Raw genomic sequence first — 57,671 nt, forward strand, 5'->3', positions numbered from 1 at the left:
TTCCAGGCAGTCTGAATAGCTTCAAGAACCTTTTCACCGCCGCGTTCCCGATCATCTTCAAACCCTGGCAAGGCCATGACCATGTCACGCAAAGCTACAAAGTTCAGTGAATAAGGGTTCACGTCCGGGTGACCGTCGGCCAGCAGGATAGCGATATCTTGTACATCAACCCATTTAAGACTCATGACACTTCCTTGAATCAGTGCGGCGCTTCAGCGGCATGGTTGAGCGAATATTTCGGAATTTCGACAGTGAGGTCTTCTGTTCCCACTTTTGCCTGACAGCTCAAACGCGATGTCGGCTCCAGACCCCACGCCCTATCAAGATAGTCCTCTTCCAGCTCATCAGCCTCTTCAAGGCTGTTGAAACCTTCACGGACGATGCAGTGGCAAGTGGTACAGGCGTTGACGCCGCCGCAGGCGCTTTCGATCTCGATGTGGTTGTCGTGAGCGACTTCGAGAATGGACTTGCCGGTCTCAGCCTCCACAACCATACCGTCCGGGCAATGCTCGGCGTGTGGCAGAAAAATGATCTGCGGCATCAGTTAATCCTCAAGTTCGTTCAAGTTGCGGCCCGCCAGGGCGGCTTTCACCGTCTGGTCCATACGACGGGCGGCAAAGGCATCGGTCACTTGCGACAGGCGCTTGGTCTGTTGCTCGATGGCATAACCATCGGTGCCTTTCATCAATTCAGCCAGTTCCTGCATCTGCAGGCCGATGACCATGCGCTCTTCGGCATCCAGCAAACGCTCGCCGTCAGCCTCAAGGGCGCCCTGCACCGCTTCAAGCAGGCGCTGGGCATCGACTTGCTGCTCACGCAACACGCGGGCGACCTTGTCGTCACCGGCGTACTGGAACGAATCCTTGAGCATCTTGGCGATTTCGCCGTCGGTCAGGCCGTAGGACGGCTTGACCTGGATGCTGGCTTCGACGCCAGAGGCCAATTCGCGCGCGGCAACGCTGAGCAAGCCGTCGGCGTCGACCTGGAAGGTCACACGAATCTTCGCCGCACCGGCCACCATCGCCGGAATACCGCGCAATTCGAAGCGTGCCAGGGAGCGACAATCGCTGATCAGCTCACGCTCGCCTTGCAGCACATGAATCATCATGGCCGTCTGGCCATCTTTGTAAGTGGTGAAGTCCTGGGCGCGAGCAACGGGGATGGTGGTGTTGCGTGGAATCACCTTCTCCATCAGGCCGCCCATGGTTTCCAGCCCCAGGGACAACGGAATCACGTCGAGAAGAAGCAGTTCGCCACCATCGCGCTTGTTACCGGCAAGGGTATCGGCCTGGATCGCAGCACCAATGGCCACCACTTGATCCGGATCGATTTCGGTCAGCGGCTGGCGACCAAAGGCCTCAGCCACCGCTTCACGAACACGCGGCACGCGGGTCGAACCGCCCACCATGACCACGGCGGCCACATCTTCCAGCTCGATACCCGAGTCGCGCACTGCGCGGCGACAGGCTTTCAGGCTGCGAGCAACCATCGGCTCGATCAGCGCATCAAAGGCTTCACGGGTCAGTTGTGCCGACCAGCTACCGTAGGAAACTTCAACCGAGGCTGCATCAGTCAGCGCTTCTTTAGCGGCGCAGGCAGTTTGCAGCAGGTTACGTTGCGCGCCCGGGTCCAGGTCGGCAGACAAGCCGGCACTGGTGATGATCCAGCCAGCAATGGCGTGATCGAAGTCGTCGCCGCCCAGGGCAGTGTCGCCACCGGTAGCCAGCACTTCGAAGACACCGCCGGTCAGGCGCAGAATCGAAATATCAAAGGTGCCGCCGCCCAGATCGTAAATAGCCACCAGGCCTTCGGCGTGCTGATCCAGGCCGTAAGCCACAGCGGCCGCGGTCGGCTCGTTGAGCAGGCGCAGCACGTTCAGGCCGGCCAGTTTCGCCGCATCCTTGGTGGCCTGGCGCTGAGCGTCATCGAAATACGCAGGAACAGTAATCACCGCGCCCACCAGTTCGCCGCCCAAGGTGGTTTCTGCACGCTGGCGCAGCACCTTGAGGATATCGGCCGACACTTCCACCGGGCTTTTCGGACCCTGGATGGTGTCGATGAACGGCATATGGGATTCGCCACCGACAAAGCGGTACGGCAGCTGGTCGCCCAGTTGCTTGACGTCGGACAGACCACGACCCATCAAGCGCTTGACCGACAGCACGGTGTTCAAAGGATCGGAAGACGCCGCCAGCTTGGCCGACTCACCGACTTCGGTGCGGTCAGCGTGATAGCGCACGGCAGACGGCAGGATAACCTGGCCATCAGCGTCGGGCAGCGGCTCGGACAGACCGCTGCGCAACGCAGCGACCAGAGAATTGGTAGTGCCCAAGTCAATCCCGACCGCCAGACGACGCTGGTGCGGTTGAGGACTTTGGCCGGGTTCGGCGATCTGCAGTAGGGCCATGGTAATCAGGACTTATCTGTATATCAGGCGTGCAACCTGGGCGGCACTGGGTTAATCGTCGAGGCGCTCTTCTAACTGGCGCACTTCGTAGGTGAGCTTGTCGAGGAACTGCATGCGCCGCATCAGGCGCTCGGCCTGCTCACGTTGCGCTGCATCATCCCAACAGGCTGCGAAGCTTTCGTTGAGTTCATCCTGGGCCACTTTCAGACGACGCTTGAAGACTGCGACACCGGCCAGATCGGCCTCGTCCTGCAGCTCTTCGAGTTCTTCGCGCCATTGCATCTGCTGCATCAGGAAATCAGGGTCCTGGACCGTGACTTCAAGCGGCAGCTCGCGACCGCCCATGGCGAGCAGGTAACGCGCGCGCTTGGGAGGGTTCTTGAGCGTCTGATAGGCTTCGTTGAGGCTGGCTGATTGCTCCAGCGCCAGGCGTTGCTCACGCTCGGAAGCGTCAGCGAAGCGGTCCGGATGCACCCCACGCGCCAGTTCACGGTAGCGCGTGGCAAGCTGTTCAAGGTCCAGCCGAAAACTCGGCTGCAGCTCGAACAAAGCGAAATGACAAGGAGTACCCACAATCAGCCTCAGATGTTGAAGCTTTCGCCGCAGCCACATTCACCGCGTACGTTGGGGTTGTTGAACTTGAAGCCTTCGTTCAACCCTTCCTTGACGAAATCGAGTTCGGTGCCGTCCAGGTAGGTCAGGCTTTTCGGGTCGATGATCACTTTCTCGCCGTGACTTTCGAACACCTGATCTTCCTCAACCACCTCGTCGACGAACTCCAGCACGTAGGCAAGGCCGGAACAGCCCGTGGTGCGAACACCCAGACGAATCCCCTCACCTTTGCCGCGCCCATTCAGGGAACGGCGAATGTGCTGCGCAGCCGCTTCTGTCATGCTGATAGCCATCGTGACTCCTTACTCGTCGCCAAATGCTTAGATCAAGCCTTTCTTCTGCTTGTAGTCGCGAACAGCCGCCTTGATGGCGTCTTCTGCGAGTACCGAGCAGTGGATTTTCACTGGCGGCAGGGCCAGTTCTTCGGCCAGCTGGGTGTTGCTGATAGTCACAGCCTCATCCAGAGTCTTGCCTTTCATCCATTCGGTCGCCAGGGAGCTGGAGGCGATGGCCGAACCGCAACCGTAAGTCTTGAACTTGGCGTCTTCGATAACGCCAGCTTCGTTGACCTTGATCTGCAGACGCATAACGTCGCCGCACGCCGGAGCGCCGACCATACCGGTGCCGACATCAGGGTCTTCCGCGTTCATCTTGCCGACGTTGCGCGGGTTTTCGTAGTGGTCGATGACCTTTTCGCTGTAAGCCATGGTACTGAATCCTCACTCATCAGGGCCGCTCTGGAACCCTGTAAACACGCCTGCGTTTTCCGCCACGTCTTTACAGAGCCTTTTGGGTGGCGGCTTCTATATTTAGTGTGCCGCCCACTCGATCTTGGAAATGTCGACACCGTCCTTGTACATGTCCCACAGCGGGGACAAGGTACGCAGCTTGGTGACGGCCTCGCAGACTTTCTGCGCGGCGTAGTCGACTTCTTCTTCGGTGGTGAAACGGCCGAACGTAAAGCGGATCGAGCTGTGAGCCAGTTCGTCGTTGCGGCCCAGGGCGCGCAGGACATAGGACGGCTCAAGGGAAGCCGAGGTGCAGGCCGAACCGGACGAAACCGCCAGATCCTTGAGCGCCATGATCAGCGACTCGCCTTCGACGTAGTTGAAGCTCAAATTCAGGTTGTGCGGTACACGGGCGGTCATGCTGCCGTTGATGTACAGCTCTTCAAGGTGCTCGACCTGCTTGTAGAAGCGATCGCTCAGGGCCTTGATGCGCACGTTTTCGGCAGCCATGTCTTCCTTGGCTACACGGAATGCTTCGCCGATGCCGACGATCTGGTGGGTCGCCAGGGTGCCCGAACGCATGCCGCGCTCGTGACCGCCGCCGTGCATGGTGGCTTCGATACGCACGCGTGGCTTGCGGCTCACGTAGAGCGCGCCAATGCCTTTAGGGCCGTAGGTCTTGTGGGCAGAGAACGACATCAGGTCGACCTTCAGTTTCGACAGGTCGATGTCGACCTTGCCGGTGGACTGAGCGGCGTCGACGTGCAGCAACACGCCCTTGGAGCGGGTCAACTCGCCGATGGCGGCGATGTCGTTGATGGTGCCGATTTCGTTGTTCACGTGGATCACGGAAACCAGGATGGTGTCTTCACGCATCGCGGCTTCGATCATCGCCGGGGTCACGATACCGTCGGTGGTTGGCTCGAGGTAGGTGACCTCAAAACCTTCACGTTCCAGTTGGCGCATGGTGTCGAGGACAGCCTTGTGCTCAATCTTGGTGGTGATCAGGTGTTTGCCTTTGGTCGCGTAGAAATGCGCCGCACCCTTGATTGCCAGGTTGTCGGACTCGGTGGCACCGGAGGTCCAGACGATTTCACGTGGGTCGGCATTCACCAGGTCAGCGACCTGGCGACGAGCGTTTTCCACGGCCTCTTCAGCTTTCCAGCCGAACACATGGGAACGGGACGCCGGGTTGCCGAAGTTTCCGTCAACCAGCAGGCATTCGCTCATCTTTTGCGCGACACGCGGATCAACCGGGGTGGTCGCTGAGTAATCAAGGTAAATCGGCAATTTCATGGACTTTCTCCTAAATCAGGCTGGCTGGCGTGCCGTTAGCTCTTCGGCTGTCACTCGACGGCGGACGCTTCAATCTTGTCCAGACGCGGCGCCTTTGTATTGCAACGGCGCTGGTCCTGACGCTGGGCTACTTCTTGTACCTCACGGCGAGTCACAAGATCAGCCAAGCTGATACCACTCAAAAACTCATGGATCTGCAGGCTCAGGTCACACCACAAGTGGTGCGTCAGGCAGGTGTCGCCGGCGTGGCAATCACCCAGGCCCTGGCATTTGGTGGCATCGACGGATTCGTTCACCGCGTCGATCACCTGGGCTACCTGGATGCCCTGCATGTCGCGGGACAGTTGATAGCCACCGCCTGGACCACGAACACTGGAAACCAGATTGCTGCGGCGCAATTTGGCGAACAACTGCTCGAGGTAGGACAAGGAAATGCCTTGGCGCTCGGAGATATCGGCCAGGGACACCGGCCCATTTTGCGCGTGCAAGGCCAGGTCAAGCATGGCGGTCACCGCGTATCGGCCTTTTGTAGTCAGTCTCATGGACAAGTACCAAGGTGTTTCAGAATGGGAGCAAGTATGCGATTCCCGAGTATTTAAGTCAACTATAAGACCTAGTACTTTAGTCAGGAATACCCGCAAAAAGGGCGCGCGAATAATAGCAGGGCGCAGGCGGATGGAACAGCGGGAACAGGGTCAAGCCCCCAACCTCAAGACCAATGGGGCTCAAATATGGGAGCTGGCTTGCCTGCGATAGCGGTTTGCCAGCCAGCCTATCCGGCACTGACTTGCCGCCATCGCAGGCAAGCCAGCTCCCACAGAGATCGCGACCGGCTCAAGAGTCAGCCGGCTTTGGTAGCGCTTTCGCTCTTGATCTCGGCGAAGTCTTCGGTGCGCAGCTCAGGCAGGTCCTTGGCGCAGTAGTTGCTGCCGAGGTCTTTCAGGGCGCCGCACATGCCATCCAGCTTGCCATCCACCGCTTGCAGGTGGTCGAGCAACTGGCCGATGGCACGTGCCACCGGGTCGGGCATGTCTTCGCTGACGCCATAGGCATCAAAGCCAATCTTTTCGGCCATGGCCTTGCGCTTGGCTTCCTGCTCATCGCCAACTTCCGGCTTGACGATGATCCGCCCCGGAATACCGACAACCGTTGCGCCAGGCGGCACGGCCTTGGTCACCACAGCGTTGGAACCGACCTTGGCACCCGCACCGACGGTAAACGGACCGAGCACCTTGGCGCCCGCTCCTACCACCACGCCATCTTCCAGTGTCGGGTGGCGCTTGCCCTTGTTCCAAGTGGTACCGCCCAGAGTCACGCCCTGATACAGAGTCACGTCATCACCAATCTCGGCAGTTTCACCAATAACGATGCCCATGCCGTGGTCGATAAAGAAGCGGCGACCCACCTTGGCGCCCGGATGAATCTCGATCCCGGTCAACCAGCGACCAAAGTTCGACACCAGCCGAGCCAGCCATTTCCAGCCCATATTCCACAAGGCGCCGGACAGGCGATGGATCCAGATCGCGTGCATGCCCGGGTAGCAGGTCAGCACTTCAAAGGCGTTGCGCGCCGCCGGGTCACGGTGGAAAACACTCTGGATATCTTCTCGCAAACGCTCGAACATTTTTAATCCTTCCGCTTAAGAAGCTCGCCACGGGCCGCTTTCTGGGTTTCCGTGAGGATGCCACGCAATATATTCATTTCCGCCCGGCTGACCGAGCTGCGTCCGTATAGCCGGCGCAGGCGCGCCATCAAGTGCCGCGGCTTTTCCGGATCGAGAAACTCGATGGCCACCAGGGTTTGCTCCAGGTGCTCATAGAAGCGTTCCAGCTCGTCCATGGTGGCCAGTTCGCCACTCTTGGTCGATGCAACCTCGTCCTTCTCTACCTTGCTCGGCTGGCCTTCTGCAGCCAGCCAGGCCATGCGCACTTCATAACTCAACACCTGCACCGCTGCCCCGAGGTTCAGCGAACTGAATTCCGGGTCTGATGGAATGTGCACGTGATAATGACATCGCTGCAGCTCTTCATTGGTCAGGCCGGAGTCTTCACGACCGAATACCAAGGCGATTTCAGCGCCGCCGGCAGCCTCTTCCACGACCTTGGTCCCGCATTCGCGAGGATCCAGAAGTGGCCAGGGGATGCGACGGTCGCGAGCGCTGGTGCCGAGCACCAGATTGCAGCCAACCAGGGCGTCTTCCAAAGTGGCGACGACCTGGGCTTTTTCGAGGATGTCATTGGCGCCAGACGCGCGGGCATCGGCCTCGTGGTGCGGAAACACACGCGGCTCGACCAGCACCAGGCGCGTCAGCCCCATGTTCTTCATGGCTCGCGCCACCCCGCCGATATTGCCGGGATGACTGGTATTGACGAGGACGACACGGATGTTTTGCAGCAAGGGAGGCGCTCTCGGACACGGGAAAGGGGAGCAAATCTTACAGAACAGCCTAAGGTTATGCCATGAAAGGTAACGTCGTCCTTCACCTGAAGAAAGTTTCTGCTAGAATGCTCGGCTTTCTTTAACAACCTTAGGTGACACATCCATGCAGCCCATGCTGAATATCGCGCTGCGCGCCGCCCGCAGCGCCAGTGAATTGATCTTCCGCTCCATCGAGCGCCTGGATACCATCAAGGTCGACGAAAAAGACGCCAAGGATTACGTATCCGAGGTGGATCGCGCCGCCGAGCAGAAAATCATCGACGCGCTGCGCAAGGCCTACCCTACCCACGGCATCCTCGGTGAAGAAACCGGCCTGCACAAAGGTAGCGGCGAAGGCGAAGACTACCTGTGGATCATCGACCCACTGGATGGCACCACCAACTTCCTGCGCGGCATCCCGCACTTTGCCGTGAGCATTGCCTGCAAATACCGTGGCCGCCTGGAACACGCCGTTGTGCTGGACCCGGTTCGCCAGGAAGAATTCACTGCAAGCCGTGGCCGTGGCGCCCAACTGAACGGTCGCCGCCTGCGTGTCAGCGGTCGTACCAGCCTCGACGGCGCCCTGCTGGGTACCGGCTTCCCGTTCCGTGACGACCAGATGGACAACCTGGAAAACTACCTGGGCATGTTCCGCGCCCTGGTTGGCCAGACCGCCGGCATCCGCCGCGCCGGTGCAGCCAGCCTGGACCTGGCCTATGTGGCTGCCGGTCGTTTTGATGCGTTCTGGGAGTCGGGCCTGTCCGAGTGGGACATGGCGGCAGGCGCACTGCTGATTCAAGAAGCCGGCGGCCTGGTGAGCGACTTCACCGGTGGTCACGACTTCCTTGAGAAAGGCCACGTGGTTGCTGGCAACACCAAATGCTTCAAGGCAGTACTGACGGCGATCCAGCCGCACCTGCCGGCTTCGCTGAAGCGCTAAGCGAGCGAGCACAAAAAAGCACCCCTAGGGGTGCTTTTTTTATACCTGAAATTACTGCTGCGGCTGGTTCTGACCAATAACCAGACGCCCTTCCTTGTCGACCGGGATCTGGTTACCTGGATCGCGATCCATGCGCACAGAGCCTTCCTTGCCGTCCAGGGTGTAACGCACGTCGTACCCGACAACCTTGTCGCTGATGTCGTTAACGGTGTTACAACGGGTTTGCGTGGTGGTGTAGGTATCGCGGTTCTGCATACCTTCCTGAACCTTGTTACCGGCATAACCACCACCGACCGCACCGGCCACCGTGGCCAGCTTCTTGCCATTACCGCCGCCGACCTGGTTACCCAATAGGCCGCCCGCCAGCGCACCGACCACCGTACCGACGATCTGATGCTGATCCTGCACAGGCTTCTGCCGGGTTACCGCAACGTCCTTGCAGACCTCACGCGGGGTTTTAATCTGGGTTTTCACCGGCTGCACCGCCAGCACTTGCGCATACTCAGGGCCGCTTTTTACCAGGCTGTAGGTGGCAACAGCACCCCCGGCAGTCACACCGACAGCACCCAATACCGCACCAACCAGTAACGACTTGTTCACGTGAACCTCCTGACCATCACAAACGGACCGAACGATCCGCGCTATACCCAGCCTTGGAGCAAAAAAAAAGGCGCGAGTTCAATACTCGCGCCTTATTTGTAACAGCAGATCAACAATCGCCCATCAAGGGCGGTCGTCGACCTCCTTGCCGGTGCTGGCAGGAGGGATCAGGTCTTCGCTGTTGAGGTTCAGCCAGATCAGTACCACGTTGGCGATGTAGATCGACGAGTAGGTACCCGCCAGTACGCCGATGAACAGCGACAGCGAGAAGCCCCACAGGTTGTCGCCACCGAACACCATCAGTGCGGCAATCGCCAGCAAGGTGGAGATCGAGGTCGCCATGGTGCGCAGCAGGGTCTGGGTGGTGGAGATGTTGATGTTCTCGATCAACGTCGCCTTGCGCAGTACCCGGAAGTTCTCACGAACCCGGTCGAATACCACGATAGTGTCGTTGAGGGAGTAACCAATGATCGCCAGCACCGCCGCCAATACCGTCAGGTCGAAGGTGATCTGGAAGTAGGCCAGGATGCCCACGGTCACGATCACGTCGTGGATCAGCGACACAATGGCGCCGACACCGAACTTCCACTGAAAGCGGAAAGCCAGGTAGATCATGATGCCGACCAGCGCCATCAGCATGCCGAGGCCGCCCTGGTCGCGCAGCTCTTCACCCACTTGCGGGCCCACGAACTCGACGCGCTTGACCGACGCCGGGTTGTCACCGCCGACCTTCTGCAAGGCCTCGGCTACCTGGTGACCCAGTTGCGGGTCTTCGCCGGGCATCCGCACCAGCAGGTCGGTGGTTGCACCAAAGCTCTGCACGATGGCTTCGTGATAGCCGGCCTTGACCAGCTCGTTGCGCACCAGGCTAACGTCGGCCGGCTTCTCGTAGGTCAGCTCGATGAGCGTACCGCCAGTGAAGTCCAGACCGTAGTTCAGGCCCTTATGGAACCAGCTGAACAACGCCAGAACGGTAAGGAGCATGGTGAAGCCGAACGCAACGTTGCGAACGCCCATGAAGTTGATTGTACGTAACATGGCAGCCCCTTAAATCCACAACTTCTTGAAGTCACGTCCGCCAAAGATCAGGTTGACCATTGCGCGGGTCACCATGATGGCCGTGAACATCGAGGTAAAGATACCGAGGGACATGGTCACCGCAAAACCTTTGACCGGGCCGGTGCCCATGGCAAAGAGAATCCCGCCGACCAACAGAGTGGTCAGGTTGGAATCGAGGATCGCGGTAAATGCCCGGCCGAAGCCTTCGTTGATTGCCCGTTGCACGGTCATGCCCGCCGCGATCTCTTCACGAATCCGCGAGAAGATCAGTACGTTGGCGTCCACCGCCATACCCATGGTGAGTACGATACCGGCGATACCCGGCAGGGTCAGCGTTGCACCCAGCAGCGACATCAGGGCCAGCAGCATCACCATGTTGCCCGCCAGCGCGACGGTGGCGATGATGCCGAAGAAGCGGTAGATGGCGATGATGAACAGGGAAACGAACAGCATGCCCCACAGCGCAGCGTCGATACCCTTGGTGATGTTGTCAGCACCCAGGCTCGGGCCGATGGTGCGTTCTTCAGCGAAGTACATCGGAGCCGCCAGGCCACCGGCACGCAGCAGCAGCGCCAGTTCGGACGACTCACCCTGGCCGTTCAGGCCAGTGATGCGGAATTGAGCACCCAGCGGCGACTGGATGGTCGCGAGGCTGATGATCTTCTTCTCTTCTTTGAAGGTTTGTACCGGTACGTCTTTCTCGACGCCGTCGACCACTTGCTTGGTGTAGGTGGTGACAGGACGCTGTTCGATGAAGATCACCGCCATGCTGCGACCGACGTTGCTGCGGGTTGCGCGGCTCATCAGTTCGCCGCCGTGGCCATCCAGGCGGATGTTCACTTCAGGCGTACCGTGCTCGCCGAAACCGGCCTTGGCGTCGGTCACCTGGTCACCGGTGATGATCAAGCCACGCTCGATCAGTGCAGGTGGACGGTTGCCTTCACGGAACTCGAATTCTTCGGCAGTGGCGCGGGTAGCACCCGGCTCAGCTGCCAGACGGAATTCCAGGTTGGCTGTTTTACCCAGGATACGCTTGGCTTCAGCAGTGTCCTGCACGCCCGGCAGTTCAACCACGATGCGGTTGGCACCCTGGCGCTGAACGATCGGCTCGGCCACACCCAGCTCGTTGACGCGGTTACGTACCGTGGTCAAGTTCTGCTTGATGGAGTATTCACGGATTTCCGCCAGCTTGGCCGGGGTCATCGCCAGACGCAGTACCGCCTGACCATTGAGGTCGGCCGGAACAATGTCGAAATCGTTGAAGTTCTTGCGGATCAGTGCACGGGCCTGTTCGCGGGTTGCTTCGTCAGCAAAGCCCAGCTGGATGGCGCCGTTGAGCTGCGGCAGGCTGCGATAACGCAGGCGCTCTTTACGCAGCAGGCTCTTCACATCGCCTTCGTAGACTTTCAGGCGAGCGTCGAGGGCCTTGTCCATGTCCACTTCCAGCAGGAAGTGCACACCACCGGACAAGTCCAGACCCAGCTTCATCGGGTGTGCGCCAATCGCGCGCAGCCATTTTGGCGTGGTCTGAGCCAGGTTCAGCGCGACGACGTAGTCATCACCCATGACCTTGCGCACAACATCTTTGGCCGGCAATTGGTCTTCTTGCTTGGTCAGGCGCAACAAGCCGCCCTTCGCATCAGCAGCCAAACTTGCCGCTTTAACCTGGATACCCGCGTCGGTGAGCGCTTTGCTCGCACGGTCCAGATCAGCCTGATTGACCTGCAGCGCAGTGCTGGCGCCAGTGATCTGGATCGCCGGGTCATCAGGATAGAGATTGGGAGCGGAATAAATAAAACCGATCGCCAGCACCGCCAGGATCAGTACGTATTTCCACAGAGGGTATTTGTTCAGCATCACGCCGCCCGCTTATAACGCGGGGCGCCTTGCGCGCCCCGTCGATTGGTAAAGGTTGTTACTCAGATCGCTTTGAGCGTGCCTTTTGGCAGCGTGGCGGCGATGGCGCCCTTCTGGAACTTCATTTCTACGGTGTCGGAGACTTCCAGAACCACGAAAGCGTCGGACACTTTGGTGATTTTGCCGGCGATGCCGCCGGTGGTCACGACTTCGTCACCTTTCTGCAAGCTGCCCAGCAGGTTCTTCTGCTCTTTGGCGCGCTTGGCCTGTGGACGCCAGATCATCAGGTAGAAGATGACCAGGAAGCCGACCAGGAAAATCCACTCAAAACCACCGCCCAACGGGCCGGCAGCGGCCGGTGCAGCGGCATCAGCCATGGCATTAGAGATAAAAAAGCTCATTTAGCACTCCAGTTGCAAATAGTGAATCTTAGGGTCGGAAAACTCAGTCCAAGGGCGGCACAGGCAGCCCGCGCTTGGCATAGAAGGCATCGACGAAGGCGGCCAATGTACCCTGTTGAATAGCCTCGCGCAAACCAGCCATCAGGACTTGGTAGTGACGCAAATTGTGGATGGTATTCAACATGCTACCCAGCATTTCCCCGCACTTGTCCAGATGATGCAGATAAGCGCGCGAGAAGTTCTGGCAGGTGTAGCAATCACAGGTGGGATCCAGCGGCGATTCATCATGGCGATGGAACGCGTTACGGATCTTCAGCACGCCTGTATCGATGAACAGATGCCCATTGCGGGCATTACGGGTTGGCATCACGCAATCGAACATGTCCACACCGCGGCGCACACCCTCTACGAGATCTTCCGGTTTGCCAACGCCCATAAGGTAACGAGGTTTGTCAGCCGGCATCAGGCCCGGCAGGTAGTCCAGCACCTTGATCATCTCGTGCTTGGGCTCGCCCACCGACAGACCGCCGATGGCCAGGCCGTCGAAGCCGATCTTGTCGAGGCCTTCCAGGGAGCGCTTGCGTAAGCTTTCATGCATGCCGCCCTGCACGATACCGAACAGTGCAGCGGTGTTATCGCCATGGGCATTCTTCGAACGCTGGGCCCAACGCAACGACAGCTCCATCGAGACCCGTGCCACATCTTCATCGGCCGGGTACGGCGTGCATTCGTCGAAAATCATCACGATGTCGGAGCCCAGGTCGCGCTGGACCTGCATCGACTCTTCCGGCCCCATGAACACCTTGGCGCCGTCCACCGGGGAGGCGAAGGTCACACCCTCCTCCTTGATCTTGCGCATGGCGCCCAGGCTGAACACCTGGAAACCACCGGAGTCGGTCAGGATCGGGCCTTTCCACTGCATGAAGTCGTGCAGGTCACCGTGCTTCTTGATCACTTCGGTGCCCGGGCGTAGCCACAGGTGGAAGGTGTTGCCCAGGATGATCTCGGCGCCGGTGGCAACGATATCCCGTGGCAGCATGCCTTTTACGGTGCCGTAGGTACCGACCGGCATAAAGGCCGGGGTCTCGACGGTACCGCGAGGGAACGTCAAACGGCCGCGGCGAGCTTTACCATCCGTGGCCAGCAATTCAAACGACATACGACTCATGATTGTTCCTCTGGGCCGCGCGGCGCCGGATTACGGGTGATAAACATCGCATCACCGTAGCTGAAAAAACGGTATCCATGCTCGATGGCGGCTTTATAGGCGGCCATGGCTTCGGGATAACCCGCGAAGGCCGACACCAGCATCAACAGCGTGGATTCCGGCAAATGGAAATTGGTGACCAGGCAATCGACCACATGGAACGGCCGGCCCGGGTAGATAAAGATATCGGTGTCGCCACTGAACGGCTTGAGCACGCCATCGCGCGCCGCGCTTTCCAGCGAACGCACGCTGGTGGTACCGACCGCCACCACACGTCCGCCGCGCGCCTTGCACGCATTGACCGCATCCACCACTTCCTGGCTGACTTCCAGCCATTCGCTGTGCATGTGATGGTCTTCGATGTTATCCACACGCACCGGCTGAAACGTGCCGGCCCCCACGTGCAGGGTCACAAAGGCCGACTCGATACCCTTGGCGGCAATCGCATCCAGCAGCGGCTGATCGAAATGCAGCCCCGCCGTCGGTGCAGCCACCGCGCCCAGGCGCTCGGAATACACCGTCTGATAGCGCTCTCGGTCCGAGTCTTCGTCCGGGCGGTCTATATAAGGAGGCAACGGCATGTGGCCGACACGCTCAAGAAGTGGCAACACTTCCTCGGCAAACCCAAGCTCGAACAACGCATCGTGACGGGCGAGCATCTCAGCTTCGCCACCGCCATCGATAAGGATCTTCGAACCCGGTTTCGGCGACTTGCTGGAGCGCACATGGGCCAGCACGCGATGGCTGTCCAGCACCCGCTCCACCAGAATTTCCAGCTTGCCGCCGGACGCTTTCTGGCCGAAAAGGCGAGCCGGAATCACCCGGGTATTGTTGAAAACCATCAAGTCGCCCGGGCGTAAATGCTCAAGCAAATCAGTGAATTGACGGTGTGCGAGGGCACCACTGACCCCGTCCAGGGTCAGCAGTCGACTGGCGCGACGCTCGGCCAAAGGATGGCGAGCGATCAGCGAATCAGGGAGCTCAAAAGTAAAGTCAGCAACGCGCATGATGGGGTTCGTCTAGCAGGGCCGGGAAGTCTAGCGGAAATAGTGAAAATTGACCATGAAACGTGATTGACCAACGGTAATCTCATCTCTATACTTCGCCGCCATTGAGCCCTGATGGCGGAATTGGTAGACGCGGCGGATTCAAAATCCGTTTTCGAAAGGAGTGGGAGTTCGAGTCTCCCTCGGGGCACCATATAGCAGTATCTGAAAGTCTCTACCAGACTCTCAGACCCAGAAAAACCGGCCACTTGAGCCGGTTTTTTTGTGTCTGGCTTTCTACCTCTGTATCCCCTTATCCGTTGTATCCCTGTATCCCTGCTTGTATCCTGAGAAAAATACCGAACTTTGGGATACAAGGATGAAGCGCGCAGATATCAAGCGCCGCCCTCTCGCAGACACGACGCTTGCAGGGCTGGAGCCGGAGTCAAAGGAATACCGGGAGCTAGACGGAAACGGCCTCTACTTCAGGGTCAAACCTGATGGTGGTAAATCCTGGCAGCTACGCTACAAACGTCCGGCGGGCAATTGGGCTTGGATGGGGCTCGGGGGTTACCCAGAGGTCAGTGGTGCGCTGGCAAGAGAGAAAGCTGCCGATCTACGCAAAGTGGTGAGTAGCGGCGCCGATCCCCTTGAGCAGAAACGATCCGCTAAAGCTGCAATCGATGCGGCCAAGGCTCGAACGTTTCGAGTTGCTGCTGAAGCTTGGCTCAAGGCCAAAGAAGAAAAGGGCCTCGCAACCTCTACCCTTCACAAAATCCGCACCTACCTCGACAAGGACATACTCCCGGCATTGGGAGATAAGCCCCTCGACGAAATCACCCGCACCGACTGTGCAGATCTCCAGGCATCCCTCGAAGCTAGAGACGCTCACAACGTGGCAGAAAAGTGCCGCACCTGGATCAACCAAATCTTCGGCCGAGCGATTGGTTTAGGACTCACCGAAAACGATCCGGGCAGCCGCCTTCGCGACATTGCCGCCCAGGCGCCCAAGACTCAGCAGCATCCACACTTGCTGGAGCCTGAACTCGCTGAGTTTCTCCAAGCACTCAAAAACACTCCGAGCAGACTGACGGCACGTACCGCCGCATGGCTTTGTATCTGGACGGCATCCCGCCCAGGCATGGTCCGCTTGGCTGAATGGAAAGAGTTCGACCTTGAGAAGGCCATTTGGACGACGCCTGCTGCCAAGATGAAGATGCGCCGGGATTTTGTATGCCCCCTTCCCCACCAAGCCGTTACAGCACTGAGGGACCTGCACTGTTTAACGGGACGGAGTCGCTGGCTTTTCCCCGGCGTCGGAGCAAAGAACCCAACCATCAGCGAAAACACAATCAACAAAGTCTTCGCTACCATCGGCTACAAAGGGCGTCTAGTAGGACACGGTACTCGACACACCGCGAGCACGTTACTTCGAGAACATGGCTGGCCGAAGGAACATGTTGAAGCGCAGTTGGCTCACAAAGAGGAAGGCATCTCGGGGGTATACAACAAGGCCCAATACTTTGAGCAACGCGTAAAAATGATGCAATGGTACGCCGATCACCTTGATTCCCTAGAGGCCGGAAATGTAGTGCAAGGTCAATTTGGGAAGGCCGTGTGAAGCCGTTAACCCTATACCCCCTCAAAAATCGTGTTACGGGTGTTACCCGTGTTACGCATATCAATAACCCATTGTATTTATTGAAAATACTCAGCGTTACACGCGCTGCAAAACTTCTGAGCACCACGTGTTACATCGAGCAGTCGTGTTACAGAAAGGCCACACTCTCAACCCTGCTGGCATCAGCGTTTCCATCTGCGAATCGCTGTAACAGCCTACCGGCTTCGGGGCGGAGGGGAGATCTAAATGGACTTTGAGCGGGACATCGAGGCAGAAGAGCTTGAACTTGAAATCGCAGGCTTCGACGTAACGTGCCTGGTGTGGGATCAGGACGACGTCGAGGCAGCCGTTCGCAATCTTGTGCTGTTTCCGCAATTCAACGAACACTTCAATGATGCCTTCGATCTGATCAACACCGCTACGTCGTTCTGGCTTGAGGAGGGCTCCTACGCTCCGTGTGCAGAGTCGGTAACAAGAACCCTTTATCGACTTCGCGATCCCATTAGCGAGCATGCCAGTTATGCAGAGGCGGGCTCATTGCCCAATGTCATTCGACGGTTTCTTGGGGTTAGTCATTCCGCAGCAGACTCACAGCTTGCGGCGACCTTTGCACTGATAATGGGAACGCAGGCTGTGGAGACGCTTGCAAATTGGCTGTTCGACCTTGAGCTCACCACTTACGGTATTGATGCAGACCTGATAGAGCAGCTGAAACATGACTCACCCCGCCGGTACCTTGCCCTGATCGAAAAAGAGCGGGACCGCAGCAGCGGAAACGAGATCAGGGCACGAGAAGAATTCGCGACATTGCTAGGCGAGGCGAATCAGGCGCTACTGATGGCGAGTCTTTATCGCCAGGTGGAGCAGATGGATGTGTTTAAAAAAGGCTTCAACACATCAAACCTGATGCATCGAATTCTCGACGATGCCTTGTCGACAAAGGCGACGAGAAGGGGCCAGGAAGCAGGTAATGGGAACCGAAACCCCAGCTCCGCGATACAGACCTTGGCTATGGACAGGCGAGCAAAAATCAAGGCGGCTGCTGAGCAAATCATTAACGGCCGGAGAAGTGAAAAGCGCAGTCTGACCGATGCTGAACTGACCAATCTGCTTTTCGACCAGGCGGGCCACGGCACGAAAAAAACCATTCGAGAGCACTTGATCAGTCTGGGCCTTAGACCTCTGAAATAAAAGGGAGAAGACACAGTCCACTCCCCCTCCCCTGCGTAGCGTATGACCCGTTGTCTCAATTAACAAAGGGTTAGCTCGCTATGACTACCGTATTAAAAGTAATTCCCTCGCATGATCCCTCCATGACCCTCATCCGCATGCCCGAGGTCATTTCAATCGTAGGGCTGGCACGCCCGACTATCTACAAGCTGATGCGTCAACCTGAAAGCGGATTCCCGTTGCCGGTAAAGCTGAGTAACAGCAATGCGCGAAGCGCTCCGGTTGCGTGGGTACTGGGGGAAGTTCAGGCATGGACACTGGCACGCATCGCAGCCCGCAATCAGGTGGCAGCATGAAAAGTCGTGTTGCCAACAGGGCCATCTTGCAGCCCTTTTCTGTACTCAGAAAAGTAGGTTTCTCATCACGCGGCATGCAGCGTTTTGAGCGCTACCGCACAGAGCAAAAACGCCTGAATCGAGACGTGATGGTGATGCGATGGGCCGATGGCATCTGGTGCGCATTGTCAGTTCCCTGCCAAGCCCCTCAAGCAATCATTGTCGACGAAGGCCAACAAATCGACGCCTACGAGGATGCACGGGCCTGCCTAGATAGCGACTTCTTGCCCTTTGTTTCCCTGAGCTGGGAAGTCCATGCCTGAAATGAAAACGCCCCCGGCGGCAACCGGAGGCGTTGAGGTAAATCTACATGCCTGAACAATTTATGTCGCCTCGAAAAAATCCGCAAGTCATCTGCACAGTTGCACTTTCAAAAAACGGGCGTTACTCTCTGACCGTCGCTGCAAATTCAGCGATCGGGTTTGGCGACCCGAGTACATGCAGGCGCACAGGCGCCCCCATACCGATTGCAGGCGCTTTTTTTGTGCCCGCATTCCTGCTTTATGGCGGCTGTGCGTGGGAGACCTTCGGGTCTGCCGGGGTCCTGTATGCCCGGTTCGCCAACCTGCGCACAGCTGCCACCCTAATTCGTTTGGCGACGATCAGTGGCAGCTCCTCACATACAGGAGCTTCACCAAATGCACGCACTCAATCCGTCCAAATTTCGCGCCGCCGCTCATCGAGCAATGGCTCTCGCCGCTTTACACGCCAACTCCAGCCTCGCTACACGCCTCTCCCGTTACAACTCCCATATGTCCAGGGCTCGCGCCCTGGAAGCCGCAGGGGGTGCCCAATGAGCATGCTCCCAGGCTTTGCACTCCCCGAAGATCTACTCTGCGTCAGCCAGGACGCCGAAGCTGGCCTGCCTATCGACGCCATCACCTGTGCCCTCGACCGTGCCAATTCAGTTCTCATGCTGCTGGAGGATCACTTAGACAGCGATAAACCCCAGCTCTCGAACCGCGTGCTGTCATCCGTAATTTGGGACGTGCGCGGCACCTTGGGTTTGATCAAAACACTCACCATGTACGGTGATGCCTCTTCTGTGCCGATGGGCCAGAAAGGCGGTGCGCTGTGACCCATTCCAGCACGCGTGGACGCTCCGAGTTCTCCCCTGCCAACGGTAACGGCCAAAACCTGTTTCGGGTGAACGCCGGTATCCCGCTGGAAGACGCACTTGAAGCCGTCTCTCAAATTCTGCACCACGCCAATCAACTGATCCTCGACGCCGCCATCAGCGATGCGGGCGAGCGTTTTAGTTGGCCTGCGTTCTACCTCGGCGAGATGGCCAAAGCGCTGATCGATGACGTGAACGAGGCGTTGCTTGAGTCGAGGACCGCCCCATGACTCAACGCACCGGCAACACCTCAAAACGTCCGAGCTTTGCCGACGTAAAAAGCGCAGCCTTGAAGAATATTGACCGCGTGCTTTCTCACTGGCTCCCAAATGGCAAACGCGTCGACGGCGGCAAGGAATACACCGCACCGAATCCCACGCGCACGGACAAACGTGCGGGCTCACTCAAGGTCAATTTGAGCAAAGGCACCTGGGCGGATTTTGCCACCGGCGATAAGGGCGGCGACCTGATCGACCTGGTGCGTTACATCGACGGCGGCACGGACGTTGAGGCCTGTAAAAAACTGGCAGATCTGCTCAGCGTTTCCGCAGGATCTGCAACCACCAAAAGCGCACCGGCCAAAAGCGCAACGCCGGAGTGGATCGCGATTCAACCGATCCCGGCCGAGGCCATGAACAAGTGTCCAACCAAACACCGGCAACACGGCGCTCCGTCGAAGGTGTGGATCTATCGCGATGTTCAGAGTCACCCGGTCATGGCGCTGTATCGCTTCGACCTGGGCCCCGATGAAGACGGCAAGCCGCGAAAAGTCTTTGCGCCGTTGACCTGGTGCAAACGCTCCGATGGGCAAGCCACACAATGGCGCTGGCAAGGCTTGCCAGAGCCTCGGCCACTGCTGCGCCTGGATGAGCTGGCACAGCGCGCCGATGCGCCCGTGGTGTTGTGTGAGGGTGAGAAAGCAGCTGATGCCGCTGCTGAGCTGATGCCGGACTACGTCGCCACGTGCTGGCCGAACGGCTCCAACTCTTGGCACAAGGCCGATTTGACGCCGCTCAAAGGGCGTAGCGTTGCGCTGTGGCCGGATAACGATGTCAGCGGCAAGACCTGCATGGACGCCATTGAGCTCAAGCTGATTGAGCTAGGCGCCGCCTCGGTACAACGAATCTCGCTCGACGTATTCAAGCTCAAGCCCAGCAGCAAAGGCGGCAAGCCGACACTCGTCAAAGGTGGAAAATGGGCAGACGGAGACGATGCAGCGGATGCATTAACCAAAGGCTGGACCGCAGGCCACGTCGCCGAGCTGGTACGCAACGGCGAGTTTTTCGGCAGTGTTGCTGAGTTCACCGAGCCTCAAGAACCAAAGACCAAGGCACCCGCCAAACGCCCTGCGAAATCGAAAAATGATCTGTTGCCGGGTGGCTTTCGGCTGACGCCTGAAGGGGTGTTTTATTCCGGCGATGATGGCGAGGCGCGTCCTGTGTGTTCGCCTCTCGAAATCATCGCCCGCACTCGCGACGACAAAGGCCACAACTGGGGTTTGTTGGTCGAGTTCGACGATCCGGACGGTGCCAAAAAGCGCTGGAACATTCCGGCCCGAACCATGACCGGCGACTTCGGCAAGGATGTACTCGGTCCACTGGTAGACATGGGCCTGCGCCTTGCCGGAAGCCGATCAGGACGCAATGCCCGCAACGATCTACAGAGCTACCTCGGTGGCTTCGACAGCGCCCAGCGCGCACGTCTGGTAACGCGCCTGGGTTGGCACGACAACGCATTCCTTCTACCCGAACAACAGATCGGCTCACACGCCGAGCACCTGCATTTTTATGAAGCCGGTGCCCAACTGCCACCGATCAGCGAGGCCGGCTCTCTGGAGCAATGGCAGCAGCAAATCGGCGCGCTGTGCGTTGGCAACCACCGCTTAGCGTTTGTCGTCTCTGTGGCCTTTGCAGGCCCACTGTTGAACATGCTTGGACATGAGTCGGGCGGCTTCCACCTCTACGGCGACAGCTCCGGCGGCAAGACCACTCACTTGCAAGTCGCAGCCTCGGTTTATGGTGGGCCTCGTCTGGTGCGCTCGTGGCGCTCCACGGATAACGCCCTGGAGTCCATCGCCGCCGCTCACTCAGACGGCCTACTGGTGCTCGATGAAATTGGCATGTGTGACCCACGCATTATTGGCGAGACGGTTTACATGCTCGGTAACGGCACCGGTAAGGCCCGGGCGAATGATCGAGGACAAGCGGGCCGACAGGTACAGGAGTGGCGCTTGCTGTTTCTCTCGACCGGCGAGAAGACGTTGGCGCAGCACATGGCGGATGCCAACAAGGAGCTGAAAGCCGGTATGGAGGTGCGCATGCTTGCCGTGCCTGCGGATGCCAGCAAAGGCCTCGGCATGTTCGATGTGCTGAATGGTTTTGAGGACGCTGCCGCCCTCTCCGATGCGCTCAAGGCCCGAGTAGCCAAATATTACGGCACGCCCCTCACCGCTTTCCTGCACGCACTGTGTGCGCCTGGGGAAATGCTCAGGTGGACAGTGATCGTGCGCCGCACGGTGGAACAGTTCATCACCCAAAACCTGCCCGCCTCGGCCAGTGGACAAGCCCAGCGCGCAGCCCTCCGCTTTGGCCTCGCAGCAGCGGCCGGAGAGTTGGCCACTGCTTTCGGCGTCACCGGCTGGCCTGACGGCACAGCCACGACCGGCGCACGTGTGTGTCTGCATGCGTGGCTGGCCGAGCGCGGGGGCGCCGGTAATTTCGAGGGTGATGCGATCTTGGCGCGATTGCATCAGGTCATCGAGCGGTTTGGGGAAAGCCGCTTCACCCGGTGGGAATCTGCCGCCGCCAAGATCGACGAGCATGGTCCACGCACGATTGATCGATTGGGCTTTCGCAAGACGATGGAACACGGCATGGGCGATGCCCTGCACACCACCAATACCTACTACGTGCTGCCTGAAGCCTGGAGGGCCGAAATCTTCAAGGGCATGAACATCAGCGCGGTCAACAAGGAGCTGCTGCAACGGGGCGTGCTTGAGCCGGGAAGTGACGGCAAGGCGTACAGCTTGATTCGCCTTCCCGGGTTAGGGCCTCAACGCTGCTACGTGGTGAAGACGGTTCCAGGAACGAATGAAGGTGAGGCCAAGGCCGCCTGACGGCATGCCTGCTGATAGAGGTAGCGCCGGCTCATTCCCGGCCTCGCCAGCCGTTCGACAACAATCCCTATCAACCGCAATACCCAGAGACAATACAGATGAACACTATCCAAGAACTGAAAGACCGCCGCGACCAACTGACACTCGAAGTGGAGAGCATTCGGCTTGACCTGGCTCCCTTCGAAGAGGCGCTGGAAAGCCCAGAGGTCATCCAGCAGGGCAGTCAACGGGCCGTGCAAGATGAAATCAACGATCACAAAAGGCGCATCGACTCGCGAAATCTGGAGATCAGAACACTGAACCAGAAGATTGATCGCCTTGAAACATTGGCAAACCGTGAGAGCCTGGCTGCCGGCTATCTCAGCGATATGGCGAACTGGAAAGCGGACGAGATGGAACTCAACGAAAAGCGCAGCAGCATCGAGACCCGGTTGCAGCAGGTCCGCCAAAGCGATCAGGAAGACATGGCAAAGGCTCGACAAGCTGAAACGGACGCAGCCACCGCTTATGCACAGGCTGTCGCCTGGGGCGATGTGGAGGGCGAGAAAGCGGCAAACGCCGAAGCTCAAAAGGCAGCAAAAAACCTCACGGCTGCGGTTGAGCATCATCGCCGTCAACAACTGCTCATCACCGCGCTGGAACAAGAGTTGATGACGATTGATCTGCACATCACGGAGGCACAAAAAGAACACGCCAAGATCGAGAACAAAGCGGCTCATCTGGCGAACACAGTGTTAGAAGAACAATGGAATGAGGCCGCGAAAACACTGCTGGAGACAGGCGGTAAGCTGTGGGCAGCACGCAACCTGATTAGTCGTGACCCGGTTGCACTGATGAAGCTGGATATCCCTGAACAGGGCGAGCACTTTGGAAGCTGGACCTGGCGAGAACTCTCAGATCGCTCTAGCCAACACAGCCTGATTGACCTATTGGCAGCCTAACCCAAACCTTCCCCGAAGCAACCGGCGAGGGTCGGCTGCTTCGGGCCAACCATAGGTCTAACCATGAATAAACCACCACAGAATAGTGCTCAGATGCCTGATTACCTGAAGGCCCGCAAGCTTCACTTGAGCCGAATAATTGCCGTCATAGCCGGCATGAAAAAGCTCAATGCAAGGGCAAACAAAGACACCAAAGTCGAGACGCTCACGATTGATGCAATCAAAGCAGAGCTCAATTTTATTGACCTCCAGCTCAAAAGAAAGAGCGGGTGATGGAGAAGCGGAAGCTTAAGCAGCTTCCGCTTCGCTAGATCCCGTACTTACAAAAATGGTTCACGCCTTTCGGTTAGTGGTCTATAGCGGGCCCTGGGCTTATGAGCACTTTCGGCCAAAGATGGTCGTTCACGCCAGCGAGCCGCGCCCGTTATCACTACAAATTACTGTGCTATTAAAAACATATAGTTAAGCCCTTATAGCAGTACGAGACTCAAAGTGCCAGTAATTCTAAACCACAACAACAACTAACTCCGAAAGCCCCGCGAACTTGGAAAAAGATTACCAACAGATAATCTTTTGACAATCGCCCCCTATATAACCGCTGACAAATTACACTATATGTTTCTAAAAATCTAAAAATCTACTCTAGATGCTTTCTTTGCAGACCACAACCTCATCGACCTATCATTCGACCTCAGACCAACAAGAACAGACCTGGCTCCGTTAGAGGGATTATAACTTCGTGAAGACTTATACTTATGAAGTGTCACGACAAAAATAAGTTTCCGATTTAGACTGAGCAATGTTTTATCAAGCCAATCATTTGAGGCCCATAAAATCTCACCATCCTCTTGGTGATGAGATTGTCGATGATCAGGATCAGGCACCCAACGGCCCCAAACCTGGCTTCTCAGCGCGAGGCTTCCATCTCCTACACGCCACTCTCCATTTAGTGGCTCATTCATCAACTCGAATTCTTTAGTAAGTTCTATTCCAAGACGTGGCCGCCTTCCTGGGCCCGTAGCAGCAATTTCCTCGCCTTGGTCAATACCTAGATTTTGAGAGTCGGGTGCCCACACAAATGGATCAAATTGATTCCCTCGTCGAGACCGAACATCATAATATCCGTCATCCCAAAACTGTGGCAGCCAAATGTCGTGATTGGCTTTCTTCGAGAAAGCGACGCATTGGGACGATGCGCCCTTTCGATCCGTAAGCGCGGATGTAATCGTTACAGATACTCCATCGGGCGATGACCAACGACCATACAATGGAAACATCTCTTCGCTAGAACTGAATACGAGACCTAATTTTCGCAACACCGCTTCTTGATCTAACAATATATCTTGTCGATTGACTTGATTACCTAACAATTCTTCCTTTGCTTGTTGGGGAACTGGATCCTTCCGATCAGACAACCATGAGCCATCGTCGAATGTTACATCGTAGCATCTGCGCCACCTTAGCCAAGGAGACTCTTCTTCAACCTCATAGCTACGGACCACTACTGGCAGCAACTTTGAAAAATTAGTAGCGACAGTTAACAGAGCATGCCTCTGAACATGCTCTCTAAAGAATTCGAATCTATCACTCTGACCTAAATCGTATCGCTCATTGCCGGAAAAATAACTCATTGAAGAAGCTTCCGGCCATAGACGTTTGATTTCCGCTGCAATAGCATCCTCAACAACTGCCTCAGCCACACCAAACAGTTGCGCAAGAGATCTGACCTCATGCTTTGTAAACTCATAATCAAAGCTAAAGTCTGATGTCGACTTTACAGCAACGGGGTAGCTATCGGAAACGATGATGCCGTGCCTAGGCTCATTTATCTCATTAATTAATTCATCTAAAAATGAATTTTGTATATCTGGGTCAATTATATGGGTTAAGCATCTAGCAATATGAAGCTTATTTACAACGTGCACATCGGATCGCTTTGCTAAATCCATTAGTTTGGGTTTGAGAAAACGTACCGACAGCCCATGTCGCAGGGTTACACGCGCTAACCCCATTAGCAGCCATTGCTGAGAATTTTGGAACGATAGATTTTTCTCAGCCGTTGCCATTGACGCAACTGATCTATAGTCGAAGCGATCAAGCAGTAGACTGAGTTCATGAGTCAGCCCAAGCTCATGAAGGCTATTTAAATGTCGGGCGACGTTCCAGCGCATGTAGCCATCGTCGTTACCTAAGAGGTGCCAAATGAGATCCGAAATGAGTTCTTCTTCGGAGCCAACAGTTGCTTGCTCGGAGCAAAATGCGCCCTCCCCAATTTCGTCGGCCATGCGAGCCGTAGGACCAGACAATAAATGTTCCAGCGCATCTAAAGCGGATTTCCCTGTCGTAACCTCGCATAGTGCAGTGGCCAGTTGCAACCAATGGTCCCCGTCGAGATCAACTCCGTCTGCTGTGATCTTACGAAGAACGAGTTGCATCACAAAACGCTTGTCTCCGCACAGACTGGAAATCTTGCGTAGGTCGCGGACAATATTAGGAAATTGATCTTCAAAAAGCTCAGTGCTCCTTGCTGTAAAAAGTCTTTCGACCAGCTTTTTTGCTTCCAAAACAAGATGCGTTGATGAGCTACTCCAAAAAGAAAAACTCTCGTTCAATATGTCTATTGACTGATCAAATCGAAGCTCAGCAGCATCACAAATTGCGAGCAAAAAATCCAAACGCTTAGAGTAAGGGCATGCTAAACGCAACTTAACTATAAAGCGCTGTTTAGCATCATAAGGGAGTTTCCCTTCGGTCAATATGGACTTGAGAGAGTTGTCAATTGCGATAGAGGAGGAAGGATCACATGCTGCAACGAGTGTTGTGATGAAATGCTCAATATAGTTTTCACTAGGCGCATTTATTTGAGCGTGTACAACGTTAGGTGAGGAGCTACTACGTTTATTGAACTCATCCTGCTTTCGCTTTGCATCCTTCCAGAGTTGATCGATCTCTTTCAACTCATCGCTTGTGATTGCATTTGGGTATTGCTTACCAGTCTCAAGCATGCTCTCCCAAAGCGAAGCCCATCCACCAAAAGAATTAACTTCGCGCAACTTATTGATAATCGTATGAAAAATCTTCCTCTGATCCGATAGTTTAGCTTTTTTTAGGAGATCCGCTACGCCTCTTCCAGTCTGCCAATCCCACCACCCATGATCCTCACAAATAGCGAGAATAAAAGCGGCTCGCCGCGGATCGAGATGCCCGGCCTGTGCAAGAAAACAAGCGAGCTGTGGTAGTCCATACGAAAAATCGGCAACATCTTGGTCGTGCCAACGTACCAACTTAGCGAGAGCCGGGAATCCTATAGTTTTTGCAGCAGCTTGTGCAAACAGCTTCCAACCAAACTTTTTAGGTTCATTATTGATGATAGGCTGGCATAAATTCATAAGCCGCTGAGCTAGTTCGGGCTTTAAAAACCCACCTTGCTGTTCACTCGCAAAGTTAAGTAGTGAATAGATTTGCTCATAACTCTCCCCACCTATCTGATCTAACTCTGACAAACCCTGTCGATAATAACCACGGGCTTCGTCAATGCTCATCGACACTATGGAAGCAGCGAGATCTACATATGTTTCTCCACGCCGCCCTATATCATCGTCCAGGCGTATTTGTGCTGCAATATACTGAGCAAACGCCCCTGCAAGATCATGGAGGGATGACCAATGAGCAATTTGACGCAATACACTGATTTTTTGCTCAATCCCAAATCCTGTTGTAGAGACCAAGCTGATTAGGCTCTTAACGTCTTCAACTGAAGGCTCGGACGAATGTAGCAACAATATACTCGCGCAGCCAAATCCCACTGCACGAACAAGTGCGTCAGCGGCCGTTTCAGATCGCAAGTTAATTCCCGACCTAGTTTTTTCATTCCATATAGCCAGGAAATCGGAAAAGGTACTACCTGATAGGCTTTTGTGCACGAAGATCGCGTTTTCGATCGGCGCGATCAACTCATACGCAAGGAATATACCTTGGCTAATGTCCTCACACTCACGATCATTGAATTTTGTTTTAAGCTTACGATCTCGACGATCACTAACTCCGTTGGCTGCTGGCTCACGAAGACCCTTCAAAAATCTCAGCAAATCTATTCGATTCGCAGCTGCCTTAGCATGCTTAGTTATCTTGACGTTTTGCGGCAGTAGATCATGGAATGCCAATCGCTTCCCGGAGGACCACGCACGAATACAGGATCGGAAAATAGAGGGCCAGATTTTAGAGTGGCCAAAACGCTCGCCGTACTCGTAACTTAACGGGCGAGAAATTGGTGCTGCATTTATGATAGTCCTTGCGCCGGTTCGGGAGCTGTAGAGCAATGCGGCAAAGGCGGCGTTGGTTTCATAAAAACTGGCTTCATCGCTATTCGAAAAACTTTCGGCCCGGTCGATTTTAGAATTTTCGGGAGCAGCAATTGATTTTATCAACCCTTTTACTTGCGACCTATTAAGCAAGCAAGGCCTCAAAAGAAATGACAGCTTCAGCGCTCGAGACTTGCAAACATCAGAAGCCGCAAATGAAGAAAATAAAGAGAATATTTTCGTATTATTTACTTGATCAAACAACTCCAACAACTGCAGAAGTTTTTCACTTGCATCCAGCGAGAAACGAGTATTCCAATTAGATAGATTACGGTCAATTTTAGCGAACTCTGCTTCAACGCTATGCTGAAATAATACCGCAACATAATCCTCCACATTTGGTGCTTCAAGGTCTCGGCTTGTCTCGTCGCGCCGCTGCCCCATATACCAATTAATCCAGCGGATCGTACTTTCACATTGTATCTGGGCTTCATCGGGGTTACCCGCAAATCGGTGCGCGATTGTCAATCGAGCATTTCTCGCACCACGCCAGCCTGAGCGATTTGCGAAAAGTCGGCGGTAGGAATCGAAGTCGCCAAGGATAATCGCAAGCGCTGGTGATTTAAGAATATAACCATCACCTCTCATGTTGGCAGTTTCAACTTGTCCAAGCCGCATGCTCAAGCCGAGCACTCGATCCAGGTCATCTTGCGCGACCGCCAGTCTGAAAGCTGCACGTAGTCTTGCGAGTGAAAGTCTTCGACGTCCGAATTCAGACTGTACAGCTGTTGGAAAGTTGGACGATTCAGCAAGGGCAAATGCTCTATCGCTGTCATTGATAACAACTAAAAAGTGCGGCAATGCTTCAGCCGCGTAGCTCGACGTGGATTGTGAAGAAAGGAGCCGATCAGCAATAACTGTTTGAGCTTTCGTTTGCTTAGAGTAAGTCTCCCGTACGAATGTTTCAGTAGGCTCGTCCCTAAAGATCGCTCCGTGCGAGGAAATCTCTAGCATCGGAACCAGATCAGAAGCGGCTGTATTTACTTGAGCCACAGACCATCCGAGCGCATCCGCTAGTTCTTCGAGGGGAATTGGCGGAGGGAGAAGTGATAGTGCGACGAAAAATTCCGTTATATCTGTATCACACCAACCTGCTATATGGAGATCAGAAACGATTTTCTTGCAGCGCTGAGCAATGATCTCAGGGACAGAAATTGGATCTGCCGTAACATCTGCGACTACGTTCTTATCCCACGTTTGCACGAGATAATCGAGAACTCGTGCGTTCCGCCCAGATCGCGCCAAAGCGGTAGATATTTCCACGCTGGTAGCATTTGGCTTACGAGCAGCTAGAAACTCTCGAGCCTCCAAATCATTGAAGGGTCCGAGCTCCACCTCATTTACTTGCGCTCGCCCAATGACAGAGTTCTTGCGATGAGTGCGTGCCGTGTACATCAACTTCACACTGTCGATCGGATCTTCATCTATTGCTGACAAAAGACGTGTCGGAAAAGACTCCTCGTGACGATATTCCGCCTCAAGTTGAGCATTGTCCGATGCGTCTATTATAATAAGCAGGCCAAGCTTTTTTGATTGAGTTCGGATTGCCAATGCCGCCTGTGCAAAACGTCTGCACGCCGCCTTAATAATTCTGCGACTATCATCGCCCCCCGGGAGCATTGGATCACATAGTGCTCGTGAAGCAAGTTCGTTGACGATTTGAACTAGCCCAATCTTAGGTAAGTGCCGCGCTTGATTTTCTGATCGATAGGCCCCGCCGCCGAAGCAATCAAAAATAACTATCTCATACTCTGTCGCCATCCTTTCAGCCAGGCTTTGGACAAAAACAGTTTTGCCCACCCCACCCTCTGCATGGGCGAAGATAGGTAAATCTGACGCCCTTATCAAATCACTTATTATCGTAAGCTCTGCTCTCTCTACAACTGCTCCAACGTCGATAAAACGAGACTCCGCTGGAAAAAGATCCTCTGGTTCGCAATCCATTGCATCCAGAACATCCTCACGTCGAATCAAATTCTTACCTTGACCAGTTGGTCCGGCCTTCTTTAAAACTAAATCCTGCAGGTCATAAAGTCGAAGCCGAGCTTCTGAATCTGAGCCTGGTGACCAGTCAGTAAGAGTTCTCTTAAGTAAGCTCTCTTGACCCGCAAGACTCTTTTCTCCTGCTCTAAAAACTATTCTAGAAAAAAGACGACTTACGTCAGACAAACCACGATCGGCGCACCATTGTCTGAGGTTCCTAGCCTGCGTGGACGCACCCGAGGACTTAGGTTTAGATCCGTCAATCAGAGAGCTGATTGCTTCCCATAGACTCTCCGTAAAATTTGAATTTGTCACGAAAACGAAGGATAGTTTTTTATCCACCTTAGTTACCGAAAACTCTTTTTCATAACCTAAGATCGTATCACTAAATTTCTCGATTGTTTTGCGAAGATAAATTGCTGTGACAGCTTCCGCTCGCAATTTGTATTTAAATTGAACCGTCTCCAGCCGATCACATGTCCTAAAATTATCTCCATTACCATAATATAGAACGAGATCAGCTACCTCTTCCGCTTTAGCTCCTGGGCTCGCGGTCTCCGTAGAGGAAATGCCTTCCACAGCGATCGCAAATAAGCAGTCATCGGGAAAGACTAGTTGGAGAGCTTTCCTCGCAGCCCAACGCTCATGAAAGGTGTGACCCGCGCGGGAAGCGCGGACTGAATCGACCTCTGTTGCGATCATCGACATTAGTGTTGTTTCGTCCTTTTCCCAACAGCATTGAGTTCTTTAATTTCCCAGCATCCAGGACCGATCTTGGCGTCAGCTTGAAGCAATACGGCTTGGTGCTCTGACTATTTTTGGCCATTCAACACTGATATAGGGGGCGCTTCAATCACTAAGATTTACCAGATCCACTCTCAACTGCAAGGCCAGGCAAGGTCGGATCGCATCCGTTCCCTGATCCCCCCTCGTCGTGTAGACAAATTTAGACGTCAGCTTTTCGCGAGGGCCAAGACTAATCGACTGCTTCTCGTCGTCAGCTGACCGTCTAAGCGCGAGCTCTGGTCAGATGACAGTCTTTTTAGTCATCGTAAAAGCTGCTGCCAAAGCAGTTATTGATGTAACACCTATTTGTCATGTAACACGTCTATCGGCAAACAACGAATCAATGTGTAACAATGAATAAAGCCTTTAAAATCATATAGTTAAATATTGACGTAACGCGTGTAACACCCGTAACACAGTTTTAAATGGATACCCCCGAACCCCATTGGTGAATAGTCCACCAGCGAGGGACAGATCGATAAAGCTTCTGGCTTCGGTGAGGTAGCGGGACACTGAGCATTTCGGATAGACACGAGGCATAGAACCCGCCGGATCTCGTTAGTGGCTGGGCTCCCCGAAGTTAGTTGACCGGGCCAATCCTTCTCTATCCTGAACGAAACCCATAACCGTTACAGATCCGGTAAGGATGCCCTTTTCTCTTCAAGATCCTTTCAATTTCAACGTTGAAATTTCAGTAAGCTGGTGCGGCTGCCGCTACCAGGATCCCGCGGGTTTCATGCCCCGTATGCTTCGGAGTACCGCAGGGTCCCCAGCAAGTTTTAGCCAGGGGTACGTGCTACTCGCGGGTTGTTCCACAGGATCCATGTTGACACTACACCTAGCGCTAGGCCCGAAAAGTAGTGTATCCAGTGAGCTTGACCAATAAACGGATGATGAGGGCACCGATGACCAAGCGTGAACGGATTCGCAAGGAGCTCTTAGAGCTGGCCTCAGAAGGTTACGAGCTCGCATCCAAATTCAACAAAGATAAGGAGGTAGATTTTCGAGACGATTACCAGGTGTGGTATTCGAAAGCTGTAAAGGCTGTAGCGACGCTTGCACCCGACCGGTATGCAGAATTCAAGGGCTACTACGAAATCGACCCGAAAAGAAAAAGTCTCGGATATGGCACATACGTAATACAAGATTTTATGAAGGGGGTTTCCCCTGCGTCTTGGGATACGAACGACTCAAAAGTCCGGGTGGTTACCTGCTTCGTAAATCAGCTTACGATTCTCACCTCCCTAAAAGCGCGCATTGACTCAGTAATTTCCAATATAGAAAGTGAACTCTACGCTGAGTTGCAAGACGGCGAGCTAGTAATCGCCGCACAGCTAGCGAAGATCAGCCCACGAGCTGCAGGTGCGCTGATGGGAGTTGTGATTGAGGGGCACCTCCAGAAAGTCGCAGATGCTCACTCAATCAAAATTGCCAAAAAGCATCCCACCATCGCAGACTTGAACGAACCACTAAAAGCTGCTGGCGTGATTGACGTTGCCGTATGGAGAAAAATTTCATTCTTGGCAGATCTCCGTAATCTTTGCTCTCACAAAAAGGATGTCGAACCGACAAAGGAGCAGGCTGAAGAGCTGATACAGGGTGCTGAGTGGCTGACAAAAAATATCTTTTAGAGCCCGTCAATACCCCTCTAAAGCCGTTGCGCCAGGAGTATCGGATCAGAATTTAATGAATACGTCGGTTATTTGATCAGCTATAGCAGATGCCGACGTGTATCCCTACCTGTATCCCTATACGATACAATAACGCTACACACCGCGAATTACATGGTTCTTTATGGTCTCCCTCGGGCACCATCTTAAAAAAAGACCTTGAAATTCAAGGTCTTTTTTTTCGCCTGCAGGAAAGTGATGATCAGCGGGCGAACTCGAGAAAAGAGGAACCTTGGCCATGGAACTGACGCTGGAAGCTGTAGCGCTTTTTGCTCTCAAGTTGGTGTATGAGACAGAAGGCGCGAGCCCGATTCTGCGGGACGACCTGGTCATGGACGGCTATGAGCGGGAAGTGTTTGGCTTGCTGGTGCGCAATGGCGATATCAATGCCATCCAACAGAAGATCGACGAGTGCCTGGCGTTGGCCCTCGAAGCCCTGGGCGGTGCAAACACCGTGATGGGCCGCGAGCTGCAACGGCTTGCGGCGGATGTGCGCCAAGCGACGACACTGGAAGCACTCAATGCCCCGCTCAACGCGCTCAAGGATTACCTGAAAGCGATCCTTTAACGCCGCCCTTCCACCGCCATACGCACGGCCAGGCCCATCAACACCGAGCCCATCAACCAGCGCTGTACGGTTTGCCAGACCGGTTTACGGATAAAAAATCCCGCGATCGAGCCCGCCATAAGAGCGATCAGCCCGTTGACGCTCACACTGATCATGATCTGCGTAAAGCCCAGCACCAGGGATTGCGAGAGCACACTGGCGTGGCCGTTAGGGTCGATAAACTGCGGCAACAACGACAAATACATCACCGCCACTTTGGGATTCAGCAGGTTGGTGACAAAGCCCATCATGAACAGCTTGCGCGGGCTATCCTTCGGCAAATCCCGCACTTGAAACGGCGAGCGACCACCCGGCTTGACCGCCTGCCAGGCGAGGTACATCAGGTACAACGCCCCGCCGAGCCGCAGCGCGTCATAAGCGTAAGGAACCGCCATCACCAACGCCGTGATGCCCAATGCCGCGCAGAACATATAGACGACAAAACCCATCGCAACGCCGCCCAGGGATATCAGCCCGGCCACTCGGCCCTGGCAGATCGACCGCGAAATGAGGTAAATCATGTTCGGGCCGGGCGTCAGCACCATACCAAGAGAGATCAGGCCGTAGGCAAGCAGGCTGGACAGTTCGGGCATGGTGTGGCTCCTTGACGAGGTAAAACTTTGTAATGGCCGGCGGGTTGTTGGCGCCATGGTAGGGCGATAAAAGGAACGCCGTTAGATACAGATCTGCGAGCAAAACGTCATACACAGGCACCAGCGTTTACCGCACCACCCACCCAAGGAAAGGCACATGATCGACTTCAACAACAAAGGCTTCTTCAAGCTCAAGCAAAACAACGAATACGCCGAACGCGTATCGTCGTTGCTGCTGGATGATGAGCAGGTCATCGATTCCTACAAGGCCATGCGCGATGGCGTGGTGTTCACCACCAAGCGCATCATCGCCGTGAACGTGCAAGGAATTACCGGCAGCAAGAAAGACTTCACGTCCCTGCCGTACAAAAACATCGTCGCGTATTCGGTGGAAACGTCCGGGACGTTTGATCTGGACTCGGAGCTGGAGATTTACTTTTCGGCGGTGGGGAAAGTGAAGTTCGAGTTCACGGGGAAGACGTCGATTGTGGAGATATCGAGGGTGATTTCCAGGCATGTACTCTGAACCAATGCCCCGCTCAGGACTACCTAAAAAAAATTAATGAAGGAGCCAGCCTTAATCTTGATTGGGCGTAAACAATAACGCCCACTCAGGCCGCCCCCTGGATGTCACAACAGTTTGCAGATCACGTCCAGTTCATCAAAAACAAAGCGCGTATTAGCCCTGCAATAGACATCATAGTGCTCGGTCATCTGCGTTCCACTCTGCGACTGGTTGAAGTAAGCATCTACCATCTCCTGAGGCCGATGCATCCGTGGCTTGCTCAACACTCGTTCTTCGGTAATGTGTTGATCTTTTCGAACCTGCACCCGCCCGTCACGTAGAATGTTCCGAAGCAGATTCCATTCATAAAAGAAGATACCATCCAGCTCATAAAAGTTCAGGAACGGGATATTGTGCAACAACACGAAGTGACTATTACCCGCATGAGCACCGGCCAGGCCATGCTGGCTCAGTTTCTGGCGAATACTCTCATCGCAGATATTATCCCTGAGCACGGCCAGCTGCCTTACAAAGCCGGTACGAAAATTAGCATTTAGAAATAGCTGGCACTGCTCCGAAAGATAGGTTGGAATTTCCGACAACTGATATTTAACTTGAATAAAGTAATAAATATCCTCCTCGACATCCCGAACTATCAAATCAATATCATAACCCTTGATTTTCGCATTATTGCCGGGCTTGAACTCCCCAAATACTTCCAGGCGCGGATCGTTGAGTTTTCTTATGTAATTTAAAACGTAGTCTTTTTCGAAGCCGGCTCCGAGCAACTGACCAAAGTCCGCCTCTTTGCCGTTGACGGTTGCCGTACCCAGCAAATATCTGACGAACTTTCTCAACCCGTACTTAAAGTTTAGTGCTCCCCGCACATACATGCCGCCCTTGTATTCTATGAAACTGCTGGCGGAGTCCAACGTTGGTGCGCGTCCGGCCAAGGCACTGTTGATCATATCCACCGTGGCAGGACTGACAATAGTCCTAAGGTAAGCTTCCTCGGTTGTACGTTCACCCAACATTACACGCAGCTCCAGGTGAACAGCAAAATCGACTATTTCTCGCAAGTAATGATACTTGGGATGCCGGGTCATGGCCGCGGACAAGTATTCCGAATGTATAGAGAGGCATTTATCAAGAGTCTGATTTACCAAAAGCCCACGCAAATCCGGATTCAAACGGCCATGTTTCTGCAACAGTTCCGCCATATCATATAGTGTGCGTGTATCACTTATTTTAGAATTAGCCTCAGTGACCTCTGCCAACCAATACCCCTTGATCCGTCGCTGCAGTTTCGCGGTAGGCACAATGTGAAGAGTGCTCCCAACCAACCTGGCTGTCAGAAGTCCATGACCAATAAGAAAATAGATTTCACTGAGGTAATAACACAACCACAAGTTGGCATTTTTCAAGATGGATAAGTTATGGACGGCCCGCAGCTGCAGGTTTTCGGCAATCCTGTTGCACGTATATTCAAGCGCCGCCCATGTGTAAGCTTTACTAAAGTCAGCGTACGTATCACTTCCCGGCGCTGATGACACACCATGACCTGCAGGCGCTACCTCAATCCTGAAATAGCGGCTCAGTTGATCTGTGAACCGGTGCACCGTATTAGGGTTGAGCGGTGTGTTGTCTTCGAATAGATACTGCGGCAGCGATTGTCGGGCCTGTTCCAGGTGTGCCTGAAGTTTCTCCCAGAGTATTGACTGAACCTGTTCGGGGCAAATCAACCGACGCAGTGCGGGTATTTTGTAGAGCATTCGGCTGCGCCAATTGAGGCGTTTGCCAGCTGGAGGGAGGGCCGTCGTGTTCGCCATAGGGTTATGCAAAAAGGCGAGTAGTTGCGGGTCTACATCTTCATAAATCATCAACTGACGTCCTGTCTAATTTCCACGGAGGGCCGGCACTCGCCTCATCCCTAATCGTTTATGGGGCACGACCGTAGCATATCGACACACCGGTTTTTCGACGCCTGAACGCGAACTGGAAGCTTCCTACACTTGATTAGGAGGTGAGCACCCATTCAGAAAGTGAGTTTTCCTACGCACACCATCGAACAACGAGAATTTCAGGTTCCTCTCAGCTCTCATAGGCTCGCTTCCTTGCACAGGGAAGTGAGTCGTCATGACAGAGCGCGCGTATCCGATTACCGAAGAAGAACAGTTGAAGCGGCGAATTCTGACGCCGCAGCCTAAGCAGATTCCGTATTCACCGTTCATTGATTTGTATAAATCGCCTCCTGCGCCATCGCCTGAACCTACAAGGATTCCAGGCCATGTGTTCGCCAAGTCCTGCCAACTACCCGACGGGATCATCAGCTACAACAACCCCACCGGTTATGTGCCGCTTGAGCAGATCAAGGACTACGGCCACTTCACGCTGCTAGGCGGGCGCGAGGTGGATAGCCACGGCGGTGTGTCCCTCAGAAAAATCAGTGGTAGTGCCCTACCCGTGGGGCTTGGCCAACTTGTGCTGCGTACAGCGGTATTGGAGTCCGCGGCTACGGCGGTCGGTGCCGCAGCCGGGAGTTTGCTTGCAGGGCTGGTGGCGCTGGCCTGGCCGTCGGAGCTTGGCGACAGTGCGCTCTATAGCGAAGAGCAGCTTCGTCACCTGCAAAAAGCCCGCTCGCGGATGCGCTTGCATATCGAGCAACGCGCCGATGGGACGCTGAAGGGATATGGGTTTTACACGGGTAAAAATACCGACTGGCAGATGATCGATGTGGTGCAGTTTCAGAGTCGTGACAGCCAGTTTGTGGCGGATCTTGGCGAGGGAATGGAGCTGATTTGGACGCCGGCCATTGATCCTGGCGACACCCTTGGCATTCCGGCATTAGAGGCTGCACCGCAAGCGCCAGTGATGTGGATTTATCCGCCGACGGAGGCGGCCAAACAGATTCTGGTGAACCCGATTTATCCGCCGGAATACCGGGATTTTATTCTGGTGTTCCCGGTGGAGTCGGGGGTTCGGCCGCTGTATGTGGTGGTTAACGAGCCACGAAAGGGGCTGAAAAATCCGGACCATGATTATTTCCCGGCCCCTAGAACCGAAGACATAACTGGTTTCCCAGGTTTGATAGAGCAAAAGAGAAAGACCCCACGCCAGGGTGGCGGTGGCTTACGTGAGCGTTGGAAGGACGCTAAAGGAAGGAGGCTTTATGAATGGGACTCCAAAAAGGGCGAATTGGAAGCGTATCGCTACAGCGACGTCAGTCACCTAGGCTCATTTGACCCCTATACCGGCGAGCAGCGCGGCCCAGCAAAAGATGAAAGGCGTATAGAAAAATGAATGGGGAATTGATTGTGGCTATGAAAATCCGACTGGAATGGTTCAACAAACTTACGGCGAATCTGGAGGGCGATGAATACTCGGAAAACTTTGAACATGATGACATCATTCTTGAGTCATTCGGACTGGAGGAAGAACCGCAAATTTACGCAGGAGGATTCGACGTTCTACCTGCTTGGATAGCGATCCTTCAGCCCTATTTTCAGCACGTGATTGATCCTCGCCTATTCGACTACCAGATATCGTTTCGCTACCAAGGCAGTTGGCCCCCTCCTCCCAAGTAACCAAACCTTTACGCCATGAAGCATATGGTTCTTGTAGGTCTATGGCGACGGTGACGTTGTTCACCTCGGCGCCTTTGGTCCATACACCGGCGAACGTCGAGATCGAGCTAAACCCGAACGCCGCCTATATACAAAGAAAGTGGAAAACACATCATGGTTATGAAAGCCAGGTTGCGCTGGTACGACAAGCACAGCAATTACGTGAAGGCAGATGAATACTCGGCAGATTTTGATAATGCGGAGAGCTTTTTTGAAAGCCTAGGGTTGAGTCAAGAAACAGCCTTATACGCGGACGTGTTCAATGTTCTCCCAGGCTGGATAGCGATTATCCAACCGCATTTCAAACACATAATTGAACCCGCGATCTTCGATTACCAAATCTCTTTCAGTTACCAAGGCACATTGCCTTCCCAAGCCTTCGAGAGGTCATAAAGGAACCCAATGAAAAAGCCCCCTCTCTATCGCTCAGTCAACACCCGCACGTACAACGTGCATCACGGAAGTTGCCGCACCTATAGGCAACAACGCCATAGCAAAAGCGAAAAGAACTCCACCCTAAGCCGTGGCTCGATGCACAGCCATCACCGGCACGGCTTCGATTACACGCCACTATTCCGGTTTCTTCTGTCCAAGGTCGGCCACCAATGGGATGCGATTTTCAGCGAAGCCAACTCCCGCTTGGACCGCCCGGATCCTGTGTTCTGGATGGTGGCTCTACATGAAAGCGAAAAAAGCGAATACGTACGAACGGACGAGTCTACCTATTACAGCGGCTTATACGTCGACGAGGCGGGCTTGCTACAAAAGGTTAACCCGCAATTGACACCCGCGTTCATGAAGCCGTTTTGCAACTGCTGCACCCACACCTTCAACGGTGTGGTATTCCCACCGATTCCACCCCACAGGCACTAAAACTCAACCGCGCACACAACCCACCCACCTCCCGGTTATACAACTCCAACCGCCCCCCAATCTTCCCCACGATCATCTGGACAATCGCCAACCCCAGCCCCGCGCCATTCGCATTCCCTTGACTATAAAACCGCTCAAACAACCGCCCAATCTCCCCTTCATCAATCCCGGGCCCCGCATCTTCCACACACAGCTGCACCACTCCCGAATCTGCCACCCGCACCATCACACGCACCTCACTCCCCGCCGGCGAGAAGTTCAGCGCATTGGTCACCAGGTTCTGCAGCGCAATCGCCAACGCTATCGGGTCCGTTTCAATCCAGCATTCCTCATCCCCTTCCAGCACTAGCTCAACGCCTTTCTCCATCGCCAGGGGCGTCAGTTCCGCAAGCTCTTCGCGTACCAACTCCGTCAGCGGCACGCGTACGCGAACGGTGTTGTTCAACTGCGGCTCGATGCGCGCCATGGTCAGCAGTTGACTGCCAATGCGCGTCGCGCGGTCCACGCCGTTGACCAGAAAATCCAGCGCCTCTCGCCGCTGCTCCTCAGTCCCGGCGCTCTGGGCGTTCTGTGCATGAATGCGCAATATCGCCAACGGCGTGCGCAGTTCATGGGCCGCGTCCGCGATAAACCGTCGCTCGCGCTCCAGCAGGTCGTCTACCTGCACCAGCAAGCGGTTCAGCGCGGTTTGCATAGGTTCCAGGTCCGTGGGCAATGGCTCAAGTTGCAACGGCCGCAATGTCTCGCTGTCCCGCCCGCGTATCGCCTGGGCCATGGCGCGCAAGGGTTTGAGGCCCCAGCCGATGGTCAGCCAGATCAACAAAGCCAGCAGCGGTACGCCAATCAGGATCGGCCAGAGGGTGTGGCGGATGATGCGCTGGATCACGTCCTGGCGAATGTCGTCACGCTCGCCCACCCAGATCAGCAGGCCTTGTTGCATATCGGCGAGCATGAACGCGCACCAGTCGTTGCCGTTATCCATCAGGTCATGCGCCCCGAGGGTGTCAGGCGGGGCGCTGAGGATCGGTGCGTCGGTGGAGCGCACCAGCAATTGGCCGTCGGTGCGCCATACCTGGAAGGTCAGGCGGGTTTCGTAGGGGTGCGCGGCGCCGTCTTCGCCGACGCGGCTCATGGCCTGGTCGAAGGCTTGGTAGAGGCGGTCCAAGTCAGCGTCGCCGGGGTCGCGCTGGCGCAGTACGCCTTGCAGCAAGCGGGCACTTTGGGCGAGTTGGGCGTCGTAGACTTCTTCGATTTCGTGATGACTGTCGCGCAGCACGAGCCAGCTGATCAGCCCATCCCCCAGCAGGATCAGTACCAGTACCGGGATGAGGATGCGTGCGCGGACCGAGTTCATGGCTTGAGTTCCACCACGTAGCCCACGCCGCGCACGGTGCGGATCAGTTCGGTGGAGAGTTTTTTGCGCAGGTTGTGAATAAGGACTTCGAGGGTGTTGCTTTCCACCCGATCCTGCCAGCCATACAAGGCGCGGGACAGGCGTTCGCGGGTGACGACTTTGCCGGGGCGCGCCATCAGCTGGTGCAGCAGTTGATATTCCATCGGCGTGACCACGATGTCCTGGCCTTGGTAGCTGACCTGTTGGGTCGCCGGGTCCAGGCTCACTCCCGCATGTTCCAGCAAGGGCTGCGCGCGGCCCTGGCTACGGCGCAGCAAGGCGCGCACGCGGGCCTTGAATTCTTCGACGTCAAAGGGTTTGACCAGGTAGTCGTCGGCGCCGGCATCCAGGCCGGCGATGCGTTCGGCGGTGTCGTCGCGGGCGGTGAGGATCATCACCGGCAGGTCGTATTGCTCGGCACGCAGGGTTTGCAGGAGTGTCAGGCCGTCGAGGCGCGGCAGGCCGAGGTCGAGCAGCAGCAGGTCGAAGCTTTCGCTGCGCAACGCATGCAGGGCACTGACGCCGTCTTGCAGCCAGTCCAAGGTGTAGCCTTCGGCGCTCAGCGCCACCCGGATCCCTTCGGCGAGAGCACGATCGTCTTCTACCAGCAGCAGGCGCATAAGAGATTCTCTATAGGAGACGGCGGCATCATGCAGGGTTCTACCGATGTCTATTCCGGGAAAGATGTTACGGGTCGTTGCCAACTAAGCTTCCGCTAAGGTTGGTTTTGCACAGTGAAACCTCCTATGCCTGTTGAGAGTGTTTCCGTGCGCAACAAGCCTTTTTTCGACAAGCTTTCGATACGCGCGCTTTTAACGATCTGCAGTCTGCTACTGGTGTTTCTCGCTGCCTGGACCAGTCATCCGCCTCACCTGCTCGCGCCGTTTGCCCAAACCGCCAAGGCCACATCGCCAACAGCGGCCGCCCCGCAATACAGCAGCCGCTTTGTTTCCTCGCAGCTCAATGACTTTGTGCATTCCTCCTCGGTCACCGCCCTGCCCGGCGGCGACCTGATGGCCGTGTGGTTTGCCGGTTCCCGCGAAGGCGCCGCCGATGTGCAGGTGCGCACCGCGCGCTTTGACGCCAAAAGCGCCGAGTGGGGCCCGGAGCAAGTACTCGCCACCCGCGAAAGCACCCGCGACGGCACGCACCGCTACATCCGCAAGCTGGGCAACCCGGTGATCGCCCTGGCGCCGGACAATCGCCTGTGGATGTTTTACGTCTCGGTTTCGGTAGGCGGCTGGGCCACCAGCGCGATCAATGTGATGGTCTCGGACGACCTCGGCACTAACTGGTCGGCACCTCGGCAACTGATCACTTCACCGTTCTTCAACATCAGCACGCTGGTACGTGCCGCGCCGGTGTTCCATGCCGACGGTTCCATCGGCCTGCCGGTGTACCACGAGTTCATGGGCAAATTCGCCGAGTACCTGTACCTGAGCCCCGACGGTGCGGTGGTCGACAAATTCCGTATCAGCCGTGGGAAGAATTCGCTGCAGCCGACCATCGTCCCGCAGGACGGCCAACGCGCCATCGCCATGCTGCGTTATGCCGGCGAAACCCATCACCGGGTCCTGGCCAGCCGCACCGAAGACGCAGGGCAAACCTGGAGCGAGCCCTATCCGCTGGAGCCGTCCAACCCCAATTCCTCGCTGGCGGCGGTCAGCACTGAAGGCGACGGTTTGCTGGTGGCCCTCAACGACCTGCAGAACGGGCGCTTCAAACTCAGCCTGTACGGCACCGATGCCAACCTGAACCAGTGGCGCACCGTGGTGGAACTGGACCAGTCCCCCGACCCGCTGGGCCAACCGTTCTCACCCGAGGCCTACAAGGAAATCATCGGCGAAGGCTTCCGCGCGTCCAGCGGCGCCCGGCGCCTGCCGCTGGAGCAACGCTTCCTCAGCAACCTGGATTACCGGGTGTGCAAGCCCCGTGGCTGCGATTTCGAATATGCGTACCCGTACTTCAGCCGCAGCCCGGACGGCATGTACCACCTGGTGTACTCGTGGAATAACACCTTTATCAAACACGTCAGCTTCAACGAAGCCTGGCTGTCGGAGCGCCTGTGATGGTTTCTGTATGGCAAGCGCATTTGAGTTTTGTGCTGTTGGGTTTCGTGCTGCTCAGCCTGTTACGCGTCACCACACCCTGGCGCCCCTGGCTGCTGCCGGTGTTGGTGGTGGTGAGTTTTATCCCGGTCAACGAGCTGCCGTTGGCGGCGTATGTACGCAGTTTCACCGATGACCTGGCCATCAGCACCCTGGTGTTGCTGGCGTGGGTCAGCCTGTGTCGGTTGGGTGTGGTGCAGCCGCTCCAGCGCCCGCACAAGGTCCAGGTATTGCTGTTGTTTGGCGCCCTGAGCCTGGTGCTGTACCCCGCGACGATGGGCCTGACGTATTTCGACCCTTACCGCTGGGGCTTCAACCCTCGGCCGATGATTGTGCTGATAGGCCTGGCGGCGCTGTTGATGCTCTGGCTGCGTAATACCTTGGCTGTATGGATGCTCGCCGCGGGCACCCTGGCGTTCGCGCTGCGGCTCAAGGCGTCGGAAAACTACTGGGACTATCTGGTCGACCCACTGCTGACGGGCTACTGCCTGGTGGCCGGGTTGTGGATGCTGACGGTGGCTGCCTGGCGCCCTCTTTTAAAACTGCACAGAGGTCAATGATGGGATGGTTGCACTCGCGCCGCCTGCGCTACGGCGTGGGCGCAATCGGTTTGGTATTTGCGTTGCTGGCGGCATTGCGGCTGGTGTTTTTACTGGGGTTTTCCGGGGTTGATCTCAGGGAAGCCACGCTGCTGGAAACCTTCGGGATCGGCCTGCGTTTTGACTTGCGCCTGGCGGTGCTGATCCTGCTGCCCCTGGCCCTGCTCGCCTGGCTGCCGCGCTGGAACCTGCTGACCGTCCCCGCCCTGCGCTGGCTGGCCCGGGGTTATCTGCTGGTGGCGCTGGGCATCGTCGGGCTGGTGTACATCATCGACTTCGGCCACTACGCCTACCTCGGAGTGCGCATCAACGCCACGGTGCTGCGTTATCTGGAAGACGCGCAGATTTCCCAGCAGATGGTGTGGGAAACCTACCCGGTGCTGTGGATAACCTTGAGTTGGCTTACTGCCGTCGGCCTGTGGACCTACGCACTGGTTCGCCTTGAACGCATCACCCTGGATGGCGAACGCAAACCCATCGGCAAGCTGGCACTGGCCTCGGTGGCCACCGTCGGTGTAATCGCCGTATTGCTGGCCCTGCTCGGCCGCGTGGCCAACCTCAATCTCGAAAACCCGGTGCCGCTGCGCTGGAGCGATGCGTTCTTTTCCGGCAACAACCAGATCGCCGCCGTGGGCCTCAACCCGGTGCTGTTTTTGTACGACACCCTCAAGGTCGGCCAGTCGCAGTTCGATGAAGGCAAGGTGCGCGAGCACTACCCGCAAGTCGCGAATTACCTGGGCGTCAGCCAACCCGATCCCGAGCAACTGAACTTCGCCCGCGAACAAACCGTGCAGCCTTACCGGCTTAAAGGCGATCGCCCGCCCAACGTGATTTTCGTGATGCTCGAATCCCTCGGCACCAGCGCCGTGGGCGCCTACGGCAACCCGCTGAACCCCACGCCGAACCTCGACAAGCTGGCGCAGGAAAGCTGGTTCTTCAAACACTTCTACGTGCCCGTCACCGGCACCGCCAAGACCGTGTGGGCGAGCATCACCGGCGTGCCCGACGTCACCCGCCGGGAGACCGCCACCCGCAACCCGCTGATCACCCGGCAACACACGTTGATCAACTCCTTCGAGGATTACCAGAAGCTCTACATGATCGGCGGCAATGCCGGCTGGGCGAACATCAACGCGCTGATCCGCCAGAGCATCGACGGCGTGAAACTCTACGACGAAAGCCACTGGCGCTCGCCACGGGTGGACGTGTGGGGCGTGTCCGACCTGGACCTGTTCAAGGAAGGCGACGAACTGCTGCGCGCCATTCCCAAGGACCAGCCGTTCTTCGCCTACCTGCAAACCTCCGGCAACCACCGCCCGTTCACCATCCCCAAAGACAACGATGGTTTCGTGGTGCACGACCTCACCGTGGAGCAAGTCCAGGCCGCAGGCAGCCGCAGCGTCGAGCAATACAACGCGGTGCGCCTGCTGGACTTCAACATCGGCCGCCTGATGGAGATCGCCAAGGCTGGCGGTTACTACGACAACACCATCTTCGTGTTCTTCGGCGACCACAACACCCGCATCAGCCAGATCCCGCACATGGCGCCGGCGTTCGAACAGCTTGGGCTGGAAAGCAATAACGTACCGATGATGATCCATGCACCTGGCCTGGAACCCCGGGTGATCGAAGAAGCGGTCGGCCTGGCGGACCTGCTGCCGACCGTGGCCGGCATGGCGGGCATTCCGTTCCGCAATGGCGCGATGGGTCGCGATATCCAGCAGCCCGCGCCGGAAGGCGAGCGGGTGGTGCCGTTGGTATTGCGCGAGGGCACCTTCCCGCTGATCGGCGGAGTGACCAAGGACTTCCTGCTGCAAATGGAACACGACGGCAGTTCGCCCACCCTGCACGACCTGGCGTCGCAAACGCCGAGGGACGATGTAGCCCAACAGTATCCCGAGGAGTTTCAGCGGTTACAGGGGCTGACTCGGGGGCTGCATGAAAGTGCGCGGTTGATGCTGTTCAGAAACGTTCGTTGAAGCACCTCATCGGCTGGGCCTCGCTATCGGCCCAGCCAATGCATCCCCCCAATCTATCGATTTGAGGTCTATCGCACCCTCCCCGACTATGGCGGCACTTCCAATAACAAAAACCAGGAACCCGCCATGACTGCCCGATTCCACAACCCGGTAGACACCCGCTTCGGCTGGGGCTGCCTGCAAGAACTCGCCGCCCTCACCGAAGGCCAGAGCGTCGCCCTCGTGACCTTCCCCGAAGCCCGCGGGCTCGGTTTGGTGGATCGCATCCAGGACCTGCTGGGTGACCGCCTGGTGTACGTGATCGAAGACGTGCAGCCCAACCCCGACGTGGCCCAACTGCGCGACACCTACGAGCGTTTCTGGCAGCAGGCCGGTGACTGCCAGGTGGTGGTCGCCGTCGGCGGTGGCAGTGCGATCGATACGGCCAAGGCGTTGATCGTCGGCACCGAATCGGGGGACTTCGACGAGTTGCTCGCGTTGCTGGCCACCGGCAAACCGTTCGTGCCGGCCCGCCACAAGCAATTGATTGCCGCCCCGACCACCGCCGGCACCGGCAGCGAAGTCACGCCATGGGCGACGATCTGGGACTCCGCCAGCCTCAAGAAATATTCGCTGCACCTGGACTGCACCTGGCCGAAAGTGGCGATCATCGACCCGCAGTTGATGCTGACGGTACCGGGTGGCGTCACCGTCTCTACCGGCCTGGATGCCTTGTCCCACGCACTGGAGTCGATCTGGAACATCAACGCCAACCCGGTCTCGGACACCTTTGCCATCTCCGCTATCGAAGACATCCTGGAATGCCTGCCGCGCTTGCGGCGCGACCTCGGCAACCAGGAACTGCGCTCGCGCATGGCCCTGGCGGCGCTAAAGGCCGGCCTGGCTTTTTCCAACACCAAGACCGCCCTCGCCCACTCCATCTCCTATGAGATGACCCTGCACCACGGCCTGCCCCACGGCATCGCCTGCTCCTTCACCTTGCCGCTGGTGCTGGGCCTGGCGTGGGGGCATGACGCCGCGCGAGACCGCACCCTGCAACGGGTATTCGGCACCGACCTGCACCAGGCCCAGGCGCAGTTGCGCGACTTCCTCCACAGCCTGGACGTGAAGACTGAGTTTGCCGACTACGGCGTGAATGCCACCGAGGCCGAAGCGATGATCCGCTTCGCCCTGCAAGGCGCACGCGGCAAGAACTTCATCGGCGCGCAAGCGGCCTAGACTCACCGTAATTCGGTCGTTTCCTGTTGCACCTATCAAGAGTGCCCCCCTGCGGCTGCGGTCGCCGGGGCGAATAACAATAAGGAAAACATCATGAATCGTGCACACGTGCTGCCTGTTTCTGCCGTCCGTACCTCATCGTTCCGCGTTGCCCAGTGGCGCATGCTGCTGGCGGCGATGTTTTGCTATCTGTTTTTCTACACCGGTCGCCAGACCTTTGGTTTTGCCATCCCCGGGATCCAGGCGGAGTTCGGCCTGACCAAGGAGACCCTCGGCTGGGCCTCCGCCGCCATGCTCTGGGCCTATGCGATTGGCCAGGCCATCAACGGCAACCTCGCCGACAAGTTCGGCGGGCGCCGCATCATGACCCTGGGCGCGGTGCTGTCCTGCGGGGCCAACTGGGTCACCAGTTTCGCCAGCGGGTTTGCCGGGCTGATCCTGCCATGGGGCATCAACGGTTATTTCCAGGCCCTCGGTTGGGCGCCCGGCAGCCGGCTGATTTCCAATTGGTGGAGCGCCGGTGAACGCGGCAAGGTGTATGGCTTTTATGTGTTCGCCGCCGGTTGCGCCTCGGTGCTGTCGTACGTGACCTCGATCGTGGTGCTGGAAGTATTCCAACTGGAGTGGCGCTGGATCTTCCGCCTGCCGGTGCTGTTGATGCTGGCAGGCGGCATCATCTTTTATCTGGTGGCTCGGGAACGGCCTCAGGACCTGGGCTTCGAACCCCTGGCCGACACCGGCGTGGCCAACGCCGAAGACAAGAATCATGAAGTGGCCCACGGCGAAGTCGAAACCTCAGGGCAGCGCTACAAGGCCGTCCTGAAAAACCCGCGCCTGATCATCGCCGCCATCTCCCTGGGCTTCCAGAACGCTGCCCGCTACGGCCTGATCGTCTGGGTACCGGTGCACTTCCTGGGCGCCAACTGGAAAAGCGGCGACAGCATGATCGATCCGAAGTGGATCACCGTGGCCCTGCCAGTAGGCATGGCCATCGGCGCCCTGAGCAACGGCTGGGTCTCGGACAAACTGTTCGGCTCCAAACGTTACCTGGCAATCATGCTCTACATGTTCCTCGGCGCCGCCACCAGCCTGTGGATGTGGAGCCTGCCGCCCCACAGCGCAATCGGCCTGGTGGCGTTGTTCCTGTGCGGGTTCTTTGTGTACGGGCCGGCGTCGAGTTTCTGGGCGCTGTGCCCGGACCTGGTCGGCGCCAAGCGTGCGGGTACAGCCACGGGCGTGATGAATTTCTCATCCTATCTGTTCGCCGGCCTGGCGGAACCGCTGATCGGCAGTATGCTCGACAGTACCGGCAATACCTCGCTGATCTTCATCGTCGTGACCTCGGCCTGCCTGTGCAGCGCGGCGGTGGCGTTGTTTATCCGACGTTGATGACCGGCCCGGCGGACCTCAGGAACAGGACTCGTTATGTACCAGTACCACAAGTGGCTGCGCTCCTTTCACGCAGTGGCGAAGACCGGCAGTTTCACCCTCGCCGCCGAGTACCTGAGCGTCGGCCAGCCGACGGTCAGCGAGCAGGTCAACGGTTTGGAGAAGCAGTTCTCGGTGGAGCTGTTCCACCGTCGCGGGCGGTTTATCGAGATGAGTGCCGCCGGGCACGCCCTTTATGGAATCACCCAGGGGCTGTTCGGCCAGGAGGATGAAGCCATGCAACTGCTGCAGAGTTTCAAGCAGCGCAAGACCGGGCTGCTGCGCCTGGGCGCAGTGTCGCCGCCGATCGCGATGAACCTGACCTACGAATTGATGCAGCGCCACCCGGACATCGAACTGGAAACCTCGTTTTCCCCGGAGAAGGAAACCCTGGACCGGCTCTTCAACTTCGATATCGACGTGGCGATCCTGGCCCTTTCGGAATTCGACCAGCGCTTTGATACCCAGCTGTACCGGCGCTATCCGATCATTGCAGTGGTGCGCGATGACCACCCGTGGGCACAGCAGAAAGAGGTGCACGTGGAACAGATCAGCCGCGAAAAGTGGGTGATGCGCGAGAAGAGCTCACGCACCCGGCAACTGGTGGAAGAAAGCTGCAAGCGCCAGGGCATCGCCGTGAACTGCGTGATGCAGTTGAACAGTCGCGAAGCCATCGTGCACGCGATCACCAAAGGCATCGGCATCGGCTTTGTGTCTGCCGTGGAGTACGCCGAAACCCCGGGCACCACGCCCATCACTTTCGTCGACCATCCGTTTTTCATCGACTACCACCTGTGTTGCCTGGGCATCCGGCGCAACCGACCGATGATCGCCGAGCTGTTCGAGGCCAGCCCGATCCCGGCCACCTGATCGCCTTACCCGTTTAAACCCGCACCAGGCGCTTACCTCTTCTTCGGCAGAGGGACGGCCTGCTCACACCTGAAAATGGAGACTTGCCATGCACTACCAACAACCTTCCAAGCTGCAAGCCGTGGTCCTGGATTGGGCCGGCACCGTTGTCGATTTCGGCTCCTTTGCGCCTACGCAGATTTTTGTCGAGGCGTTCGGCGAGTTCGGCGTCGCCGTTTCCCTGGAAGAAGCCCGCGGCCCGATGGGCATGGGCAAGTGGGACCACATCCGCACCTTGTGCAACCTGCCGCAGATTGCCGAGCGTTATCGGGCGGTGTTTGACCGCCTGCCCACCGACGAAGACGTCACCGCACTCTACGAGCGCTTCATGCCGTTGCAGATCGAGAAAATCGCGCTGCATTCGGCGGTTATTCCCGGGGCTCTCGAGGCGATCAACACCCTGCGCGGCCAGGGCTTGAAGATCGGCTCCTGCTCCGGGTACCCGGCGGTGGTGATGGCCAAGGTGGTCGAGTTGGCGCGGCACAACGGCTACGTCGCCGACCATGTGGTGGCGACCGACGAGGTGCCGAACGGGCGCCCGCATCCGGCGCAGGCACTGGCCAACGTGATTGCCCTGGGCATCAGTGACGTGGCCGCGTGCGTCAAGGTCGACGACACCTGGCCGGGAATTTTGGAGGGCCGCAGCGCCGGCATGTGGACGGTGGCGTTGACCTGCTCGGGCAACGCACTTGGTTTGACCTACGAGCAATACAAGGCGCTGCCCGCTGCTGAGCTGGCGCTGGAGCGTGCGCGTATCACACAGATGTTCGAGGGTTCGCGGCCGCATTACCTGATCGACACCATCGTCGAACTGCCGGCCGTGATCGAAGATATCAATGCGCGTCTGGCGCGCGGGGAGACGCCGCAGGGTTCTTGACGGGCCGATGGGGTCAGCACGCTGACCCCACACCGCGCTCTAGCGTGCTCCGACCAGCTCTTCGCTCAATGCCCACATCCGCTGCGCTAAACCGGCATCCACCGCCCACGGCCTGACGCCCAGCGGTTCTTCCGAGTCGGCACTCATCGCAACCGCCACATCACAGTTCTCGCAATACACCCCGCCCATTCCCGCCAACTGCCCGCTTACCGCGCACCACACACTGGTGGCTGCGCCTTGCTCCGGGTTTTTCATGTTCCGCTCGGGGTCGATCACCGGCTGCCCGTGCTCGTCTACATAACCTGATGCCTGCAAGACGTCCGCCTGCATGTGCCGCACCAGGTCGGTGATGATCCCACCGGGATGCACCGCAAAAGCCCTCACTCCACTGGCTGCGCCCAGTGTGTCCAGGTGCACGGCAAACAACGCATTGGCGGTCTTGGACTGACCGTAGGCTTTCCATGGATCGTACGGCTGGCGCTCGAAATTCCAGTCGTCAAAATCGACGGCACCGTGCACATGCCCCCGTGAAGACAACGCCACCACCCGCGCGCCTTCGGCACGTTGCAGCGCCGGCCACAGGCGCTGGGTAAGCTGGAAATGCCCGAGATGATTGGTGGCGAACTGGGATTCGTAGCCCTGGGCGTTGCGACTCAGCGGCGGCGCCATGACCCCGGCGTTGTTGATCAGCAAATGCAGCGGCCGACCGGTCGCCAGAAAGCCCTCGGCAAACTGCTCGATGGAATGGGCGTCCATCAAATCGAGGGATTCAAGTTGCAGCTGTGGATAAGGTTTGAGTGCGGCGCGGGCCTTGGCCGGGTCACGGGCCGGGACGATCACATGGGCGCCGGCGGCGGCCAGGGTCCGGGCGGTGACCAGGCCAATGCCGGAGTAACCACCCGTGACAATCGCCACCTTGCCGGACAGATCGACACCTCGGATCACCTCAGCGGCGGTGGTCGCGGCGCCGTAGCCGCTATGGATCGGGTTTTGTGCTGTGGGCATGACAAAGTCTCCGTTAGACGTGTGGTTAACACGCTACGCCGGGAAAGCCGTACTCTGAATACTCGAACATCCCGTTTACCTGCGCGAAAGTACGAATATGCCCAGAGACCCGTTTTCCGAGATTCTCACTTTTGTGAATGCCCAATCCGTGATGACCGGCGGCTTCAGTGCAGGCGGCGACTGGGCCCTGCGTTTTCCCGCGCCGGACAAGATCAAGTTTTTCGGGTTGGTGAAGGGCCAGTGCTGGCTATGGCTGGACGGCGAGCCGGCGCCGGTCTTGATTGAAGCGGGCGATGTGTTCCTGCTGTGTGCACAACGTTCGTTTGTGCTGGCGGGCGATGTGTCGGTCCCGCCGTTGGAGGCGCGGCAGTTGTTCGCGGATGCCGGCCGCTTCCCACAAATTGGCGACGGCCAGGGCTGTGTGCAAATCGGCGGCTATGTGCAACTGGACCCGGAAAGTGGCGGGCTGCTGGCCAACGCGCTGCCGCCCCTGATCCACGTACGGGCCACGGCGCCCCAGGCAGCCATCGTGCAATGGCTGCTCGGCCAATTGGCGCATGAGGCGCAAGCCAATTTGCTGGGGGCGAGCCTGGCCTCGGCGCAGCTGGCGCAATTGATGTTTATCCAGATCCTGCGTGCCTATGTCGAAACCTCGGGCGCATTACCCGAAGGCTGGCTGCGCACGGTCAGCGACAAGCGCCTGGCACCCGCGCTGCGCTTGATGCACAGCGAGCCTGGGAATGCCTGGTCACTGGAGGCGTTGGCGGCAGCGGCCGCGATGTCGCGCACGACCTTTTCGCAGTACTTCAAGAGTGTCGCCGGGGTGCCGCCGCTGGCGTACCTGACCGAGTGGCGCATGCGCCTTGCGCAACGGGCGCTGCGCGAGGGCAATCTGTCGGTTGGCGTGTTGGCACAGTCGCTGGGGTATGGGTCTGAAAGTGCGTTCAGCAATGCTTTCAAGCGAGTGATTGGGAAAGCGCCGAGGCATTATCGGGATGCTTCCCGTCAATCAAACTGAGTTACTGCGCCTGGAACGTTGCAAGGTACGCCAACAAGTTGTCGATCTTCTCCTGGTCACTGATCCCCCAGAAAATCATCCGGGTGCCGCTCACGACCTTTTTCGGGGCCTCGATATAGGCGGCCAGCTTGTCCCGCGTCCAGACCACGCCTGAGTTCTTCATCGCGTCTGAATACTGATAGTCAGTGGTGGTACCCGCAGGGCGGCCAATGATGCCGTTGAGCTGCGGCCCAAAACCGCCCCGGGCGTTTTCGCCGACGCTATGGCAACCGCCGCAGGTTTTGCTGAACAACTTGCCACCGGCTTCGGCATCGCCGGCCGCTGTTGCCTGGAGACTGAACGCCCCGCAGATCAGTGTGATGGTCAGTAAAGCGGCGCATTTCATGAATGACTCCCCACTGGTCGTTCGCCCAACCGTTGCACCAGACGCACCAGATAGCCGTCCGGGTCTTGCACGATGAACTGCCGTTGCCCCGCTTCCACCTCACCCGCCCGATACCAGGCATCCTCAACGTCGCGGAACAGCGGCCAGCCGATGGCTGCCAGACGCTGCAAAACAGGCGCTACGGCAGGTACATCGATTTGCAGGTTGATGCCTCGCCCCAGGGGCTTTTCCAACGGCGCGGTCAACCACTGGCCGGCACCCGGATCGTATTGCTCCAGCATGATTTGCGCGCCGTGCAGGTCGAGATAAGCAAAGCCTTCCTCGGAGCGCTGATAGGCAATCTCGAAGCCTAACTGGGTGACCCAGAAGTCGAGGCTCGCCGTGAGCCCCATCACGATGAGTTCGGGAACAATAGGGTTGCGGATGAACATAAGGATCCTTGAAGGCTTGGACGGCGCTGTAGAGATTAACATCTGGAAACAGCCACTCAATTGATATCACCCCGCCACTCTGCTTGCATGCCCGCTCCCATCAGCACAGCGGTTCAGGAGACAAGCGATGAAAACCATGGTGGTCGGTGCAAGCAAAGGGTTGGGCAAAGCCTTGATGGAAGGACTGGGCGGGGTTGGCGATACGCTGATCGGGGTTTCCCGCAGCCGCCCTGAACATCTGATATCCAGCACCGGTGCCGAGGTGCAGTGGGTGGAAGCGGACCTTGGCCTGCCGGCACACGCGGCGCACGTCATTGAACAGGCGGTGGCGGCAGAGGGGCTGGACACGCTGATCTATAACCTGGGCATCTGGGAAGAGCGCGCATTTGACTCAGCCTATAGCTTCCTCACCGACGAGGACACGCAACTGGAGGCCATCGTCAGTTGCAACATCACCGCACCGCTGCTGCTGATCAAACGGCTACTGCCGGTGTTGCTGAAAAGTCCCCAACCCCGAATCATCCTCACGGGCTCGACCTCGGGATTGCCCCAGAGCGGCCGGCCGGAAGTGGCGTTCGGTGCGTCGAAATTCGCCTTGCGCGGTATCGCCGATGCGTTGCGTGAAGGCTATCGCCAGCAGCGACTGGGCGTCACCTGCCTGAACCTGGGTTACCTGAATACCGAAGATTCCTTGAGCACCTCACGCATCCAGGCCGAACAGCGCGGTGACGGCCAATTGATTCCGGTGCATGACGTGGTGCAAGTGGTGCGTATGGTCTTGAGCCTGTCCGGCGCCAGCTTCGTCAAGGAGCTGACGTTGCCGGCGCTGATGGATGAACGCTTCTAGCACGGAACCTGCCCATCAAATGACCACCCATCGCAAAAAAAACATCCAATCGAACCTATTCATCCGCCCCTCACTCCACCTTACTTAACCCTGATGGTGGAGTAAGGATTATGGCTCAGCCATCAATATTGGTGCTGGAAGACGACGAAATCATTCGCGCGTTAATGGTTGATGTTCTGGAGGATTTCGGTGCGGTGGTGACGTCGTTCCCCTCCGCGGATGAAGGGATGATTTTTCTTGAACGGACCAGCGATCCGGTTGACCTGATTGTCAGTGATATTCAGATGCCTGGCCTGATCAATGGCTACGACTTGAGCAAGGTGGTTGCCCATCGCTGGCCGTCGCTGCCGGTGGTGCTGACCTCGGGCAATACGGCGATGGCGTCGCAACTGGGCAGCACCGTGCGCTTCTTGCCCAAGCCGTGGAGCACCGAGCGCCTGCTCGATTGCGTACAATCTGCACTGATGCAGGGCCCCCCCATGCATTGATAGCATCGCGATATCAGCTGCGGCGAACTTCGCGACAGCTCCTGCGGTCAGTTATTACGCAACCCTACATGGCCAGCAGGCCCTCCAGCTCGAGTTTACTGAATGCATTTACAGGCCCATGACGTTGGTGCGCCCCCTGTACTTGAAGCCTTGCGCTCAGGTACCGCTTTACTGCACGTCGCCCTGGAAAAACGCTTGCCGTTTTTCTCCCCGCAGCTGGATCACGACGGGTATCGACGCCTGCTCCAGGCCTATTACGGGTTCTACAGCCCGATGGAAGCCACGCTGAACGACAGCGGCCTGATCCCTTTGGGATTTGACCAGGCACTGCGTCTGAAAACGCCCACCTTGCTGACGGATCTCCACGCCCTGGGCCTGGACGACTCGGCCATTACCGCCCTTCCCCACTGCACGTCGCTACCGCCCCTCGACACACCCGCCGCCTGCCTGGGTGCGCTGTACGTGCTGGAAGGCGCCACCCTGGGTGGCCAGATCCTGCGCCGGGAAATGGCGCAGCGCCTGGGGCTGGATTCCGGCAACGGTGGCGCGTTCCTCAATGTGTACGGCGCCGAAACCGGCCGGCGCTGGAAAGACTTTCTCGATTACCTGAGCCATGTGCCCCTCGACGCGCACGCCAAGCTGCGCGCCGTGAACGCGGCCCGCTCGACATTCAGCTGCTTTGAGCAATGGCTCGACAGCCAGGAGGTACTGCTATGAAACCCGATGACTTTGAAGAGCTGCTTGCCAACTGTGCAGACGAACCCATCCGCTTCCCGGGCGCCATCCAGCCCCACGGCGCGCTGCTGACCTTGTCCGAGCCGGAGCTGCATATCATGCAGGTCAGCGCCAACGTGGCCGGGCTGTTCAATCACTCGCCGGAATCCCTGCTGGGCCAGCCATTGCACACATTGATCAGCGCCGAACATGCCGACGCGGTCCAGGCCATGGTCACGCAGAACAGCTTCTTCGACGCCCCGCCCTTGCACATGACCCTCAACGGTGCGGAGTTCGAAGGGTTGCTTCACCGCCATCAGGACGTGCTGGTGCTGGAGTTCGAGCCGCGGCTCAAGGATTTCCAGCCCCAGGCCCTCAATGGCCGCACCAGCAACCTGGGCAAGATGCTGCAACGTCTGCAAGCGGCGAAAACCCTGCAAGCCTTGTATGAAATCAGCGTCAACGAAATCCAGGCCATGACCGGCTACGACCGCGTGCTGATTTATCGCTTCGAGGAAGAAGGCCACGGCCAGGTAATTGCCGAAGCGTCCGCGCCGTCGATGGAACTGTTCAACGGCCTGTTCTTCCCCGCCTCCGACATCCCCGAACAGGCTCGTGAGCTGTACCGCACCAACTGGCTGCGGATCATCCCCAACGCCGACTATGAGCCGGTGCCGCTGGTGCCCCGGTTGCGCCCGGACACCGGCCAGCCCCTGGACCTGAGCTTCGCCACCCTGCGCAGCGTGTCGCCGATTCACTGCCAGTACATGCAGAACATGGGCGTGCTGTCGTCCATGAGCATTTCCCTGATGGCAGGCGACAAACTCTGGGGCCTGATCAGTTGCGGCAACCGCCAGCCGCTGCTGGTGCCCAATGACTTGCGCACCGCCTGCCAGACCATCGGCCAGGTGCTGTCGTTGCAGATCAGCGCCATGGAGGCCCTGGAGCTGAGCCGCCAGCGCGAAGAAAAGCTCGAGGCACTGGCCTTGCTCAGCCAAGCCATGCAGGCATCCCCCGCAAACGTCTTCGATGGCCTGGCGCAACGCCCGCAACTGCTGATGGACCTGACCCAGGCAGGCGGTGTGGCGATCATCGAAGACAAGCAACTGCATCGCTATGGCAACTGCCCGGAACCCGGGCAGATTCGCGCCCTGCACAAATGGCTGCAAGAGACCGGGCAGCCGGTGTTTGCCAGCCATCACCTGGCCTCGGTGTACCCGCCGGCGGCGGAGTACCCGCACGTAGCCAGTGGCGTGTTGGCCATGAGTTTGCCCAAGCCGGTGGACAACGGTGTGCTGTGGTTTCGCCCCGAGGTCAAGGAACACATCAACTGGAGCGGCGACCCCAATAAGCCACTCAACCTGGAAACTTCCGACGCTGGCCTGCGCCTGCGCCCACGCACCTCGTTTGAAATCTGGAAAGTGGAAATGGACGGCATATCCACCAAGTGGAGCCACGGCGACCGCTTTGCCGCCAACGATCTGCGCCGCTCGGCCCTGGAAAATGACCTGGCGCGCCAGGTGCTGCGCGAACAACAAGCCGTGCGCGCGCGGGATGAACTGGTGGCGGTGGTTTCCCACGACCTGCGCAACCCCATGACTGTCATCTCGATGCTCTGCGGCATGATGCAAAAAGCCTTCAGCTCCGACGGCCCACACACTTCGCGGCGGATTTCCTCGGCCATCGACACCATGCAACAAGCCGCCGGGCGCATGAATGTGCTGCTGGAGGATTTGCTCGACACCTCGAAAATCGAAGCCGGGCGCTACACCGTCAAGCCAGTGTCTCTGGATGTGAGCCAGATGTTCGAAGAAGCGTATTCACTGCTGGCGCCCCTGGCGATGGAAAAGGCCATCGACTTGTCCTTCAATGCCGAACCCGGGCTGCAAATCAATGCGGACCCCGAGCGCCTGTTCCAGGTGCTGTCGAACCTGATCGGCAACGCCATCAAGTTCACGCCGCGCCAGGGCAATATCGGCATCAGTGCCATGAGCAATGGTGAAGAGATTGTGTTTTCGGTGCGTGACTCCGGTGAAGGGATTGCGCCGGAACAATTGCCCCATGTGTTTGACCGCTACTGGACCCAGACCGAAAACAATCCCACGGGCAGCGGCCTGGGGCTGTACATCACTCAAGGTATCGTCCAGGCCCACGGCGGGCGGATAGAGGCTGAGAGTGAATTGGGCAGGGGCAGTGAGTTTCGGTTTACGGTGCCCAAGCCGGCTTGAACCGTTCCTCGTGTGCGCTGTGGAAGCAAATGGAAACCCGATGGCCCGGAACGCTGGAGCGGGCCAGGGCCACTGATCAGGACGTACTCAAAGGGAGTTGATGCGCAGAGCAAACTTCCTATTGAACACGAGGTACCTCCATGATCATTGGCAACGCTTTCCATAACCAAACCCTGATTCAGCCCTTTCAACCTGCTCAGCCGGTTCAACCCGTTCAGCCCGTCCAACCCTCCTCCCCGACAAAGGATGAGCCGTCAGCCCGCAAAGAAGGCGGTGCACTAAGCGGTTTGGGAGAGCGCTTGCTCTGACCGTCCGGCCTTGCTAAACCGGCAATACCACCACGGCGGCCAGCCCGCCGCACGGGCGATTTTCCAAGGTCAGTGTCCCACCATGTTCCAGCACAATCGCCCGTGCCGTGGAGAGCCCCAAACCGACACCGCCGGTGCTTTTATTGCGTGAGCCTTCCAGGCGGAAAAACGGCAGAAACACCTGTTCCTGCTGCTCCACCGGAATACCAGGGCCACGGTCCAACACCCGCACCATCACTCTTCCCGGATTCTGTTGCAGTTCAATTTCCGGCGCCAGCCCGTAGTGGATCGCGTTGTCCATGAGATTGGTCATCACCCGTTTAAGCCCCAGCGGCCGGCCGAAATAGACCAGCCGTGGCGGACCGTTGAAGGTGATGTCGATGGACTGGTCGCGGTAGTCGTCAATCAAGGTTTGCAGCAACTCGGCAAGGTCCAGCTGGGTGGCCTGCTCCAGGCGCGCGTCATCGCGGAAGAATTCCAGGGCGGTGTTGATCATCGCCTGCATCTCGTCGACATCCCGGAACAGGCGATGCTGTTGGTCGGCGTCCTCAATGAATTCGCCACGCAACCGCAGGCGGGTCAGCGGTGCCCGCAGGTCATGGGAGATCGCGGCGAGCATCTGGGTGCGGTCCTGGATGAAGTGCTGCAACTGGGCCTGCATGCCGTTGAACGCGAGGATCGCCTGACGGATTTCGTGGGGGCCGACCGGATCGATGGGGGGAGAACGAAAGTCGGCGCCAAAGCGTCGCACGCCTTGGGCGAAGTCCTGCAGTGGCCGGGCGAGCCGGCGAGTGGCAACCCAGGTGACCAAGGCAGTCGAGAGCAACACCAGCACCAGTACCACCAGGCTGCGCACACCTTCCGGCAGGCCCCAACTGCGGGAACTGGCACTGAGGGTCAGCCAGGAATGGTCCGTCAATTCCACCAGCAATGCGTAGTGCCCGCCGGGGCCTTGCCAGTCCGACGGGTCATAGGCCTCGATGCGCCGCTGCGGCCATTTGAGTGACAGGCCGAACACTTCCTGGGCAGGATGCACCGACGGCTCTTTCATGACGGGCAGGTCGACCTGCCCACGATTGGCCGCCCACTGCACACTGAAACTCTCATCCCCGGCCGAGCGCGCAAGCCCTGGACGCTGAAGCGGATCCGCCGCCTCGATCATCCGCACGATCACCGCCACCTTGTCCAACAGGCCGGTCTCACTCAAGGGCGGCCGCGCCCAGACGCCCGCCAGTTGCACAAACAGCGCGTTGAAGGCCAAGGCCGTGAACATCGCGACCAGGATGGTCAGGGCAATCCAGCGGGCCACGGTGTCCCGGGGACGACGGCCACTCATGAACGGCTCACGCTGGCAGTAAACTGATAACCACCGTTGCGCACCGTGCGAATCATCGCCGGGCGCTTGGTATCGAACTCAAGCTTGCGCCGCAGGCGGCTGACCTGAACGTCGATGCTGCGGTCGAAGGCATCGTGGCTGTGGCCCCGCGCCAGGTTCAACAGCTGCTCGCGGGTCAGCACGCGCTGGGGGTGCTCGACAAACACCAGCAACAAGTCGAACTCACCGGATGACAGCGGGATCATCACCTGGTCCGGCGAACGCAGCTCCCGACGGGTCACGTCCAACTGCCACCCGGCAAAGCGGATCAAGGGGCGCGAAGCCTCTCCCGGCAGTGGCCGGCTCTCACCGGCCCGGCGCAATACGGCGCGTACCCGCGCCAGCAGTTCACGGGCGTCGAACGGCTTGCTCAGGTAGTCATCGGCGCCCATTTCCAGGCCGACCACCCGGTCGCTGAGTTCACCCATGGCCGTCAGCATGATCACCGGCGTGGCGTACTGCTGGCGCAGGCGCTGACACAGGAGCAAGC

General features: G+C 57.4%; 55 protein-coding genes and 1 tRNA gene (2 of these 56 cut by a window edge). 30 read left to right on the top strand and 26 right to left on the bottom strand.

From position 1 onward, the window contains the following. From iscX to trmJ, 10 genes are all read right to left on the bottom strand, one after another. A protein-coding gene (gene iscX, locus M2400_RS10645; RefSeq protein WP_177047060.1) for a Fe-S cluster assembly protein IscX crosses the window boundary here: on the bottom strand, positions 1–185 show its 5' portion. 16 nt of this gene lie to the left of the window's left edge; only the first 185 of its 201 coding nucleotides appear in the window; it begins with the start codon at positions 183–185; the stop codon falls past the left edge of the window. Positions 186–199: 14 nt separating this feature from the next. Beyond that, the gene (gene fdx, locus M2400_RS10650; protein ID WP_010176867.1) at positions 200–541 is read right to left on the bottom strand and encodes an ISC system 2Fe-2S type ferredoxin; all 342 of its coding nucleotides are present in this window, start codon (positions 539–541) and stop codon (positions 200–202) included. Positions 542–544: 3 nt separating this feature from the next. Then, positions 545–2,407, bottom strand: a complete 1,863-nt coding sequence (gene hscA / locus M2400_RS10655) for a Fe-S protein assembly chaperone HscA (protein ID WP_259196301.1) — start codon at positions 2,405–2,407, stop codon at positions 545–547. A gap of 51 nt (positions 2,408–2,458) precedes the next feature. After that, on the bottom strand, positions 2,459–2,980 hold the full coding sequence (gene hscB / locus M2400_RS10660; RefSeq protein WP_008438289.1) for a co-chaperone HscB: 522 nt from the start codon (positions 2,978–2,980) through the stop codon (positions 2,459–2,461). An 8-nt stretch (positions 2,981–2,988) separates the two neighbouring features. After that, entirely contained in the window at positions 2,989–3,312 is a 324-nt protein-coding gene (gene iscA, locus M2400_RS10665; protein ID WP_003209680.1) for an iron-sulfur cluster assembly protein IscA, read from the bottom strand. A 27-nt stretch (positions 3,313–3,339) separates the two neighbouring features. Beyond that, a complete protein-coding gene (gene iscU, locus M2400_RS10670) occupies positions 3,340–3,726 on the bottom strand; it encodes a Fe-S cluster assembly scaffold IscU (RefSeq protein WP_003209682.1) in 387 nt (128 codons plus the stop codon). 102 nt (positions 3,727–3,828) lie between these two features. Further along, positions 3,829–5,043, bottom strand: a complete 1,215-nt coding sequence (locus M2400_RS10675; protein WP_008438290.1) for an IscS subfamily cysteine desulfurase — start codon at positions 5,041–5,043, stop codon at positions 3,829–3,831. A gap of 50 nt (positions 5,044–5,093) precedes the next feature. Then, the gene (gene iscR, locus M2400_RS10680) at positions 5,094–5,585 is read right to left on the bottom strand and encodes a Fe-S cluster assembly transcriptional regulator IscR (protein WP_003210305.1); all 492 of its coding nucleotides are present in this window, start codon (positions 5,583–5,585) and stop codon (positions 5,094–5,096) included. Positions 5,586–5,884: 299 nt separating this feature from the next. Further along, positions 5,885–6,667, bottom strand: a complete 783-nt coding sequence (gene cysE / locus M2400_RS10685) for a serine O-acetyltransferase (RefSeq protein ID WP_177114798.1) — start codon at positions 6,665–6,667, stop codon at positions 5,885–5,887. A 2-nt stretch (positions 6,668–6,669) separates the two neighbouring features. Next, positions 6,670–7,440, bottom strand: coding sequence for a tRNA (cytosine(32)/uridine(32)-2'-O)-methyltransferase TrmJ (trmJ, locus tag M2400_RS10690; RefSeq protein WP_003210307.1), 771 nt, complete (start codon positions 7,438–7,440; stop codon positions 6,670–6,672). Between the two features lie 145 nt (positions 7,441–7,585). Here trmJ and suhB point away from each other — a divergent pair, with 145 nt between their 5' ends. Then, positions 7,586–8,401: an inositol-phosphate phosphatase gene (gene suhB, locus M2400_RS10695; protein WP_003175971.1), complete on the top strand. Its 816-nt coding sequence runs from the start codon at positions 7,586–7,588 to the stop codon at positions 8,399–8,401. 51 nt (positions 8,402–8,452) lie between these two features. Here suhB and M2400_RS10700 read toward each other — a convergent pair whose 3' ends face one another. The 6 genes from M2400_RS10700 to queA all read right to left on the bottom strand — a co-directional run bounded on the left by M2400_RS10700 (position 8,453) and on the right by queA (position 14,532). Continuing rightward, complete coding sequence (locus M2400_RS10700) at positions 8,453–9,001, bottom strand: glycine zipper 2TM domain-containing protein (protein ID WP_003210309.1); 549 nt, start codon at positions 8,999–9,001, stop codon at positions 8,453–8,455. A gap of 123 nt (positions 9,002–9,124) precedes the next feature. Further along, positions 9,125–10,039: a protein translocase subunit SecF gene (gene secF, locus M2400_RS10705; RefSeq protein ID WP_003210311.1), complete on the bottom strand. Its 915-nt coding sequence runs from the start codon at positions 10,037–10,039 to the stop codon at positions 9,125–9,127. 9 nt (positions 10,040–10,048) lie between these two features. Beyond that, a complete protein-coding gene (gene secD / locus M2400_RS10710) occupies positions 10,049–11,917 on the bottom strand; it encodes a protein translocase subunit SecD (protein WP_010176872.1) in 1,869 nt (622 codons plus the stop codon). 62 nt (positions 11,918–11,979) lie between these two features. Next, positions 11,980–12,318: a preprotein translocase subunit YajC gene (gene yajC, locus M2400_RS10715; protein ID WP_076017553.1), complete on the bottom strand. Its 339-nt coding sequence runs from the start codon at positions 12,316–12,318 to the stop codon at positions 11,980–11,982. 43 nt (positions 12,319–12,361) lie between these two features. Next, positions 12,362–13,477 (bottom strand): tRNA guanosine(34) transglycosylase Tgt, encoded by a 1,116-nt coding sequence (gene tgt, locus M2400_RS10720; protein WP_010176873.1) that lies wholly within the window; start codon positions 13,475–13,477, stop codon positions 12,362–12,364. Between the two features lie 5 nt (positions 13,478–13,482). Then, positions 13,483–14,532, bottom strand: a complete 1,050-nt coding sequence (gene queA / locus M2400_RS10725) for a tRNA preQ1(34) S-adenosylmethionine ribosyltransferase-isomerase QueA (protein WP_177047065.1) — start codon at positions 14,530–14,532, stop codon at positions 13,483–13,485. Between the two features lie 108 nt (positions 14,533–14,640). Here queA and M2400_RS10730 point away from each other — a divergent pair. The 10 genes from M2400_RS10730 (at position 14,641) to M2400_RS10775 (ending at position 23,143) form a co-directional block, all read left to right on the top strand. Next, positions 14,641–14,725 (top strand) — tRNA-Leu (locus M2400_RS10730). A 165-nt stretch (positions 14,726–14,890) separates the two neighbouring features. Further along, positions 14,891–16,132 (top strand): tyrosine-type recombinase/integrase, encoded by a 1,242-nt coding sequence (locus tag M2400_RS10735; protein WP_259196295.1) that lies wholly within the window; start codon positions 14,891–14,893, stop codon positions 16,130–16,132. Positions 16,133–16,378: 246 nt separating this feature from the next. Then, complete coding sequence (locus tag M2400_RS10740; RefSeq protein WP_112196683.1) at positions 16,379–17,323, top strand: hypothetical protein; 945 nt, start codon at positions 16,379–16,381, stop codon at positions 17,321–17,323. 80 nt (positions 17,324–17,403) lie between these two features. Beyond that, on the top strand, positions 17,404–17,658 hold the full coding sequence (locus M2400_RS10745) for an AlpA family transcriptional regulator (protein WP_112196684.1): 255 nt from the start codon (positions 17,404–17,406) through the stop codon (positions 17,656–17,658). Continuing rightward, entirely contained in the window at positions 17,655–17,960 is a 306-nt protein-coding gene (locus tag M2400_RS10750) for a hypothetical protein (protein WP_112196685.1), read from the top strand. Before M2400_RS10745 ends, M2400_RS10750 begins: the two co-directional genes overlap by 4 nt. A 530-nt stretch (positions 17,961–18,490) precedes the next feature. Beyond that, complete coding sequence (locus M2400_RS10755) at positions 18,491–18,775, top strand: hypothetical protein (RefSeq protein WP_112196686.1); 285 nt, start codon at positions 18,491–18,493, stop codon at positions 18,773–18,775. Then, positions 18,772–19,044, top strand: coding sequence for a DUF3077 domain-containing protein (locus M2400_RS10760; protein WP_017478646.1), 273 nt, complete (start codon positions 18,772–18,774; stop codon positions 19,042–19,044). The genes M2400_RS10755 and M2400_RS10760 overlap by 4 nt, the downstream gene beginning before the upstream one ends. Further along, entirely contained in the window at positions 19,041–21,929 is a 2,889-nt protein-coding gene (locus M2400_RS10765; protein WP_259196291.1) for a DUF927 domain-containing protein, read from the top strand. The genes M2400_RS10760 and M2400_RS10765 overlap by 4 nt, the downstream gene beginning before the upstream one ends. Positions 21,930–22,027: 98 nt before the next feature. Further along, entirely contained in the window at positions 22,028–22,870 is an 843-nt protein-coding gene (locus M2400_RS10770) for a chromosome segregation protein SMC (protein ID WP_259196290.1), read from the top strand. Between the two features lie 63 nt (positions 22,871–22,933). Then, on the top strand, positions 22,934–23,143 hold the full coding sequence (locus M2400_RS10775; protein ID WP_259196289.1) for a hypothetical protein: 210 nt from the start codon (positions 22,934–22,936) through the stop codon (positions 23,141–23,143). Positions 23,144–23,499: 356 nt separating this feature from the next. Here M2400_RS10775 and M2400_RS10780 read toward each other — a convergent pair whose 3' ends face one another. Further along, positions 23,500–29,922, bottom strand: coding sequence for a hypothetical protein (locus M2400_RS10780; protein ID WP_259196288.1), 6,423 nt, complete (start codon positions 29,920–29,922; stop codon positions 23,500–23,502). Positions 29,923–30,905: 983 nt separating this feature from the next. Between M2400_RS10780 and M2400_RS10785 the strand changes: the two genes are divergently transcribed. Further along, a complete protein-coding gene (locus M2400_RS10785) occupies positions 30,906–31,631 on the top strand; it encodes a DUF4145 domain-containing protein (RefSeq protein WP_259196287.1) in 726 nt (241 codons plus the stop codon). Positions 31,632–31,908: 277 nt separating this feature from the next. Then, a complete protein-coding gene (locus M2400_RS10790) occupies positions 31,909–32,238 on the top strand; it encodes a hypothetical protein (RefSeq protein ID WP_177114800.1) in 330 nt (109 codons plus the stop codon). Here the strand turns inward: M2400_RS10790 and M2400_RS10795 are convergent. Then, the gene (locus tag M2400_RS10795; RefSeq protein ID WP_259196284.1) at positions 32,235–32,870 is read right to left on the bottom strand and encodes a LysE family translocator; all 636 of its coding nucleotides are present in this window, start codon (positions 32,868–32,870) and stop codon (positions 32,235–32,237) included. The two genes, M2400_RS10790 and M2400_RS10795, sit on opposite strands and share 4 nt — an antisense overlap. Before the next feature lie 157 nt (positions 32,871–33,027). Here M2400_RS10795 and M2400_RS10800 point away from each other — a divergent pair, with 157 nt between their 5' ends. Beyond that, positions 33,028–33,396 carry a PH domain-containing protein gene (locus M2400_RS10800; RefSeq protein ID WP_003210321.1) on the top strand — a complete coding sequence of 123 codons (369 nt, stop codon included), beginning with the start codon at positions 33,028–33,030 and terminating at the stop codon, positions 33,394–33,396. Positions 33,397–33,500: 104 nt separating this feature from the next. Here the strand turns inward: M2400_RS10800 and M2400_RS10805 are convergent, their stop codons facing one another. Then, the gene (locus M2400_RS10805) at positions 33,501–35,255 is read right to left on the bottom strand and encodes a hypothetical protein (RefSeq protein WP_259196281.1); all 1,755 of its coding nucleotides are present in this window, start codon (positions 35,253–35,255) and stop codon (positions 33,501–33,503) included. 256 nt (positions 35,256–35,511) lie between these two features. On the opposite strand from M2400_RS10805, the gene M2400_RS10810 reads away from it, so the two are divergent. From M2400_RS10810 to M2400_RS10825, 4 genes are all read left to right on the top strand, one after another. Then, positions 35,512–36,675, top strand: a complete 1,164-nt coding sequence (locus M2400_RS10810; RefSeq protein WP_259196279.1) for a colicin E3/pyocin S6 family cytotoxin — start codon at positions 35,512–35,514, stop codon at positions 36,673–36,675. Next, positions 36,672–36,959, top strand: coding sequence for a colicin E3-like toxin immunity protein (locus tag M2400_RS10815; RefSeq protein WP_310503527.1), 288 nt, complete (start codon positions 36,672–36,674; stop codon positions 36,957–36,959). The genes M2400_RS10810 and M2400_RS10815 overlap by 4 nt, the downstream gene beginning before the upstream one ends. A gap of 153 nt (positions 36,960–37,112) precedes the next feature. Beyond that, positions 37,113–37,391 (top strand): colicin E3-like toxin immunity protein, encoded by a 279-nt coding sequence (locus M2400_RS10820; protein WP_177075456.1) that lies wholly within the window; start codon positions 37,113–37,115, stop codon positions 37,389–37,391. A 9-nt stretch (positions 37,392–37,400) separates the two neighbouring features. Further along, the gene (locus tag M2400_RS10825) at positions 37,401–37,871 is read left to right on the top strand and encodes a hypothetical protein (protein WP_259196276.1); all 471 of its coding nucleotides are present in this window, start codon (positions 37,401–37,403) and stop codon (positions 37,869–37,871) included. On the opposite strand, the gene M2400_RS10830 is transcribed toward M2400_RS10825, so the two are convergent. Together M2400_RS10830 and M2400_RS10835 are read right to left on the bottom strand one after the other, a co-directional pair. Continuing rightward, positions 37,828–39,225, bottom strand: a complete 1,398-nt coding sequence (locus M2400_RS10830; RefSeq protein ID WP_259196273.1) for a sensor histidine kinase — start codon at positions 39,223–39,225, stop codon at positions 37,828–37,830. The two genes, M2400_RS10825 and M2400_RS10830, sit on opposite strands and share 44 nt — an antisense overlap. Beyond that, complete coding sequence (locus tag M2400_RS10835; RefSeq protein ID WP_259196272.1) at positions 39,222–39,884, bottom strand: response regulator; 663 nt, start codon at positions 39,882–39,884, stop codon at positions 39,222–39,224. Before M2400_RS10835 ends, M2400_RS10830 begins: the two co-directional genes overlap by 4 nt. A 180-nt stretch (positions 39,885–40,064) precedes the next feature. On the opposite strand from M2400_RS10835, the gene M2400_RS10840 reads away from it, so the two are divergent. The 7 genes from M2400_RS10840 to phnX all read left to right on the top strand — a co-directional run bounded on the left by M2400_RS10840 (position 40,065) and on the right by phnX (position 48,382). After that, a complete protein-coding gene (locus M2400_RS10840) occupies positions 40,065–41,333 on the top strand; it encodes an exo-alpha-sialidase (RefSeq protein ID WP_259196366.1) in 1,269 nt (422 codons plus the stop codon). Beyond that, positions 41,333–41,932 (top strand): hypothetical protein, encoded by a 600-nt coding sequence (locus M2400_RS10845; protein WP_259196271.1) that lies wholly within the window; start codon positions 41,333–41,335, stop codon positions 41,930–41,932. Before M2400_RS10840 ends, M2400_RS10845 begins: the two co-directional genes overlap by 1 nt. Beyond that, positions 41,932–43,950 carry an LTA synthase family protein gene (locus M2400_RS10850; RefSeq protein ID WP_259196270.1) on the top strand — a complete coding sequence of 673 codons (2,019 nt, stop codon included), beginning with the start codon at positions 41,932–41,934 and terminating at the stop codon, positions 43,948–43,950. Before M2400_RS10845 ends, M2400_RS10850 begins: the two co-directional genes overlap by 1 nt. Before the next feature lie 126 nt (positions 43,951–44,076). After that, complete coding sequence (psrA, locus tag M2400_RS10855) at positions 44,077–45,168, top strand: iron-containing alcohol dehydrogenase PsrA (protein WP_177129149.1); 1,092 nt, start codon at positions 44,077–44,079, stop codon at positions 45,166–45,168. Positions 45,169–45,261: 93 nt separating this feature from the next. Further along, on the top strand, positions 45,262–46,557 hold the full coding sequence (locus M2400_RS10860) for an MFS transporter (protein ID WP_177047096.1): 1,296 nt from the start codon (positions 45,262–45,264) through the stop codon (positions 46,555–46,557). Between the two features lie 36 nt (positions 46,558–46,593). Continuing rightward, positions 46,594–47,466: a LysR substrate-binding domain-containing protein gene (locus M2400_RS10865; RefSeq protein WP_010176889.1), complete on the top strand. Its 873-nt coding sequence runs from the start codon at positions 46,594–46,596 to the stop codon at positions 47,464–47,466. 88 nt (positions 47,467–47,554) lie between these two features. Then, positions 47,555–48,382: a phosphonoacetaldehyde hydrolase gene (gene phnX / locus M2400_RS10870; protein WP_177047098.1), complete on the top strand. Its 828-nt coding sequence runs from the start codon at positions 47,555–47,557 to the stop codon at positions 48,380–48,382. 39 nt (positions 48,383–48,421) lie between these two features. Here the strand turns inward: phnX and M2400_RS10875 are convergent, their stop codons facing one another. Next, a complete protein-coding gene (locus tag M2400_RS10875) occupies positions 48,422–49,387 on the bottom strand; it encodes an oxidoreductase (RefSeq protein ID WP_259196267.1) in 966 nt (321 codons plus the stop codon). A 97-nt stretch (positions 49,388–49,484) separates the two neighbouring features. Between M2400_RS10875 and M2400_RS10880 the strand changes: the two genes are divergently transcribed. Then, positions 49,485–50,405, top strand: a complete 921-nt coding sequence (locus tag M2400_RS10880) for an AraC family transcriptional regulator (protein ID WP_259196266.1) — start codon at positions 49,485–49,487, stop codon at positions 50,403–50,405. A 1-nt stretch (position 50,406) separates the two neighbouring features. Here the strand turns inward: M2400_RS10880 and M2400_RS10885 are convergent, their stop codons facing one another. Both M2400_RS10885 and M2400_RS10890 read right to left on the bottom strand, forming a co-directional pair. Then, positions 50,407–50,790 carry a cytochrome c family protein gene (locus tag M2400_RS10885; protein ID WP_177047105.1) on the bottom strand — a complete coding sequence of 128 codons (384 nt, stop codon included), beginning with the start codon at positions 50,788–50,790 and terminating at the stop codon, positions 50,407–50,409. Next, on the bottom strand, positions 50,787–51,221 hold the full coding sequence (locus M2400_RS10890; protein ID WP_177075435.1) for a VOC family protein: 435 nt from the start codon (positions 51,219–51,221) through the stop codon (positions 50,787–50,789). Before M2400_RS10890 ends, M2400_RS10885 begins: the two co-directional genes overlap by 4 nt. A gap of 127 nt (positions 51,222–51,348) precedes the next feature. Between M2400_RS10890 and M2400_RS10895 the strand changes: the two genes are divergently transcribed. The 4 genes from M2400_RS10895 (at position 51,349) to M2400_RS10910 (ending at position 55,498) form a co-directional block, all read left to right on the top strand. Then, a complete protein-coding gene (locus M2400_RS10895) occupies positions 51,349–52,068 on the top strand; it encodes an SDR family oxidoreductase (protein ID WP_177047108.1) in 720 nt (239 codons plus the stop codon). 110 nt (positions 52,069–52,178) lie between these two features. Next, positions 52,179–52,556 carry a response regulator gene (locus tag M2400_RS10900; RefSeq protein WP_177075431.1) on the top strand — a complete coding sequence of 126 codons (378 nt, stop codon included), beginning with the start codon at positions 52,179–52,181 and terminating at the stop codon, positions 52,554–52,556. Positions 52,557–52,658: 102 nt separating this feature from the next. Next, the gene (locus M2400_RS10905) at positions 52,659–53,273 is read left to right on the top strand and encodes a biliverdin-producing heme oxygenase (protein ID WP_259196265.1); all 615 of its coding nucleotides are present in this window, start codon (positions 52,659–52,661) and stop codon (positions 53,271–53,273) included. Beyond that, entirely contained in the window at positions 53,270–55,498 is a 2,229-nt protein-coding gene (locus M2400_RS10910; protein WP_259196263.1) for an ATP-binding protein, read from the top strand. Before M2400_RS10905 ends, M2400_RS10910 begins: the two co-directional genes overlap by 4 nt. A 321-nt stretch (positions 55,499–55,819) precedes the next feature. On the opposite strand, the gene M2400_RS10915 is transcribed toward M2400_RS10910, so the two are convergent. Beyond that, positions 55,820–57,142, bottom strand: coding sequence for an ATP-binding protein (locus M2400_RS10915; RefSeq protein ID WP_259196262.1), 1,323 nt, complete (start codon positions 57,140–57,142; stop codon positions 55,820–55,822). Next, positions 57,139–57,671, bottom strand: the 3' portion of a protein-coding gene (locus tag M2400_RS10920) for a response regulator (protein WP_177047126.1). It continues 178 nt past the right edge of the window; 533 of the gene's 711 nt are visible here — the last part of the coding sequence; the start codon falls outside the window, past its right edge — the gene reads right to left on this strand; the stop codon is at positions 57,139–57,141. The genes M2400_RS10915 and M2400_RS10920 overlap by 4 nt, the downstream gene beginning before the upstream one ends.

The organism is Pseudomonas sp. BIGb0558 (genome assembly GCF_024807515.1).
In the GTDB taxonomy this organism is placed as follows: Bacteria; Pseudomonadota; Gammaproteobacteria; order Pseudomonadales; family Pseudomonadaceae; genus Aquipseudomonas; species Aquipseudomonas yamanorum_A.

Bases quoted from the DNA above. Each gene is read 5' to 3' on its own strand.
- fdx (WP_010176867.1), bottom strand. From the start codon at position 541: ATGCCGCAGATCATTTTTCTGCCACACGCCGAGCATTGCCCGGACGGT.
- M2400_RS10780 (WP_259196288.1), bottom strand. From the start codon at position 29,922: ATGTCGATGATCGCAACAGAGGTCGATTCAGTCCGCGCTTCCCGCGCG.
- M2400_RS10820 (WP_177075456.1), top strand. From the start codon at position 37,113: ATGGTTATGAAAGCCAGGTTGCGCTGGTACGACAAGCACAGCAATTAC.
- queA (WP_177047065.1), bottom strand. From the start codon at position 14,532: ATGCGCGTTGCTGACTTTACTTTTGAGCTCCCTGATTCGCTGATCGCT.
- iscR (WP_003210305.1), bottom strand. From the start codon at position 5,585: ATGAGACTGACTACAAAAGGCCGATACGCGGTGACCGCCATGCTTGAC.
- cysE (WP_177114798.1), bottom strand. From the start codon at position 6,667: ATGTTCGAGCGTTTGCGAGAAGATATCCAGAGTGTTTTCCACCGTGAC.
- secD (WP_010176872.1), bottom strand. From the start codon at position 11,917: ATGCTGAACAAATACCCTCTGTGGAAATACGTACTGATCCTGGCGGTG.
- suhB (WP_003175971.1), top strand. From the start codon at position 7,586: ATGCAGCCCATGCTGAATATCGCGCTGCGCGCCGCCCGCAGCGCCAGT.
- yajC (WP_076017553.1), bottom strand. From the start codon at position 12,318: ATGAGCTTTTTTATCTCTAATGCCATGGCTGATGCCGCTGCACCGGCC.
- M2400_RS10810 (WP_259196279.1), top strand. From the start codon at position 35,512: ATGACAGAGCGCGCGTATCCGATTACCGAAGAAGAACAGTTGAAGCGG.
- M2400_RS10795 (WP_259196284.1), bottom strand. From the start codon at position 32,870: ATGCCCGAACTGTCCAGCCTGCTTGCCTACGGCCTGATCTCTCTTGGT.
- M2400_RS10735 (WP_259196295.1), top strand. From the start codon at position 14,891: ATGAAGCGCGCAGATATCAAGCGCCGCCCTCTCGCAGACACGACGCTT.
- secF (WP_003210311.1), bottom strand. From the start codon at position 10,039: ATGTTACGTACAATCAACTTCATGGGCGTTCGCAACGTTGCGTTCGGC.
- M2400_RS10785 (WP_259196287.1), top strand. From the start codon at position 30,906: ATGACCAAGCGTGAACGGATTCGCAAGGAGCTCTTAGAGCTGGCCTCA.
- M2400_RS10825 (WP_259196276.1), top strand. From the start codon at position 37,401: ATGAAAAAGCCCCCTCTCTATCGCTCAGTCAACACCCGCACGTACAAC.
- M2400_RS10745 (WP_112196684.1), top strand. From the start codon at position 17,404: ATGACTACCGTATTAAAAGTAATTCCCTCGCATGATCCCTCCATGACC.
- M2400_RS10890 (WP_177075435.1), bottom strand. From the start codon at position 51,221: ATGTTCATCCGCAACCCTATTGTTCCCGAACTCATCGTGATGGGGCTC.
- M2400_RS10815 (WP_310503527.1), top strand. From the start codon at position 36,672: ATGAATGGGGAATTGATTGTGGCTATGAAAATCCGACTGGAATGGTTC.
- tgt (WP_010176873.1), bottom strand. From the start codon at position 13,477: ATGTCGTTTGAATTGCTGGCCACGGATGGTAAAGCTCGCCGCGGCCGT.
- M2400_RS10755 (WP_112196686.1), top strand. From the start codon at position 18,491: ATGAGCATGCTCCCAGGCTTTGCACTCCCCGAAGATCTACTCTGCGTC.
- M2400_RS10675 (WP_008438290.1), bottom strand. From the start codon at position 5,043: ATGAAATTGCCGATTTACCTTGATTACTCAGCGACCACCCCGGTTGAT.
- M2400_RS10865 (WP_010176889.1), top strand. From the start codon at position 46,594: ATGTACCAGTACCACAAGTGGCTGCGCTCCTTTCACGCAGTGGCGAAG.
- M2400_RS10765 (WP_259196291.1), top strand. From the start codon at position 19,041: ATGACTCAACGCACCGGCAACACCTCAAAACGTCCGAGCTTTGCCGAC.
- M2400_RS10910 (WP_259196263.1), top strand. From the start codon at position 53,270: ATGAAACCCGATGACTTTGAAGAGCTGCTTGCCAACTGTGCAGACGAA.
- M2400_RS10900 (WP_177075431.1), top strand. From the start codon at position 52,179: ATGGCTCAGCCATCAATATTGGTGCTGGAAGACGACGAAATCATTCGC.
- M2400_RS10880 (WP_259196266.1), top strand. From the start codon at position 49,485: ATGCCCAGAGACCCGTTTTCCGAGATTCTCACTTTTGTGAATGCCCAA.
- psrA (WP_177129149.1), top strand. From the start codon at position 44,077: ATGACTGCCCGATTCCACAACCCGGTAGACACCCGCTTCGGCTGGGGC.
- M2400_RS10775 (WP_259196289.1), top strand. From the start codon at position 22,934: ATGAATAAACCACCACAGAATAGTGCTCAGATGCCTGATTACCTGAAG.
- M2400_RS10850 (WP_259196270.1), top strand. From the start codon at position 41,932: ATGGGATGGTTGCACTCGCGCCGCCTGCGCTACGGCGTGGGCGCAATC.
- M2400_RS10905 (WP_259196265.1), top strand. From the start codon at position 52,659: ATGCATTTACAGGCCCATGACGTTGGTGCGCCCCCTGTACTTGAAGCC.
- M2400_RS10915 (WP_259196262.1), bottom strand. From the start codon at position 57,142: ATGAGTGGCCGTCGTCCCCGGGACACCGTGGCCCGCTGGATTGCCCTG.
- M2400_RS10790 (WP_177114800.1), top strand. From the start codon at position 31,909: ATGGAACTGACGCTGGAAGCTGTAGCGCTTTTTGCTCTCAAGTTGGTG.
- M2400_RS10895 (WP_177047108.1), top strand. From the start codon at position 51,349: ATGAAAACCATGGTGGTCGGTGCAAGCAAAGGGTTGGGCAAAGCCTTG.
- M2400_RS10835 (WP_259196272.1), bottom strand. From the start codon at position 39,884: ATGCGCCTGCTGCTGGTAGAAGACGATCGTGCTCTCGCCGAAGGGATC.
- M2400_RS10830 (WP_259196273.1), bottom strand. From the start codon at position 39,225: ATGAACTCGGTCCGCGCACGCATCCTCATCCCGGTACTGGTACTGATC.
- iscU (WP_003209682.1), bottom strand. From the start codon at position 3,726: ATGGCTTACAGCGAAAAGGTCATCGACCACTACGAAAACCCGCGCAAC.
- M2400_RS10740 (WP_112196683.1), top strand. From the start codon at position 16,379: ATGGACTTTGAGCGGGACATCGAGGCAGAAGAGCTTGAACTTGAAATC.
- M2400_RS10805 (WP_259196281.1), bottom strand. From the start codon at position 35,255: ATGATTTATGAAGATGTAGACCCGCAACTACTCGCCTTTTTGCATAAC.
- hscA (WP_259196301.1), bottom strand. From the start codon at position 2,407: ATGGCCCTACTGCAGATCGCCGAACCCGGCCAAAGTCCTCAACCGCAC.
- M2400_RS10800 (WP_003210321.1), top strand. From the start codon at position 33,028: ATGATCGACTTCAACAACAAAGGCTTCTTCAAGCTCAAGCAAAACAAC.
- iscA (WP_003209680.1), bottom strand. From the start codon at position 3,312: ATGGCTATCAGCATGACAGAAGCGGCTGCGCAGCACATTCGCCGTTCC.
- M2400_RS10860 (WP_177047096.1), top strand. From the start codon at position 45,262: ATGAATCGTGCACACGTGCTGCCTGTTTCTGCCGTCCGTACCTCATCG.
- phnX (WP_177047098.1), top strand. From the start codon at position 47,555: ATGCACTACCAACAACCTTCCAAGCTGCAAGCCGTGGTCCTGGATTGG.
- M2400_RS10845 (WP_259196271.1), top strand. From the start codon at position 41,333: ATGGTTTCTGTATGGCAAGCGCATTTGAGTTTTGTGCTGTTGGGTTTC.
- M2400_RS10770 (WP_259196290.1), top strand. From the start codon at position 22,028: ATGAACACTATCCAAGAACTGAAAGACCGCCGCGACCAACTGACACTC.
- M2400_RS10885 (WP_177047105.1), bottom strand. From the start codon at position 50,790: ATGAAATGCGCCGCTTTACTGACCATCACACTGATCTGCGGGGCGTTC.
- M2400_RS10875 (WP_259196267.1), bottom strand. From the start codon at position 49,387: ATGCCCACAGCACAAAACCCGATCCATAGCGGCTACGGCGCCGCGACC.
- M2400_RS10750 (WP_112196685.1), top strand. From the start codon at position 17,655: ATGAAAAGTCGTGTTGCCAACAGGGCCATCTTGCAGCCCTTTTCTGTA.